The 57,671-nt window shown below is 43.1% G+C and carries 50 protein-coding genes, 1 pseudogene and 2 riboswitches (2 of these 53 only partly in view); of the genes and pseudogenes, 48 read left to right on the forward strand and 3 right to left on the reverse strand.

Annotated elements, in window-relative coordinates:
• The 7 genes from ACESPO_RS10175 to ACESPO_RS10205 all read left to right on the forward strand — a co-directional run.
• A protein-coding gene (locus ACESPO_RS10175) for a response regulator transcription factor (RefSeq protein WP_008974907.1) crosses the window boundary here: on the forward strand, nucleotides 1-651 show its 3' portion. It extends 9 nt beyond the left edge of the window; the window shows 651 of its 660 coding nt (coding positions 10-660); its start codon lies beyond the left edge, outside the window; the stop codon is at nucleotides 649-651.
• On the forward strand, nucleotides 642-2,027 hold the full coding sequence (locus tag ACESPO_RS10180; RefSeq protein ID WP_270458109.1) for a sensor histidine kinase: 1,386 nt from the start codon (nucleotides 642-644) through the stop codon (nucleotides 2,025-2,027). Before ACESPO_RS10175 ends, ACESPO_RS10180 begins: the two co-directional genes overlap by 10 nt.
• Nucleotides 2,028-2,210: 183 nt before the next feature.
• Nucleotides 2,211-3,899: a M3 family oligoendopeptidase gene (locus ACESPO_RS10185; RefSeq protein WP_499788776.1), complete on the forward strand. Its 1,689-nt coding sequence runs from the start codon at nucleotides 2,211-2,213 to the stop codon at nucleotides 3,897-3,899.
• Nucleotides 3,900-4,280: 381 nt separating this feature from the next.
• Nucleotides 4,281-4,880, forward strand: a complete 600-nt coding sequence (locus tag ACESPO_RS10190; protein ID WP_009262384.1) for an HD domain-containing protein — start codon at nucleotides 4,281-4,283, stop codon at nucleotides 4,878-4,880.
• A gap of 211 nt (nucleotides 4,881-5,091) precedes the next feature.
• Nucleotides 5,092-5,379 carry an RpnC/YadD family protein gene (locus ACESPO_RS10195; protein ID WP_207637107.1) on the forward strand — a complete coding sequence of 96 codons (288 nt, stop codon included), beginning with the start codon at nucleotides 5,092-5,094 and terminating at the stop codon, nucleotides 5,377-5,379.
• A 281-nt stretch (nucleotides 5,380-5,660) separates the two neighbouring features.
• A riboswitch (purine riboswitch) is annotated at nucleotides 5,661-5,756 on the forward strand.
• Between the two features lie 110 nt (nucleotides 5,757-5,866).
• Entirely contained in the window at nucleotides 5,867-7,141 is a 1,275-nt protein-coding gene (locus ACESPO_RS10200; RefSeq protein ID WP_499788777.1) for an amidohydrolase family protein, read from the forward strand.
• Between the two features lie 61 nt (nucleotides 7,142-7,202).
• Complete coding sequence (locus ACESPO_RS10205) at nucleotides 7,203-7,739, forward strand: DUF3877 family protein (protein WP_009262381.1); 537 nt, start codon at nucleotides 7,203-7,205, stop codon at nucleotides 7,737-7,739.
• A 17-nt stretch (nucleotides 7,740-7,756) separates the two neighbouring features.
• On the opposite strand, the gene ACESPO_RS10210 is transcribed toward ACESPO_RS10205, so the two are convergent.
• Nucleotides 7,757-7,981, reverse strand: coding sequence for a hypothetical protein (locus ACESPO_RS10210; RefSeq protein WP_009262380.1), 225 nt, complete (start codon nucleotides 7,979-7,981; stop codon nucleotides 7,757-7,759).
• A gap of 92 nt (nucleotides 7,982-8,073) precedes the next feature.
• Between ACESPO_RS10210 and recQ the strand changes: the two are divergent.
• The 7 genes and pseudogenes from recQ (at nucleotide 8,074) to ACESPO_RS10245 (ending at nucleotide 18,744) form a co-directional block, all read left to right on the forward strand.
• Nucleotides 8,074-9,927 (forward strand): annotated as a pseudogene (gene recQ, locus ACESPO_RS10215) (DNA helicase RecQ).
• A gap of 13 nt (nucleotides 9,928-9,940) precedes the next feature.
• The gene (locus tag ACESPO_RS10220; RefSeq protein ID WP_016438354.1) at nucleotides 9,941-10,642 is read left to right on the forward strand and encodes a DNA alkylation repair protein; all 702 of its coding nucleotides are present in this window, start codon (nucleotides 9,941-9,943) and stop codon (nucleotides 10,640-10,642) included.
• 128 nt (nucleotides 10,643-10,770) lie between these two features.
• Nucleotides 10,771-11,259, forward strand: a complete 489-nt coding sequence (locus tag ACESPO_RS10225) for a hypothetical protein (RefSeq protein ID WP_009262377.1) — start codon at nucleotides 10,771-10,773, stop codon at nucleotides 11,257-11,259.
• A 79-nt stretch (nucleotides 11,260-11,338) separates the two neighbouring features.
• The gene (gene ispG / locus ACESPO_RS10230; protein ID WP_009262376.1) at nucleotides 11,339-12,394 is read left to right on the forward strand and encodes a flavodoxin-dependent (E)-4-hydroxy-3-methylbut-2-enyl-diphosphate synthase; all 1,056 of its coding nucleotides are present in this window, start codon (nucleotides 11,339-11,341) and stop codon (nucleotides 12,392-12,394) included.
• Between the two features lie 18 nt (nucleotides 12,395-12,412).
• Nucleotides 12,413-16,891 carry a PolC-type DNA polymerase III gene (locus ACESPO_RS10235; RefSeq protein WP_349160079.1) on the forward strand — a complete coding sequence of 1,493 codons (4,479 nt, stop codon included), beginning with the start codon at nucleotides 12,413-12,415 and terminating at the stop codon, nucleotides 16,889-16,891.
• A gap of 222 nt (nucleotides 16,892-17,113) precedes the next feature.
• Nucleotides 17,114-17,350, forward strand: coding sequence for a hypothetical protein (locus tag ACESPO_RS10240; RefSeq protein ID WP_009262374.1), 237 nt, complete (start codon nucleotides 17,114-17,116; stop codon nucleotides 17,348-17,350).
• Nucleotides 17,347-18,744 carry an aldehyde dehydrogenase gene (locus ACESPO_RS10245; RefSeq protein WP_016438356.1) on the forward strand — a complete coding sequence of 466 codons (1,398 nt, stop codon included), beginning with the start codon at nucleotides 17,347-17,349 and terminating at the stop codon, nucleotides 18,742-18,744. The genes ACESPO_RS10240 and ACESPO_RS10245 overlap by 4 nt, the downstream gene beginning before the upstream one ends.
• Nucleotides 18,745-18,916: 172 nt before the next feature.
• On the opposite strand, the gene ACESPO_RS10250 is transcribed toward ACESPO_RS10245, so the two are convergent.
• Nucleotides 18,917-19,117, reverse strand: coding sequence for a cold-shock protein (locus ACESPO_RS10250; RefSeq protein ID WP_008974930.1), 201 nt, complete (start codon nucleotides 19,115-19,117; stop codon nucleotides 18,917-18,919).
• Nucleotides 19,118-19,425: 308 nt separating this feature from the next.
• Here ACESPO_RS10250 and cysK point away from each other — a divergent pair, with 308 nt between their 5' ends.
• Nucleotides 19,426-20,355, forward strand: a complete 930-nt coding sequence (gene cysK / locus ACESPO_RS10255) for a cysteine synthase A (RefSeq protein ID WP_009262372.1) — start codon at nucleotides 19,426-19,428, stop codon at nucleotides 20,353-20,355.
• 127 nt (nucleotides 20,356-20,482) lie between these two features.
• A complete protein-coding gene (locus tag ACESPO_RS10260) occupies nucleotides 20,483-20,743 on the forward strand; it encodes an HPr family phosphocarrier protein (RefSeq protein ID WP_009262371.1) in 261 nt (86 codons plus the stop codon).
• A 174-nt stretch (nucleotides 20,744-20,917) separates the two neighbouring features.
• Here ACESPO_RS10260 and ACESPO_RS10265 read toward each other — a convergent pair whose 3' ends face one another.
• A complete protein-coding gene (locus tag ACESPO_RS10265; RefSeq protein WP_119987797.1) occupies nucleotides 20,918-21,613 on the reverse strand; it encodes a hypothetical protein in 696 nt (231 codons plus the stop codon).
• Nucleotides 21,614-21,844: 231 nt separating this feature from the next.
• Between ACESPO_RS10265 and ACESPO_RS10270 the strand changes: the two genes are divergently transcribed.
• The 32 genes from ACESPO_RS10270 to ACESPO_RS10425 form a co-directional block, all read left to right on the forward strand.
• On the forward strand, nucleotides 21,845-22,591 hold the full coding sequence (locus ACESPO_RS10270) for a DeoR/GlpR family DNA-binding transcription regulator (protein ID WP_117501124.1): 747 nt from the start codon (nucleotides 21,845-21,847) through the stop codon (nucleotides 22,589-22,591).
• Complete coding sequence (pfkB, locus tag ACESPO_RS10275; RefSeq protein ID WP_009262368.1) at nucleotides 22,592-23,512, forward strand: 1-phosphofructokinase; 921 nt, start codon at nucleotides 22,592-22,594, stop codon at nucleotides 23,510-23,512.
• Nucleotides 23,513-23,522: 10 nt separating this feature from the next.
• Nucleotides 23,523-25,481 (forward strand): PTS fructose transporter subunit IIABC, encoded by a 1,959-nt coding sequence (locus ACESPO_RS10280; protein WP_499788778.1) that lies wholly within the window; start codon nucleotides 23,523-23,525, stop codon nucleotides 25,479-25,481.
• 45 nt (nucleotides 25,482-25,526) lie between these two features.
• Entirely contained in the window at nucleotides 25,527-25,784 is a 258-nt protein-coding gene (locus tag ACESPO_RS10285; protein WP_009262366.1) for an HPr family phosphocarrier protein, read from the forward strand.
• Between the two features lie 333 nt (nucleotides 25,785-26,117).
• Nucleotides 26,118-27,476, forward strand: a complete 1,359-nt coding sequence (locus tag ACESPO_RS10290; protein ID WP_270601224.1) for a 5-bromo-4-chloroindolyl phosphate hydrolysis family protein — start codon at nucleotides 26,118-26,120, stop codon at nucleotides 27,474-27,476.
• A gap of 42 nt (nucleotides 27,477-27,518) precedes the next feature.
• On the forward strand, nucleotides 27,519-28,658 hold the full coding sequence (locus ACESPO_RS10295) for a toxic anion resistance protein (protein WP_116441298.1): 1,140 nt from the start codon (nucleotides 27,519-27,521) through the stop codon (nucleotides 28,656-28,658).
• Nucleotides 28,659-28,933: 275 nt separating this feature from the next.
• Nucleotides 28,934-30,661: an ABC transporter ATP-binding protein gene (locus ACESPO_RS10300; protein ID WP_116441299.1), complete on the forward strand. Its 1,728-nt coding sequence runs from the start codon at nucleotides 28,934-28,936 to the stop codon at nucleotides 30,659-30,661.
• Nucleotides 30,661-32,511 (forward strand): ABC transporter ATP-binding protein, encoded by a 1,851-nt coding sequence (locus ACESPO_RS10305; protein WP_207667235.1) that lies wholly within the window; start codon nucleotides 30,661-30,663, stop codon nucleotides 32,509-32,511. The genes ACESPO_RS10300 and ACESPO_RS10305 overlap by 1 nt, the downstream gene beginning before the upstream one ends.
• Nucleotides 32,512-32,538: 27 nt before the next feature.
• Nucleotides 32,539-32,976, forward strand: coding sequence for a MarR family winged helix-turn-helix transcriptional regulator (locus tag ACESPO_RS10310; RefSeq protein ID WP_016438361.1), 438 nt, complete (start codon nucleotides 32,539-32,541; stop codon nucleotides 32,974-32,976).
• Nucleotides 32,977-33,023: 47 nt separating this feature from the next.
• Nucleotides 33,024-33,413, forward strand: a complete 390-nt coding sequence (locus tag ACESPO_RS10315; RefSeq protein WP_009262359.1) for a DUF3783 domain-containing protein — start codon at nucleotides 33,024-33,026, stop codon at nucleotides 33,411-33,413.
• Between the two features lie 222 nt (nucleotides 33,414-33,635).
• Entirely contained in the window at nucleotides 33,636-34,340 is a 705-nt protein-coding gene (locus tag ACESPO_RS10320) for a response regulator transcription factor (protein ID WP_499788779.1), read from the forward strand.
• Nucleotides 34,312-36,420 (forward strand): sensor histidine kinase, encoded by a 2,109-nt coding sequence (locus ACESPO_RS10325; RefSeq protein WP_119987810.1) that lies wholly within the window; start codon nucleotides 34,312-34,314, stop codon nucleotides 36,418-36,420. The genes ACESPO_RS10320 and ACESPO_RS10325 overlap by 29 nt, the downstream gene beginning before the upstream one ends.
• 115 nt (nucleotides 36,421-36,535) lie before the next feature.
• Nucleotides 36,536-36,733 carry a hypothetical protein gene (locus tag ACESPO_RS10330; protein ID WP_009262355.1) on the forward strand — a complete coding sequence of 66 codons (198 nt, stop codon included), beginning with the start codon at nucleotides 36,536-36,538 and terminating at the stop codon, nucleotides 36,731-36,733.
• A 194-nt stretch (nucleotides 36,734-36,927) separates the two neighbouring features.
• On the forward strand, nucleotides 36,928-37,068 hold the full coding sequence (locus tag ACESPO_RS10335; RefSeq protein WP_016438366.1) for a hypothetical protein: 141 nt from the start codon (nucleotides 36,928-36,930) through the stop codon (nucleotides 37,066-37,068).
• Nucleotides 37,069-38,805 carry a potassium-transporting ATPase subunit KdpA gene (gene kdpA / locus ACESPO_RS10340; protein WP_499788780.1) on the forward strand — a complete coding sequence of 579 codons (1,737 nt, stop codon included), beginning with the start codon at nucleotides 37,069-37,071 and terminating at the stop codon, nucleotides 38,803-38,805.
• A 24-nt stretch (nucleotides 38,806-38,829) separates the two neighbouring features.
• The gene (gene kdpB / locus ACESPO_RS10345) at nucleotides 38,830-40,887 is read left to right on the forward strand and encodes a potassium-transporting ATPase subunit KdpB (protein WP_009262352.1); all 2,058 of its coding nucleotides are present in this window, start codon (nucleotides 38,830-38,832) and stop codon (nucleotides 40,885-40,887) included.
• A 25-nt stretch (nucleotides 40,888-40,912) separates the two neighbouring features.
• Complete coding sequence (gene kdpC, locus ACESPO_RS10350; RefSeq protein ID WP_116441304.1) at nucleotides 40,913-41,557, forward strand: potassium-transporting ATPase subunit KdpC; 645 nt, start codon at nucleotides 40,913-40,915, stop codon at nucleotides 41,555-41,557.
• The gene (locus ACESPO_RS10355; RefSeq protein ID WP_499788781.1) at nucleotides 41,550-43,535 is read left to right on the forward strand and encodes a DUF4118 domain-containing protein; all 1,986 of its coding nucleotides are present in this window, start codon (nucleotides 41,550-41,552) and stop codon (nucleotides 43,533-43,535) included. Before kdpC ends, ACESPO_RS10355 begins: the two co-directional genes overlap by 8 nt.
• 143 nt (nucleotides 43,536-43,678) lie before the next feature.
• On the forward strand, nucleotides 43,679-45,028 hold the full coding sequence (locus tag ACESPO_RS10360; protein ID WP_499788782.1) for a TrkH family potassium uptake protein: 1,350 nt from the start codon (nucleotides 43,679-43,681) through the stop codon (nucleotides 45,026-45,028).
• 10 nt (nucleotides 45,029-45,038) lie between these two features.
• On the forward strand, nucleotides 45,039-45,686 hold the full coding sequence (locus ACESPO_RS10365; protein ID WP_008974955.1) for a potassium channel family protein: 648 nt from the start codon (nucleotides 45,039-45,041) through the stop codon (nucleotides 45,684-45,686).
• A gap of 46 nt (nucleotides 45,687-45,732) precedes the next feature.
• The gene (locus ACESPO_RS10370) at nucleotides 45,733-47,484 is read left to right on the forward strand and encodes an ATP-binding protein (protein WP_016438372.1); all 1,752 of its coding nucleotides are present in this window, start codon (nucleotides 45,733-45,735) and stop codon (nucleotides 47,482-47,484) included.
• Entirely contained in the window at nucleotides 47,477-48,178 is a 702-nt protein-coding gene (locus ACESPO_RS10375) for a response regulator (RefSeq protein ID WP_009262347.1), read from the forward strand. Before ACESPO_RS10370 ends, ACESPO_RS10375 begins: the two co-directional genes overlap by 8 nt.
• 106 nt (nucleotides 48,179-48,284) lie before the next feature.
• Nucleotides 48,285-50,099, forward strand: coding sequence for an ABC-F family ATP-binding cassette domain-containing protein (locus ACESPO_RS10380; protein ID WP_116441307.1), 1,815 nt, complete (start codon nucleotides 48,285-48,287; stop codon nucleotides 50,097-50,099).
• Between the two features lie 22 nt (nucleotides 50,100-50,121).
• Nucleotides 50,122-50,229, forward strand: a riboswitch (TPP riboswitch).
• 207 nt (nucleotides 50,230-50,436) lie between these two features.
• Nucleotides 50,437-51,228, forward strand: a complete 792-nt coding sequence (gene thiD / locus ACESPO_RS10385; RefSeq protein WP_116441308.1) for a bifunctional hydroxymethylpyrimidine kinase/phosphomethylpyrimidine kinase — start codon at nucleotides 50,437-50,439, stop codon at nucleotides 51,226-51,228.
• Between the two features lie 94 nt (nucleotides 51,229-51,322).
• Complete coding sequence (gene thiW, locus ACESPO_RS10390; RefSeq protein ID WP_009262345.1) at nucleotides 51,323-51,910, forward strand: energy coupling factor transporter S component ThiW; 588 nt, start codon at nucleotides 51,323-51,325, stop codon at nucleotides 51,908-51,910.
• Nucleotides 51,840-52,703: a hydroxyethylthiazole kinase gene (gene thiM, locus ACESPO_RS10395; RefSeq protein ID WP_270456959.1), complete on the forward strand. Its 864-nt coding sequence runs from the start codon at nucleotides 51,840-51,842 to the stop codon at nucleotides 52,701-52,703. Before thiW ends, thiM begins: the two co-directional genes overlap by 71 nt.
• Nucleotides 52,704-52,757: 54 nt before the next feature.
• Nucleotides 52,758-53,411, forward strand: coding sequence for a thiamine phosphate synthase (gene thiE / locus ACESPO_RS10400; RefSeq protein WP_009262343.1), 654 nt, complete (start codon nucleotides 52,758-52,760; stop codon nucleotides 53,409-53,411).
• A gap of 171 nt (nucleotides 53,412-53,582) precedes the next feature.
• Nucleotides 53,583-54,437, forward strand: coding sequence for a hypothetical protein (locus ACESPO_RS10405; RefSeq protein WP_499788783.1), 855 nt, complete (start codon nucleotides 53,583-53,585; stop codon nucleotides 54,435-54,437).
• Between the two features lie 348 nt (nucleotides 54,438-54,785).
• Entirely contained in the window at nucleotides 54,786-55,268 is a 483-nt protein-coding gene (locus ACESPO_RS10410) for a hypothetical protein (RefSeq protein WP_016438377.1), read from the forward strand.
• The gene (locus ACESPO_RS10415; protein ID WP_016438378.1) at nucleotides 55,247-55,618 is read left to right on the forward strand and encodes a YccF domain-containing protein; all 372 of its coding nucleotides are present in this window, start codon (nucleotides 55,247-55,249) and stop codon (nucleotides 55,616-55,618) included. Before ACESPO_RS10410 ends, ACESPO_RS10415 begins: the two co-directional genes overlap by 22 nt.
• 454 nt (nucleotides 55,619-56,072) lie before the next feature.
• Nucleotides 56,073-57,332, forward strand: coding sequence for an ABC transporter substrate-binding protein (locus ACESPO_RS10420; protein ID WP_009262338.1), 1,260 nt, complete (start codon nucleotides 56,073-56,075; stop codon nucleotides 57,330-57,332).
• A 93-nt stretch (nucleotides 57,333-57,425) separates the two neighbouring features.
• Nucleotides 57,426-57,671, forward strand: the start of a protein-coding gene (locus ACESPO_RS10425; RefSeq protein WP_009262337.1) for a carbohydrate ABC transporter permease. It continues 633 nt past the right edge of the window; only the first 246 of its 879 coding nucleotides appear in the window; the start codon lies at nucleotides 57,426-57,428; its stop codon lies off the right edge, out of view.

Here is a 57,671-nt window from a genome sequence, read left to right on the forward strand (position 1 = left end):
ATTCTTGCAGTGGATGATGAGGCAAAGATTCTCCAGATCATAAGGAAAGCACTGGAAAAAGATGGGCATATCGTACAGACTGTCCAGGATGGGGAAGTGGTAAGACAGATGGAGTTGTCCCGATATGACTTGATTTTATTGGATGTGATGATGCCTGGCATCGATGGCTTTACTTTGTGCAGGGAGATTCGAGAAACTGTGGATTGCCCAATTGTATTTCTGACAGCAAAGACACTCGAGGAAGATCTGATGGCAGGACTTGGTTCCGGAGCAGATGATTATATTTGCAAACCGTTCGGACTTGGAGAACTTCGGGCGAGGGTGCAGGCGCACCTGCGAAGAGAACTGCGGGAGAAGAAGCAGGTGTTCGCGGTATCCGGGCTTCATTTTTATATGCAGGCAAAAAAAGTGATGGCAAAAGATCAGAAAGTTCCGCTGACAAAAAGCGAGTATCAGATTTGTGAATATCTGGCGCTTCATCACGGACAGACACTGTCGCGGGAACAGATCTATGAGGCAGTATTTGGCTATGAAGGAGAAAGTGACGCCTCAGCGATCACAGAACATATTAAAAATATCCGAGCGAAATTAATAAAAGTACAGGCGGAGCCAATTGAGACCGTCTGGGGGATGGGGTATCGATGGAATTAAAAAGGAAAATACGACTGCATACCTTTTTTATCCGGTATGCAGTCTGGGTTATGATTGGTGCAGTGGTGATTTTGACAGCTGCACTGTTGCTGTTTTCCGCAGGGATAGAGACAGGATGGATTCTTCCGGCAAATTATGCGGAAGGAATGCTTACAGGACGTGCCAGACAGATTCAGTCAGCAGAGCGGGTGACGGAAGATCTGATTCCGGAGACATGTCGGTACGGAGTGTATGATCGAGAGGGAACATACCTTTATGGAACATTTGAAAAAGAAGAGCGGGAAGACGCGTGGGAGATTTATAGAGAAGGAGAGAGAGGAAAAGAGGGGTATTATTTTCGAAGTTTTGACAGGGAAAGAGAAGTATGCATTGTGAAGTACCGCATGGTTTCCAGCTATACGAACAAGTTTTTACGACAGTATTTTCCGGCGGCAGACTGGACCTTGATAGGAGTGACAGTCATTTTATTTTTCTTGTATCTCATATGGCTGGCAAAAAGGTTTGGAAGGATTATTTCGCGGGAAATTTCTTCGTTGGAGCAGGTGACTGAAAATATCAGTCAACAGGAACTTAATTTTGAAAGAAAATCTTCAAAAGTACTGGAAATCGATGCAGTGTTACAATCCATGGATCAGATGAGGGAAGCACTCAAACAATCGCTGCACAGACAGTGGAATATGGAGCAGATGCGAAAGGAGCAGATGGCGGCGCTTGCACATGATATTAAGACGCCACTGACCATTCTCCGGGGGAATGCAGAATTGACACTGGAAGCGGAGGAACTTGCGGAAGTAAAAGAGTATGCCGAAGAAATTCGCGAAGAGACGAAAACAATAGAAAATTATCTTCAAGTACTTCAGGAGATGCTGCTTTCAGAAAGAAATCAGACGACGGCAAAAACAAAGACAGATCTATTACGATTTACAGAAAAAATAAAAAAGCAGGCAGACACACTTGCAAAGACTAGGCAGATGACAGTCAGTGTGAGAGAAATTCCTGAAAATTGTTTGGAAAACTTTGTGTTGGATATGGAAGAAGAATCTATTTACCGGGCATGGATGAATATCATTGCAAACAGTGTCGAATATGGAAAGGAAGGGGGAAGGATCCGGCTTACGGTCTGCATAGAGGAAGAACAAACAATATTTGTCACGGAAGATGATGGGCCTGGATTTTCAGAAGAGGAGCTGTTTAGGGGAACGGAACAGTTTTACAGGGGAGATAAAAGTCGCGGACAGCGCAATCATTATGGTATGGGTTTGGCAATTGCAAGCAGGTTTGTTGAGCAGCAAGGAGGGCGTTTATGTTTAGAAAATTCGGATGCAATGGGAGGAGCGCAGGTGACGATTACAATCCCAATAAAGAGTGGAAGGTGATCTGCAATTTTGACAACAGAGCCGGATCCGAGAAAGAGATTGTTCTGCTGGAAAAGAGAGAAGAAGTATAGTATAATAAAAAAAGGCAATGATTTTATAGAGACTAGGAAAATAGTTCCATTTAAGCGGAGAAAATCCGGTATGCTCTTTTATAAAATAAGGGTCCAGAAAGGGGTAAAAGTGATGAAGTTCAGTGAATTTATTTACAAAAGAATTGATCTTGAGGAGACAAAGAAGAAGATTCAGGAGATCACAGAGAAATTGAAACATGCACAGTCTGTGGAAGAACAGGTGCAGGCAGTCTATGAGATGAATGATGTCAAGAAAGAAATCGCTACTGCAGACTCCCTCGTGTATATTCGTTATACGATTAATACAAAAGATGAATTTTACGCAAAGGAAAGAGAATACAATGATCATATCGGACCAATGCTGGAAGAGGAGATGCAGAAGTATAACAAAGTATTGTTAGCATCTCCGTTCAGAAAAGAACTGGAAGAAAAGCTGGGGAAAGTGTTATTTATCAATCTAGAACTTTCTATGAAAGGATTTTCTCCGGAGATTACGGAATTGTTACAGGAAGAAAGTACACTGCAGACACAGTACCAGTCACTGCTTGCAAGTGCACAGATTGAGTTCAACGGAGAAAAATACAATCTGTCTCAGTTAGGACCTTATATGCAGAGTCAGGACAGAGAAGTAAGAAAAGCAGCGTATGAGGCTACAGGAAAATTCTTTGATGAACATCAAGGAGAGTTGGATGAAATTTTTGACAAGCTTGTTAAGAACCGTACCGAGCAGGCACACCGTCTTGGAATGAAAAATTTCGTAGAACTTGGCTATGTCCGTCGCCAGAGAAACTGCTATGCGCCGGAGGCAATTGCAGACTTCCGTCAGCAGGTCGTAAGAGATCTTGTCCCGATCGTATGTGAGATCAAGAAAAATCAGGCAGAAAGAATTGGAGTAGAGGATCTGAAAATCTACGATGACAGCCTGCAGTTCCCGGATGGAAATGCGATTCCGCAGGGAACTTATGATGAGATCATGGAAGCCGGAAGAAAGATGTATACAGAGATGTCGCCGGAGACAGCGGATTTCATCAAAATGATGTTTGACAGAGAATTATTTGATGTTGTTGCAAAACCAGGAAAGGCTACCGGTGGCTACTGTGCAGATATTCCGGGATATGGATGCCCATTTATCTTCTCAAACTTCAACGGAACAGCCGGAGATGTCGATGTATTGACACATGAAGCAGGCCATGCATTTGCAGAATATATGGCAGAGAAAAATATCGAGCTGATCGATATGCATCTCCCGTCGATGGAAGCGGCAGAGACACATTCCATGTCGATGGAATTCTTTGCGACACCATGGTATGAATTATTCTTTAAACATCAGACAAAGAAATACGAAGTGTCTCATTTAGAGGGAACTTTAAACTTCATTCCATATGGATGTCTTGTCGACCATTTCCAGCAGGTTGTATATGAACATCCGGAAATGACACCAGCGGAGAGAAACGAAGCATGGCTCAAATTAGAAAAGATGTATCGTCCATATCTTGATCTGGAAGGAATGCCATTCTATGGAAGAGGTGCAGGATGGCAAAGACAGAACCATATTTATCTGACACCATTCTATTATATTGATTACTGCCTTGCACAGACCGTTGCATTACAGTTCTGGCTTGAGATTGAAAAAGACTGGGAACAGGCGTGGGAAAAATATAAAATGTTTGTACAGCGCGGCGGAACAGATACATTCCTCGGGCTGGTAGCAGGTGTAGGACTCGCCTCTCCGGTAGAAGACGGATGTATCCGCGAGATTGCAGGACATGCAAGCGAATGGCTGAAGGAACACAAGCTGTAGAAAACGCGTGAAGAAAAATGCATAAAAACAGAGCGGAAAACAAAAAGACTCATAACAGACAATAAAAAATCGTAAGAAAACTGTCATGGCAGGTATCTGATTGTTGAAAGAAAGGACACAACAGTTGGATAAAATACATGACAGTTTTCTTTTTTGCCGGGAGTCAGGGGGAATACTGACGATTTGTAAGGAGTTTTTGAAAAATATTATGGCATTTTGTCAAGTGTGGGGAGAACATATTTTTGAGGTGAAGAAAGTCAGATTTGTTTTGCTTTTTGAAATGGCTTGATGGTTTGATTGCTGTGATTTGGGGATGTGAAAAAAGGGAGAGTGTGATATAGTAATAACAAGTATGATCACGAGAAGGAAAGGAAGGATCCAATGATGGAAAAGCATGAAAGATTACAACAGCAGATTGCATTTTTGATGGAGATAGACAAAGTAAAAAATATATTCCGGCAGACCTATCTTGCCGATGGTGAGAGAAAAGAAAATGATGCTGAACACTCCTGGCACATTGCGCTGATGGCAGTACTTTTGCAGGAGCATGCAGAGGAAGAGGTGGATCTTTTGAAAGTTATGACGATGGTACTGATCCATGATCTCGTAGAAATTGACGCAGGAGATACTTACGCATATGACAGCGCCGGAGCAGCAACAAAGAGAGCGCGTGAAGAAAAGGCGGCAGATCGGATCTTCGGAATCCTACCGGCAGATCAGGGCGCTTATTTTCGGGAACTCTGGGAAGAATTTGAGGCATACGAGACGGGCGATGCAAAGTATGCACACCTTCTTGACAATTTCCAGCCACTTCTTTTAAACCACGCATCTGGTGGAAAAAGTTGGGCAGAACATGGGGTGAAACGGTCACAGATCTACAAACGGAATGAAAAAATGGAAGAGACATCAAAAACAGTGTGGGAATGCGTGAAAGCAATTGTGGAAGAAAACATTGAAAAAGGAACTGTAAAGGCTGAATAGAGATTGCAGAAAGCAGAATGGACATGTTATAATTTTCTCATAGAATTCCTCTGCATAATGGAGGAAAACCAATGAAGACGAAGTTCCAAAAGAACTTGTTACCTTTTTAAGATTTGTAAAAGCAGGACTGCAGGAGAGCGAACAAAATTTTCACGATGACTATGTAGAAAAACTGCAGAGAACAATTCGAGAAATCAAGAGAGACCGGGAGATGGAGGAGCGTTTTATGATTTTGGAAGAGATGCTGAAAGACGAAAGAAAAGAAGGGAGAATTGAGGGAAGAGAAGAAGGAAGAGCGGAAGGTGCAAGACTTTCGCTGTGTACGATTTTGGAGTGCAAAGGCAGGATTCCTGATATGTTCCGAAAACAGATTGAGACAGAGCAAAATCTGGAAGTATTGAGAAACTGGCTGGTGCTTGCGGCAAAGTCAGATACTATGGAAGCATTTCTCGCAGAAGCAGAGTCTGTAAAAGGTAGGCAATGCGGTCAGAAAGAGTAAAATCTAAAGCATATCTAATGCATTTCACAAGATAAAAATCAAAAAATCCTGATACTGTTTTTCAAACAAGAAAAGAAAGTCAGTATCAGGATTGTCCATATTCAGTCTGCCGGTTCAGGCAGGAAATTTCAAAAAAAGCAGAGGAATTCTAGAAAAGTGAGAAGAAAAAGACAAGGGAATATTTTATGAAATTTTTAAAGGTCTAAAATTTGGCAAGATATTATGAAGAGGAAAACAAGTTTTTGTGGCGAATTGACTTCCGGAACAGAATCTTTTATAATAAAGGAGCAATAGGCAGAACTTATATATGTTCAAGATTGGTTGGACGTTTCTACAAACTACCGGAATAGTTGACTATAAGTGGGGAGATGCAAGGAGGCAGTGTACTTTTTGTATCGCCCCATTTTCTGCGTAAAAAGATAGGAGTTGTCGGAATGGAGTGACAGACTTCGGGCAACAATGTTTGGGAAAGTGAGGAAGAAACAAAATGAAGACCGATTTTATTTTAAAAGGGAATATTTGTTATAGTGAGACGATGGACAGACTGCGGGTAGCCGAGCAACAGTATGTTATTTGTGTAGATGGAAAGAGTGCGGGGGTATTTTCGGAAATCCCTGAGAAATATCAGGGGCTTCCGGTGAAGGATTGTGGGGATGCCCTGATTGTTCCGGGGATGGTGGATCTTCATGCGCATGCGCCGCAGTATGCATTTCGAGGACTTGGTATGGATCTGGAGCTGTTAGAGTGGCTTAATACACATACGTTTCCTGAGGAAGCAAAGTATTCCAATGAAGTGTATGCGAAACGGGCATATACGATGTATGTGGAAGAACTGAAGAAAAGTGATGTGACAAGAGCGGTCATTTTTGCGACAATGCATGTGGACGGAACTAAGATTCTGATGGAACTTCTGGAAAAATCCGGGTTGTCGGCCTATGTGGGAAAGGTGAATATGGATCGAAACGGAGGGAAGGATCTGGAAGAAAAAAGTGCAGAAAAATCGCTGGAAGAAACGAAAAGATGGCTTGCAGAGACGGACGGACGTTTCCGACATGTCAGACCGATTTTGACACCTCGGTTTATCCCTTCCTGCACAGATGAGCTGATGCGAGGGCTGGCAGAGCTACAGAGAGAAAAAAAACTGCCGGTACAGTCTCACTTATCTGAAAATCCAGGTGAGATCGCGTGGGTGAAAGAGCTTTGTCCGAATGTGTTAAATTACAGCGAGGCATATGAACAGTTTGGACTATTTGGCGGGGACTGCCCTACTATTATGGCACACTGTATCTGGATGGAAGAAGATGAGATTGAAAAAATGAAGAACAATCAGGTATATGTGGCGCACTGTCCGCAGTCCAATATGAATCTTTCTTCAGGGATTGCACCAGTGAGAAGATTTTTATCAGAGGGAATCCCGACCGGGCTTGGAAGTGATATGGCAGCAGGATACAGTACGTCGATCTTCCGGGCGATGGCAGATGCGATCCAATGTTCTAAAATGCGCTGGAGACTTGTGGATGATACACAGAAGCCGCTGACTGTGGAGGAGGCATTCTATCTTGGAACAAAAGGCGGCGGGGCGTTTTTTGGAAAGGTTGGAAGTTTTGAAGAAGGATACGAGTTTGATGCACTGATTTTAGACGACAGTAACATTGCACATCCGCAGGAACTGACCGTGCGGGACCGCCTGGAGCGCATGATCTATCTGTCTGATGACCGACACATTACAGAAAAGTATGTTTCCGGACGAAAGGTCAAATAGCATTTTCGGGGCAATATAGACTATAAGAATACCGGTAAGAAAAGAAAGGGGGATAAAAAATATGGAGCAGGAATATCAAAAACTGGAACAAAACCTAATTGACTTGATCAAAGAGGAGCAGATGAAGCTTGGGTATCAGAAGGAGACGATTCGTCTGTATTATCCGGTGGATTCCTTACTTCGGTTGTTGGGAAAAGAGCTTTCTATAGAAAAACTGCAGCAGGAGCTGGAATGGTTTGGAGGGCATACAGAACATTTGGGAAATGTTACAGTATCTCACAAAAAAGACCGTTTCTGTCTCTGTGTTCCGCCAGAAGGGGCAGTCTATGTACATGAGCAGGTGCCGGACAATCCATTTTTAAAGGAGTGGATCACAGCAGTGTCTGTACATGGATGTACTTTGGAAAAATTGTTGGAAATCTGTGAAAGGTATTCCAATCATACCGTTGTGGAGCAGATCAAGGACAGTGAATTCGATGTGCTGATCTATTTTGCAGATCAGAAACCGGATGCATATTATTATTGTGTCAAATTTGAAGGAAGTCATGTGATCTATCACCGGTTTATGAAAGAGGACTATGAAGAGATGGGATTTTAGTGAAAAATGAGGTCGATTTAACGCATCGACCTCATTTGCTGAACAAGTTCCAGATCTTCTTTTGTCACTTTCAAATTGGAGGCAAACTCTTTCCCGTCAGGTGTGCGGATCTGGATTTCCATTACGGTTCCTTCGCAAAGTCCATTCTGATAGACGGCATTCATAAATTTCGGAAATTTTGGATGTCTGGAGGTGAAGCCGTTCCAAAGATTTCTAATCTGTAGTAATTGCATTGGATTCATAGATCGTTCTCCTTAAAAACATTGATTATTTTCGCCTTGTATCATATCATAATGATAGAAAATGTAAAGAGCCTGGAAGGGAGAAATTGATTTTGTACAAAAAAGAAGAAGCATTACATATTTTAAAGCACTATTTCGGATACGATTCCTTTCGTGAGGGGCAGGAATTTCTGATCGAACAGATGACGAACGGCCGGGATGTATTTGGAATTATGCCAACCGGGGCAGGGAAATCACTCTGCTATCAGATTCCGGCACTTCTGATGCCGGGAATCACATTAGTCATTTCACCACTCATTTCTCTGATGAAAGATCAAGTCGCCGCATTGAATCAGGCAGGTGTTCACGCAGCTTTTTTGAATAGTTCCCTGACACAGGGACAGTATCTGACTGCACTTCGCTATGCGAAAGAAGGGCGGTATAAGATTATCTATGTGGCACCGGAACGGCTTCTGACAGAGAGTTTTCTGGGATTTGCAAGAGAGGCAGAGATTTCGATGGTGAGTGTGGATGAGGCGCACTGCGTATCGCAGTGGGGACAGGATTTTAGACCGAGTTATTTGAAGATTGCGGAATTTTTCAACTATCTTGGCACACGACCGGTTCTGAGTGCCTTTACGGCGACGGCGACAGCGGAAGTAAAAGAAGATATTATCGCACTGCTGAACCTGCGGGATCCCGCAATGATCACGACTGGATTTGACCGGGTAAATCTTAGATTCTGTGTAGAGCATCCAAGAGATAAGTTTGCGGCAGTGACAGCTTATCTGAGAGAGCATGAAGGAGAATGCGGCATCATTTACTGTCTGACAAGGAAGGTTGTTGAGGAAGTCTGTGAGAAGTTAATCAAAGAAGGGTTAGAAGTGACACGGTATCACGCAGGACTTGGTGACGAGGAGCGGAGACGAAACTAGGAGGACTTTATTTATGACCGGAAGCAGATCATGGTGGCGACCAATGCATTTGGGATGGGGATTGATAAGTCGAATGTCCGTTTTGTGATCCATTATAATATGCCGAAAAACATGGAAAGCTACTATCAGGAGGCGGGTAGAGCCGGAAGAGATGGGATGCCATCCGAATGTATTTTGCTCTATTCCGGACAGGATGTGATCACAAATCAGTTTTTTATCGAGCAAGCAGGGGAGCAGTCAGAATTTGATCCGGAGACGGCAGAACTGATCCGGGAACGGGAGCGGGACCGGCTTCAGAAGATGACCTATTACTGTTTTACAAACGAGTGTCTTCGGGAGTATATGCTGCGTTATTTCGGAGAATATGGGGCAAATTACTGTGGGAATTGTTCAAACTGTCTGACCCAGTTTGAGGAAATCGATGTGACCGCTCCGGCAAAGGCGATGGTAAGCTGTGTGCGGACAAGTGGACAGCGGTATGGGATCAACGTGATCATAGAAACCGTTCATGGAGGAAAGTCTGCAAAGATTTTAAAATATCACATGGATGAAAATGAAACATACGGAACGATGGAAGCAATTCCGGTCTTTCGTCTGCGGCAGATCATGAATCATTTGATTTTAAATGAATATCTGTTGCTGACAAAAGAAGAGTATCCGGTACTTCATCTGAATGAAAAATCCAGACAACTTTTGGAAGAAAATGAACAAGTCTTTATGAAAGCGGCAAAAGAGCGCAAGGTGGAAAAGAAAGAAAAAAAGATGCGCAAGTCCTCCGAATTTACAGGCGGAGCAGATCCGTCACTGTTTGCACAGCTTCGGGAATTGCGGCTTGCAATTGCAAAAGAAGAGAGGGTTCCGCCGTATATTGTATTTTCCGATAAAACACTGGCACATATGTGTATACTTCATCCGAAGACAAAAGAAGAAATGCTTCAGGTGACCGGTGTCGGAGAAAAGAAATATGAGAAATATGGCGAGCGGTTCCTTGCACTTCTGGCAGCACTGGAAAAAGGGAATGAAAAATCGTAGGAAGGAGAAAAAGATGATGACGGCTGAAGAAGTCAGAAAAAGAATCGAGGAATTATCAGAACCTTCCTATCAGCAGTTTTCTGCCCGGTTGATCCCGAATGTAAAAGCAGAGCGGATTCGCGGTGTGAGACTTCCGCATCTCAGGAAACTTGCAAAAGAGATCGTAAAGGGAGACTGGAGAGCGTATTTGGAAGAGAAATCTGAAGTGGAGAAGACATTCGAGGAGACGATGCTTCGGGGACTTGTGATCGGATATGCGAAGATGGAGTGGAAAGAACGGCATAGATGGATTTGTGATTTTCTTCCACAGATTGATAACTGGTCGGTCTGTGACAGCTTTTGCAGCACCTTAAAACCTGCAAAGCATGAGAAAGAAAAGATGTGGACATTTGTAAAACAGTGCATGCAGTCAGATCAGGTTTACACAGTCAGATTCGGCGTGGTCATGGGGCTAGATCATTTTGGAGAAGAAAGCTATCTGTGGGAAGCATTTCGATATTTTGATGAGATCACACTGGAAGATTACTATGTGAAAATGGCAGTGGCATGGGCAGTATCGGTTTATTATGTGCAGCATCCGAAACTGACGATGCAGTATCTCATGAAAAATAAGCTGGATGATTTTACTTACAACAAAGCATTGCAGAAAATCACAGAATCACTCCGGGTGGGGAAAGAAGAAAAGGAAAAGATCAGAAGTATGAAGAGGAAATAAAAGGCTTTCGCATTATCCGTTGACACTCTTTCTGAAACAACTTATAATTTACTTACAACAAGGGCGAGAAGCAATTTTTCTATTGTGGGAAGTGATGAGAAATTCAGATGACAGTAGGAGATACTTCAATGACTTGCAGGGAAGGAAGGGGTAGCATGTTTATCGCAAAGAGCAATGAAGAGAAACGTAGTATGGCATGGAGGATTGTCATATCCACGGCGAGTGTACTAATTATTTTGATTGGGGCATTTTTCTTGTTTAAGATGTTTACCGGGAATCCGCTGGAAGGGACATGGAAAAGCACCGAGCAGCAGCTTGTGCTGACGATCAAGGGAAATGGAACACTTCTGGTTGACTGGGAAGAAATTTTCGAAGACGAGAAGATGACGATCGGCATGGAGTACCTTTTGGATAAGGATAGCAAGACGGTGACATTTAAGGCAGATGAGGAAGCTCTTCTGGAAGCAGAAGAAAAATCGGAAGGAAAATATACTGCCGATATGCTGGAAACAGCATTGAGTGAGATCACAGCCACATACGATTACAGTGTACAGAACAATCAGCTGACACTTACCGAGCGGGAGTACGGAGATCAGTTGGTTTTTGATAAAAAATAGTGCAGAAGAACATGCCCTCTAAGAGAATGCAGCAATTTTCATAGAGGGTTTTCAAATGGGACGGAAAGGAGTAACGACCATGACAAGAGAAGATACAAAAGTGATTCAGATTGGAACCGTAAAGATCGGAGGAGGCAATCCGGTTGCTATTCAATCGATGACAAATACAAAGACAGAAGATGTGGAAGCGACTGTGCAGCAAATCCTTGCATTAGAGGTGGCAGGATGTCAGATCATCCGCTGTGCAGTGCCGACGATGGAGGCGGCAGAGGCAATCCGGGAGATTAAGAAGCGGATCCACATCCCGCTTGTGGCGGATATTCATTTTGATTACCGACTTGCCATCGCTGCGATCGAAAACGGTGCGGATAAAATCCGGATCAACCCGGGGAATATCGGTGACAGAAGCAGAGTGCAGGCGGTTGTCGATAAGGCAAAGGAATACAATATCCCAATTCGCGTTGGAGTGAACAGTGGCTCTTTGGAGAAACCGCTTTTAGAAAAATATGGCGGTGTGACTGCGGAAGGAATCGTGGAAAGTGCAATGGACAAAGTGCGCTTGATCGAGGAGATGGGATATGATAATCTTGTTGTCAGTATTAAATCTTCAGATGTCTTGATGTGTGTGAAAGCACATGAGCTGATCGCAAAGCAGTGTCCGTATCCGCTGCACGTTGGTATCACAGAGTCCGGAACGGTATTGTCAGGCAATATTAAGTCTTCGGTCGGGCTTGGAATCATTTTATATCAGGGGATCGGAGATACGATCCGTGTGTCGCTGACCGGAGATCCGCTGGAAGAAATCAAGTCTGCAAAATTAATCTTAAAGACACTGGGACTTCGAAAAGGCGGTATTGAAGTTGTATCTTGTCCGACTTGCGGAAGAACGAAGATTGACTTGATCGGACTTGCGAATCAAGTGGAAAATATGGTGGCAGATATTCCGCTTGATATTAAGGTGGCTGTGATGGGTTGTGTAGTAAATGGTCCAGGAGAAGCGAAAGAAGCAGATATCGGAATCGCAGGAGGAATCGGGGAAGGACTTCTGATCAAAAAGGGTGAAATTATCAAAAAGGTCAAAGAAGAGCAGCTCTTGTCTGTATTAAGAGAAGAACTTTTGAATTGGAACGAATAGAAGGATGGCAGATGATACATGGGAAAATTATTTTTTGATGTATTTCCGACATTAAAAGTAAATAAAGAATATGAGAATCTTTTCAGAGAAGTGGAAGTGATGAAAGTCACGACCACTTCTCTGAGAGATTTTATACGGGTACATATATGCAGCACCCATCTGATTGCAAAGCGGTCTGTCTGCAAGATGGAAGAGATGATCCGGGAACAATTATTCGGACATACACAGATTCAGGTTGAGGTGGTAGAGACCTATCAGCTTTCGGAGCTTTATACACCGGAAAATCTTCTGCGAGAGTATCGGGATAGTATTTTATATGAACTTCAGCGACAGAGTATGTTAGAGTACAATATGTTTCAAAATGCAGTGTGTACATTTGAGGACACGCAGACTCTTTGTATTGAGATGACAGATTCCATTGTGGCAGAAGGGAAAAAAGATGCGATTGTAGGAACCATTGACCGGATTTTTAACGAGCGGTGTCAGGTTCCGACGAAGATTAAAGTATTGTATCGGGAGCCGCAAGAAAGTAAGAATAAGAAACACGGAGAAATTCGGATTCAGCAGGAAGTAGATGCAATTCTGGAGCAGAATGCAAGCCTTCATGAGGAAAAGATCGCTCAGAAGAAGGAAAAGACAGAAGGAGTAAAGAAGAAGGAAAGTGTTCCGAAACAGGAGAAAGCACCTGCAGAACCGAAGAAAAAGGAATTTCCAAAGAGGGAATTTCAGAAAAAGGAATTTTACCGCTCTCCGAAGCGGTCTGACAATCCGGATGTACTATATGGAAGGGATTTTGAGGATGAGGCAATTCCGCTTTCCGATGTGGTCGGAGAGATGGGAGAGATTACGATCCGCGGAAAGATTTTGAAGCTGGAGACGAGAGAAATCCGAAATGAGAAGACAATCGTCATGTTTGCAATCACAGATTTCACGGATACGATCATGGTAAAGATGTTCACGAGAAATGAACAGCTTCCTGAGATTCTCGCAGGAATCAAAAAAGGCGCTTTTTTGAAGATCAAAGGAGTGACGACGATTGATAAGTTTGATGGAGAGCTGACGATCGGTTCCGTTGTGGGTATCCGTAAGATCAGTGACTTTACGACAACGAGGAAGGATACCAGCCCAGAGAAGCGTGTGGAGCTTCATTGCCACACGAAAATGAGTGATATGGACGGAGTATCTGAGGCGCAGGCGCTTGTAGCGAGGGCACATGACTGGGGACATCAGGCGATCGCCATTACGGACCATGGCGTAGTGCAGGCCTTCCCGGATGCCAATCATTATGTGGAACGACTTGACAAGGAGGATCCATTTAAGATCATATATGGGGTGGAAGCATATCTTGTAGACGACTTGACAGAGATCGCTGTCAACGAACAGGGACAGACACTGGATGACACGTTTGTTGTATTTGATATTGAGACAACCGGATTCAGCGCGGCGGAAGACCGGATCATAGAGATCGGGGCGGTTAAAATCACGGACGGGGCGATCGTGGATCGATTCAGTACGTTTGTCAATCCGGAGGTCCCAATCCCGTTTGAGATTCAGCAGCTCACGCACATTACAGATGACATGGTACTGGAGGCTCCAAAGATTGAGGAGGCACTTCCGGCATTTCTTGATTTTGTCGGTGAGTCTGCGCTTGTGGCGCACAATGCAGGATTTGATGTGGGATTTATTGAGCAGAACTGTGTCAGACTTGGAAGAAGCCGGACATTTACCTCGGTGGACACTGTGGGACTTGCCCGTGTACTGCTTCCAACCTTGTCCAAATATAAGTTGAATATTGTGGCGAAGGCATTAAACATTTCCCTGGAAAATCATCACCGTGCTGTGGACGATGCGGCAGCGACGGCGGAAATCTATGTGAAATTTATTGAGATGTTAAAGGAACGAGGGATGACGACTTTAAAAGAAGTCAATGCATTTGGGGATATGAACCCGGATGCGATCAAGAAAATGCCGACTTACCATGCGATCATTCTTGCAAAGAATGAAGTGGGAAGAGTGAATCTGTATACACTTGTTTCCCTCTCGCACTTAAAATATTTTGCGAGACGTCCGCGAATTCCAAAAAGCGAATTCAACAAGTACCGGGAAGGGCTGATCCTTGGAAGTGCCTGCGAGGCGGGCGAATTATATCGGGCGCTTTTGGATGGGAAATCGGAAGAGACAATCGCAAAGATCGTAGATTATTACGATTATCTGGAAATCCAGCCGATCGGCAACAACGCATTTATGATCGCCAGTGAGAAGCAGAGAAATATTAAGAGTGAGGAAGATCTAAAGAACATGAACAGGAGGATCGTACAGCTTGGAGAGAAATTTCAAAAGCCAGTTGTCGCAACCTGTGATGTGCATTTTATGGATCCGGACAGTGAGGTTTATCGAAGGATCATTATGACCGGAAAAGGATTTTCTGATGCGGACAGCCAGCCGCCGCTGTATCTTCGGACAACGGAGGAGATGCTGGAAGAATTTTCTTATCTCGGATCTAAGAAGGCGGAGGAAGTCGTGATCACGAATACAAATAAGATCGCCGATTCCATCGAGCGGATTTCCCCGGTGAGGCCCGATAAGTGTCCTCCGGTCATTGAAGATTCGGACCAGACACTGAGGAATATCTGTTATGATAAGGCGCATAGTATGTACGGGGAAGAACTTCCGGAGATCGTTGTAGAACGTCTTGAGAGGGAATTGAACTCCATTATTTCCAATGGATTTGCCGTGATGTACATTATTGCGCAGAAGCTGGTGTGGAAATCAAACGAGGATGGATATCTTGTTGGCTCCAGAGGTTCTGTCGGTTCTTCTTTCGTGGCGACGATGGCGGGAATTACCGAGGTAAACCCGCTCAGCCCGCATTATTACTGTACCAACTGTCATTACAGTGATTTTGAGTCGGAGGAAGTGCGTGCATTTGCCGGAGGATGTGGATGGGATATGCCGGATAAAGTATGCCCGAACTGTGGACAACCGCTTGTCAAAGATGGATTTGATATTCCGTTTGAGACGTTCCTTGGATTTAAGGGAAATAAAGAGCCCGATATCGACTTGAATTTCTCGGGAGATTATCAGAGTAATGCACATAAGTATACCGAGGTCATCTTCGGCGAAGGGCAGACGTACCGCGCCGGGACGATCGGAACGTTGGCGGAGAAAACGGCGTTCGGATTTGTAAAAAATTATTATGAGGAGCATGGAAGCAGAAAGCGAAAGTGTGAGATTGAGCGGATCGTGGAAGGGTGTACCGGGATCCGGCGGAGCACCGGGCAGCATCCGGGAGGAATCATCGTACTGCCTCACGGGGAGAATATCAATTCCTTCACACCGGTGCAGCATCCGGCGAATGATATGACGACAGACATTATCACGACACATTTTGACTATCATTCGATCGACCATAACTTGCTGAAGCTTGATATTCTCGGGCACGATGATCCGACGATGATCAAGATGCTGGAGGAACTTGTGGAGCAGCTGACCGGAAAACCGTTTAAGGCGACAGAGATTCCTTTAGATGACCCGGGAGTGATGCAGCTTTTTGCGGATACAGGGTCTCTTGGGATCAAGCCTTCGGATATCGGAGGATGTCCGGTGGGATGTCTTGGAATCCCGGAGTTTGGGACTGATTTCGTTATCCAGATGGTTGTGGATACAAAGCCAAAGACGTTGTCTGACCTAATCCGTATCTCTGGTTTGTCACATGGTACGGATGTATGGCTGAATAATGCACAGACGTTGATCCAGGAGGGAAAAGCGACGATTTCTACAGCTATCTGTACTCGTGATGACATTATGACGTATCTGATCAATACCGGAATGGAAAGTGAGCTGTCCTTTACGATCATGGAGAGTGTCCGTAAGGGAAAAGGGCTGAAGACGGAATGGGAAGATGCGATGAAGGCGGCGGGCGTTCCCGACTGGTATATCTGGTCATGTAAGAAGATCAAATATATGTTCCCGAAAGCCCATGCAGCGGCCTATGTCATGATGGCATACCGGATTGCCTACTGCAAAGTCAATTATCCGCTGGCATATTATGCGGCATATTTTAGTATCCGTGCATCTGCATTTTCCTATGAATTGATGTGTCAGGGCAAGGAAAAACTGGAGTTTTATCTCAGGGACTACAAGAACCGTTCGGATTCTCTGAGTAAAAAGGATCAGGATACACTCAAAGATATGCGGATCGTGCAGGAGATGTATGCGAGAGGGTATGAATTTCTTCCGCTTGACATTTATCGGGCGAAGGCGACAAAATTTCAGATCATTGACGGCAAATTGATGCCGCCGCTCTCCAGCATCGAAGGAATGGGCGATAAGGCGGCGGAAGCAGTGGAGATGGCAGCAGAAGATGGACCATATCTTTCGAGAGACGATTTTAGACAGCGGACGAAGGTTAGTAAAACTGTCATTGACTTTATGGCGGATCTTGGGATGTTTGGCGATTTGCCGGAAACGAATCAGCTGTCACTGTTTGATCTGTAAAAGATTAAACAAATAGGGACTTTCCCTTTTAGGGGAAGTGTGCTATGATAAGAAATATCGGTAAGCGGTTTTTTTCGCCGCTTACCATTTCAAGTAGAATTTCAAAAGAGAAAATGAATCATGAAAACATTCTTGTTTTCCCGGCTGGATGATCTTTCCCGCCGTTATTCCAAACAGCAGAACAAAAGAAAAAGTAAAAAGAAAGAGAAAAGGGAGAGTTGTATGATGAAACAAGTGGAAAAGAAAACATGGAACAAGAGCGTATTTTTTACTTATTTTGCGCCGAAGGCCAGATTGGAAGAATTGCTTGTGCTGGAAGAAGGCGGCGAGGATAGGAGTGAGAAAAGCATTGAAGATTCTATGCCGGATGGTGTTGTAAAAGCAGCACATTTTTCTTATAATGATAGCGAAAAAGAAAGGTTACAGACGGAAGCGTGGGAGACGCTCTGTAAAGTATGAATGATCCATACAGAAAGGCAGAAGATATGACAGACTATCAGAAGGTATTAAAGGGACAGAGGGAATATTTTCAGACACAGGTGACAAAGGATGTTTCTTTTCGGCTGATTCAATTGAGAAAGCTGTATCAGTGGATAGAAGCGCATGAGGAGGCAATAGAGAAGGCGCTGTGGGAAGATTTGAACAAGGCGCCTTTTGAAGCCTATGCGACAGAAATAGGGATTGTGAAAGAAGAAATCCGGTATGCAATGAAGCATTTGCGTGGGTGGGCTGCGACAAAGCAGGTTCCGACACCTATCACACAATTTCCATCAAAATCGCGGATTTATGCAGAACCATATGGGGTTGTGCTGATTATGTCTCCGTGGAATTATCCGTTTCAACTGACTATTGCACCGCTTGTTGCAGCAATTGGCGCGGGAAACTGTGCAGTATTAAAGCCATCCGCCTATTCCCCAAATGTCTCCAGGCTGATGCAGGAGATGACGGAGGAACTTTTTGTACCGGGATATGTCTGCTGCATAGAAGGTGGAAGACAAGAGAATGAGAGTTTGTTGAACGAAAGATTTGACTATATCTTTTTTACAGGAAGCATGGAAGTTGGAAAGTATGTGATGAAGAAAGCAGCAGAGCATCTGACTCCGGTCAGTCTGGAACTTGGTGGAAAAAGTCCGTGTATTGTTGATGAGACAGCCAATCTGAAACTGGCAGCAAAAAGGATTGTGTGGGGAAAATTTCTGAATGCAGGTCAGACTTGTGTGGCACCGGATTATGTGCTTGTACACAAAAGTGTAAGAAAAAAGTTGCTCACTTATCTGAAGCGGATGACTGAGAAGTTGTATGGAATGCAACCATGTAAAAACAGAGAGTACCCGAAGATCATCAATGAAAAGCATTTTGATCGACTCTGTGGATATATTGATCAGCGGCATACTGTTGTTGGAGGAGAATGGTCTAGAAAGTCAGGAAAGATTGAACCAACAATTCTGACACGGGTATCCTGGGACAGTCCAGTGATGCAGGAAGAAATTTTCGGTCCGATTCTTCCGGTACTTGTGTATGAAGATTTGGATGAAGCAATCGCACAGATCAACAGTCGGCCAAAACCTTTGGCATTGTATCTCTTTACAAGAAGCCGCAGGACAGAAAAAAAGGTACTCGGACAGATTTCCTATGGCGGGGGATGTGTCAATGATACAGTTGTCCATTTGGCTACTTCGCATATGCCATTTGGAGGTGTCGGGGAAAGTGGAATGGGATCCTACCATGGAAAAGCAGGGTTTGATACATTTACCCATAGAAAGAGCATTTTGAAAAAGGCCCTGTGGCTAGATCTTCCGGTTCGATATCCACCGTATAAAGGACATTTAAGATTGTTAAAGAAGTTGATGTAAAATAGTTTTGATCAACTTTAGCAAAGAACTCAAAAAGAAAAGAGCTGGCGGCAGAGGGAACTTCCCAAATCTGCCATCAGCTCTATTTTAATCACGTAATACAAGTACTGCTTTTTAATTATGAAATATCGAAATTAATATATATAAATAAAAGGCACAGTAAAGATTCTGATTAAAGTTTTACGACATTGATTGCCTGAGGTCCTTTAGCGCCTTCTGTCACTTCGAATTCCACTGCCTGACCTTCTTCCAGAGTCTTGAATCCTTCCATGTTCAGACCAGAGTAATGTACGAATACATCGTTTCCAGCTTCGTCAGAAATGAATCCATACCCTTTTTGGTTGCTAAACCATTTTACAGTACCTTTGTTCATTGTGTTACCTCCATAAAAAATAAATCTGTTGTCCAGACGTGCTGAACACTTCTTGAGAATAGCATAATGATGGTAGAATGTCAACAAAATATATAAAAAAACAAGAAAAGAACATCACAAAAATAGCAAAATATATAAATAAAAAGGTAGGAGGAGGCAGGTAAAAGTGCAGGAAGGAGGTCAGTCGTGAGAAAGGGAGTTCACAAGGAAACAGATGCATGCTATAATAGGATGGAAGTGAGTTAAAACTAACTGCGAAACATATTCGCAGTATGTAAAATAGAATGAGACAGAAAGGATGGAACAACATGGCGAAAATTTATACAACGATGACAGAGTTAATTGGAAGAACTCCCTTGTTGGAGGTGAAGAAGATAGAAGAAAATCTGGGATTGCAGGCAAGGATACTGGTGAAGCTGGAATACTTTAATCCGGCAGGAAGCGTGAAGGATCGAGCAGCACTAGCAATGATTCTGGATGCAGAAGAACGAGGGATTTTAAAAGAAGGAGCTGTCATCATTGAGCCGACAAGTGGAAATACAGGAATTGGATTGGCAGCGATTGCGGCTGCAAGAGGGTATCGTGCGGTCTTTACAATGCCGGAGACGATGAGTGTTGAACGGAGAAAACTTCTGCAGGGTTACGGGGCAGAAATTGTACTGACAGAAGGAAAAAAAGGAATGAAAGGTGCGATAGAAAAAGCAGCAGAACTGGAGAGAGAAATAGAAGGAGCAGTTGTGCTTGGACAGTTTGTCAATCCAGCCAATGCAGATGCACATTACCGTATGACAGGTCCGGAAATCTGGGAAGATACGGAAGGAAACGTAGATGCGTTTGTTGCGGGAGTAGGGACAGGTGGAACTATTACCGGAACAGGAAAATATTTGAAAGAAAAGAGCCAAACAATCGAGGTAGTAGCTGTGGAGCCTCGCACATCAGCGGTATTGTCAGGCGAGCAGGCTGGCGTACATGGAATTCAGGGGATTGGTGCGGGCTTTGTGCCGGAGATTCTTGACACAGAAATCTATGACAGGATTGTGGCTGTGGAAACTAAAGAGGCATATGAGGCGGCAAAACTTCTTGCAAAAGAAGAGGGGATTCTTGTTGGTATTTCTTCTGGAGCAGCTCTGTGTGCGGCAATCCGAATCGCAAAAGAGGAAGCATATGAAGGGAAGACAATCGTAGTCTTACTTCCGGATACAGGGGAGAGATATCTATCCACACCTCTGTTTGAATAGGAAAAAAGAGAGCTGATTAGAAAAAGCTGATTAGAAAAAGTGAATAAAATATATTGATTTTACAAAACTATTTTTATATAATTACGACATAAAAATATCTTGTGGGGAGAGGAGGTTGTAGAAGCTAATGAAAAAACTGGAATATGTAATTCAAAAAGAAGAGGGACTTCATATGAAGGAGGCGGTTGAGTTTGTAGACATGACAGAAGAGTTTCGTTCTGAGATTGAAGTGGAGAAGAAAGAAGTGCGGATGGTGAGTGGGAAAAGTTTATTGGGGATCATCAGTCTGATCGCACGCAAGGGAGACAGACTCTACGTTACTGTGCAAGGCGAAGATGAAGAGGAAGCGGCAGAAGCAATCCAAAAGTTTTTTATAGAGAAGCTTTAGTGTGATCTGTCATAAAAACAAATTTGAGAAGAGAGATGGAAAGAGAATTTTTGAGAAAAAAGAACGAAGCCAAAAGGAATCGTCCTAAAAAGTGAGAAGAAAAAACTGACTTTTTAAGACAGTCCTGAGGGGCTTCGTTCTTTTTGTATGTTCGGAAATACTGCCTTTCCGAAATCAATCTTTTTTCTTACGGTCTTTCTCGAGAGGGTTTTTCACTAGCCAGAGAACGACAATGATTCCAGTGATATATAAAATATTGACGAGCACAGTTGGGTTATCTCTCAGAAGAAAGACTACAGTGACAACAGCAGCGAGTGACAAGAGCAGCTGAAGGATTGTAAACAGCCGCTTTTCACGCGATTCTTTCCGCGACTGAAGCAGATGAAGTTTTTCATGTTCCATCTCAAGATAGCGCATCAGATCTGCATCGTTTATCCGGGCGAGAATCTGTTCTTCCAGCGAAGGAGCAGATTTTCTTGCTGTTTTGGAGAAGAAGGAGCGTCGCTCGTGTCTGGTATCGCTCTGAAGGGGTTCTTCTTCATAGGAAGAATCTGATGCTACAGTGTTTGATTGTTTGGAAGCACCAGAAGAGACTGGTTCAGAGGCAATCGCCTTGTTTTCGGAAGAGGTGTTACCTGTCCCGGAAAGGTCTGCATAATTGTTTGTTTCAGACGTTTTTTCTGTTTCGGAAGAGACATCTGAAAATGGAAGGATGTCGGCTTCCTTTGAACTGGTGGAAGGGACTGGTTCACAGATATCAAAGTCCGTCCCACAAAAAAGTGCACTGGAAACGGCTGGATCCTGTTCCGCAGTTTGTTTTACTTCGTGTATTTTATCGGCATCTCCTGCCGCTTTAGATTTTTTGGACATAGAGGTTCCTCCTTTATCGTGTGATGCGCGCATCAGTTTGTTATGTGCCTATTATACTATTTATTTTTGTCAGAAACAATCTTTTTTACAATTGCTTAGAAAATGATCTTTTAGTAAAAATGTCTAAAACGAAAACAGGAAATTTGGTGAAGTTTTTTGATTGATTTTGATTGACTATGATTGAAAATGATTGTAATATGGAATCAACAAAAAGGAAAGAGAGGTAGCGAGATGCTGGCAGAAGAACGGTTTCATGAAATTATCAGGCTGGTCAATGAGAGAAAGACGATGACGGTCCAGGAGTTGACAGAGTTACTAGATTCTTCCGAATCGACGATCCGCAGAGATCTGACAGAATTACATAAACGACACCAGCTTGTAAAAGTACATGGGGGTGCGACGGCGCTTCAGATGGGGTATACGACGAAAGATGAGGCGGTATCCGTTCGAAAAGACATGAATATGGAAGAAAAGCAAAGGATTGCAAAGTATGCCGCAGAACGGATTAAAAAGAATGATTTTGTATATGTGGATGCGGGGACAACGACAGGATGTCTGATCGACTGGATTTGCGAGCAAGGAGCTGTTTTTGTGACAAATGGAATTGTGCATGCCCGCACACTCGCAGAGAAAGGATATAAGGTGTTCCTGCTAGGTGGAGAATTAAAGGCAGCGACAGAGGCTGTTGTTGGCGGTGAAACGATGGAGAGTTTGAAACGCTACCATTTTACAAAGGGATTTTTTGGAACGAACGGAATTCATGAGGAGGCTGGTTTTACGACACCGGACATTCATGAAGCTTTTGTAAAGGAACAAGCAATGAAGCAATGTAGAGAGTGTTATGTGCTGGCAGACAGTACAAAGATTGGAAAGATTTCCGCGGTGCGGTTTGGAACATTTCATGAAGCGACAGTGCTTACAACAGATTTGCAGGATGCCAGATGGAAAAAGTATAAAAACATTGTGGAGGTGAAATAGATGATCTATACAGTAACCTTTAATCCTTCGTTAGATTATGTCGTCCAGATAGAAAATCTGACACTGGGGGAAGTCAATCGGACGTCTTGTGAGGCGATATATCCCGGCGGCAAAGGAAACAATGTGTCTGTAGTATTGGCAAATCTTGGTATGAAAAGCAGGGCGCTTGGATTTATAGCAGGATTTACCGGAGATGCACTGGAGAAGATGTTGACCGATTTTGGATGTACGACAGATTTTATCAGACTGAAAGAGGGAATGACGAGGATCAATGTAAAAATTAATGCAAGTGAAGAGAGTGAGATTAACGGACAGGGGCCGGAAATTACAGCGGAGGCAATCCGGGAATTGTTTGAAAAGCTGGAGCAGATTCAGGAAGGAGATATTCTTGTACTTGCAGGAAGCATCCCCAATACACTTCCGGAAGATATTTATGAGAGAATTATGGAGCGGCTTGCAGGAAGAAAAATCCACATCGTAGTAGATGCTACAAAAGATCTGCTTTTGAATGTGCTGAAGTATCACCCATTTTTGATCAAGCCAAACAATCATGAACTAGAAGAATTGTTTGGAGTGACACTGAAACAGGAGGAAGACATCATTGTCTATGCGAGAAAGCTGCAGGAAATGGGGGCAGTCAATGTGCTGATATCGATGGCAGGAGATGGGGCACTTCTTTTGACGGAAGACGGAAAGGTTTACAGAAAGATGCCGCCGAAAGGGAATGTAGTTAATTCTGTCGGAGCAGGAGATTCCATGGTTGCGGGATTTCTGACAGGTTACCTTAATACAAATAATTATGAGAAAGCGCTTCAGCTTGGAATTGCGGCGGGAAGTGCAAGTGCATTTTTATCCTGGCTTGCGGGAAAAGACGAGATTGTAAAGCTTTTGCAGCAACCACCGGAGGAATACGGATTGTAGGAGGAAAGATATGAAGATTACAGATTTATTAAAGAGATGTAGCATTGATCTTGATGGACAAGTGACTTCCAAAGAAGAGACAATTGACCATATGGTTTCACTGATGGTAGAATCCGGAAATATTTCAGATGAAGAAATCTACAAATCCTGTGTAAAGAAGCGGGAAGAAGAAGGAACAACAGGAATCGGGGAAGGAATTGCGATTCCGCATGCGAAAACACCGGTAGTAAAGGAAGCAGGACTTGCTGCAATGGTTGTAAAAAACGGTGTGGATTATGATTCGCTGGACGGACTTCCTGCGAATCTGATTTTTTTGATCGCAGCTCCAGATACGAAGGATAATATTCATTTGGAAGTACTTGGAAGACTGTCCATGCTTCTTATGGATGAAGCTTTTCGGGAGAATCTGATTCATGCAGAATCGGTGGAACAGTTCCTCGCATACGTAGATGAGGCGGAGAAAGAAAAATTTGGGGAGGAAGATGCTTCGGAAGAAACAAATGCGAAAGAAGAGCAGGAGAAGGAAAAGCATCAGTCGTCAGAGGGACGTTACCAGATTCTTGCAGTGACAGCCTGTCCTACTGGAATTGCTCATACTTATATGGCGGCAGAAAGTCTTGAGCGGACAGCAAAGGAACTTGGATATACCATTAAGGTAGAGACAAATGGTTCTGGTGGAGATAAAAATGTACTGACACCAGAGGAAATTGCATCATGTGACTGTATTATCGTAGCAGCGGACAAAGATGTCAGAATGGCAAGATTTGATGGAAAGCCAGTCATCGTGACAAAAGTTGCAAATGGAATCCACAGGGCAAAAGAGCTGATTGAGGAGGCGGAAAGTGGAACAATTTCTGTGTATCACAGCGACCGGAAAGAAGAAGTGGAAGCATTTGGTGGAGAGAAAGAGTCATTCGGAAGAAAGATTTATAAGAACTTAATGAACGGAGTTTCCCATATGTTGCCGTTTGTAATCGGCGGAGGAATTTTAATCGCTTTGGCATTTCTGTTTGACGGTGCGAATGCAGGAACGGATATTTTTGGAACCGGAAATACATTTTCCAGATTTTTAAAGACAGTCGGAGACACCGCGTTTGGGATGATGTTCCCGATTCTTGCGGGATACATTGCAATGAGCATTGCGGATCGTCCGGCTTTGATGCCGGGGATTGTCGGAGGATTACTTGCAAAAGCGGGAACATCAGTATTTCTTCCGGAAGACCAGTGGATTTCGTCTGGATTTTTCGGGGCATTGATCGCGGGATTTGTGGCAGGATATTTGATGTTGCTTTTGAAAAAGGTATTTGAGCGTCTGCCGCATGCGCTGGAGGGAACTAAGCCGGTGCTGTTGTATCCATTTTTTGGAATTCTTCTTATGGGAGCAATCATGGTGTTTATCGTAAATCCACCTGTGGGAGTGTTTAATACCTGGCTGAATGATATGCTTGCAGGTATGGGAGAAGGAAGCAGACTTCTGTTAGGAGCGGTGCTTGGAGGAATGATGGCAGTTGATTTTGGAGGACCGTTTAACAAGGCAGCATATGTATTTGGAACAGCATCGATTGCAAGTGGACAGTATGAGATTATGGCATCGGTCATGATCGGAGGGATGGTACCGCCGATTGCAATCGCGCTGGCGACAACATTTTTTAAAAACCGCTTTACGAAGAGCGAACAACAGACGACGATCACAAATTATATTATGGGACTCTCTTTTATTACAGAAGGAGCAATTCCGTTTGCAGCATCAGACCCACTCCGCATCATTCCACCGTGTATGCTGGGTTCTGCGGTTTCAGGGGCACTTTCCATGTTTTTTGAATGTGGATCAAGAGCGCCGCACGGAGGAATATTTGTAGTAGGAATCATGGATCATGCACCGATGTTTTTGATCGCGTTGGCATTAGGTTCTGTTATTGCGATGGCAGGTATTGTGATCCTGAAAAAACCGCTTCCGAAAAAAAGGTAGAGCGGATGAAAATAAAGAGAAAAAGAAAGAAAAGAGGAAAAGAAAATGAAAGAATTTAAGTACACAATCACAGATAGCCAGGGAATTCATGCCAGACCGGCGGGTCTTCTTGTCAAAGAGGCGGCAAAATTTGCATCGGATATCAAAATTGAGAAAGCAGGAAAAGCAGCAGATGCGAAGCGTATTTTCGGTGTGATGGGGCTTGCGGCAAAGCAGGGAGAAGAAGTTGTAATTCGGGTAGAAGGAGCCGATGAAGCTGAGGCAGCAGCGGCAATGGAAACATTTTTTAAAGAAAATTTATAAAAAGTATTTAGAAAAACAAAGATTGTAGGAGCGATTCACAGGAAAAGGGATTGCTCCTTTTTTTATTTTCATGTAATCTATAGTAAGATAGAAAAAGCAAAAATGGACGCAAAAATCAGACGAAGAGCTTTTAAGCATTGAATTGTAAATATAGAAGGTGAGGAGGAAAAATATATGATGGATTCCAAAGAAGCAAAGCAAAGAATGGTTGAAGGGAGACTGTATCTTCCTTTCCAGGAATGATTTTTAGAAAAAGTTCATTGTAAAAAAATTTGGTTTTTTATATAATAGAAGAAAATCAGAGCGCAAAAAGAGAAAGGCTGCGATAGAGTTATGGATAACAGAGATTTTTCGAATATAGGTGAGCAGGTCAGCAAGATGGTCGACGATGCGATGCGGTCGATGAACTTCAGTAAGTTGAATCAGGATATCGGAAGGACAGTGAACCAGGCACTGGAGGAAGCACGACGGCAGTTTGGGGGATACAGAGATACGGATTTCCTTCCGCATGTAGATCCTCATAGCAAATACGACCGTGCAGACCAGTCCAAGTGGCAACAGAATATGGGAGGTCAGAAGCGTACTTATGAAAGAACAACCCAGTCAGAAAGCGCAGACCGAACTTATGGAAGCACAGCACGGTCAGGAAGCGCAGAGCAGGCATATGGGAGAAAGAAGTATGCAGGTGGTGCTGGTCAAAGTCAGCCGGCAGCGACGTATGAGAAGAGGGTTCAGCCAGTTGGGAAAGTATCTGGGATTTTGCTGATCGTGTTTGGCTCGTTGGGACTTGGTTTGGGAGGCTTGTTGGAGCTGATTTTGCTGATTTCTTCTCTGTTTACCGGGCACCTGCATCTGCTAGGTATTTCCTTAATTGTTCAGCTTCCGATTTTTATTTTGTCGCTGATACTTTTATGGAAAGGGCTTTCCAACAGAAAAGGATATAAAAAAGTGCTTCGCTGTGTGGAAATATTAAATGGACGAGCGTTCTGTCAGATTGAGGAACTGGCGGCGAAGATGAATCTTTCGGAGAAAGAGATGTTGAGGGAGTTAAAGAAGATGATCCGACGGGGAGCATTTCCTCAAGGGCATATTGATGAGCAGGGGACTTGTCTGATGTTGGATGATAAGTCGTATCAACAGTATTTACAGGCACAGCAGTCGTGGAAACAGCGAGAAGAAGAGCAGAAGGCGGCAAAACAGAGACAGGCAGAGCAGAAGAAAGAGCAGCGGAGAGAGGAGAAAAAGGAAGCCCAGGAGATTTCTCCGGAAATTCAGGAGATGGTTCAGGAAGGTGGACGATATATTACGTCACTTCGAGAGGCAAATGATGCAATTCCGGGAGAGGTGATTTCGGCGAAATTAGATAAATTGGAACTGATCATCAGTAAGATTTTTGAGTCCGTGATCCGTCATCCGGAGCAGGCGGGAGAGATGAAAAAATTTATGGAATATTATTTGCCGACAACATTGAAGCTGGTCAATACTTATCGGGAGTTTGACGGACTTCCGGTCAAAGGTGAGAATGTTACAACAGCAATGACAGAGATTGAGCGCACGATGGATACGATCATTGTCGCATTTGAGAAGCTTTTGGATGACTTGTTTCAGGATACGGCATTTGATGTGTCAGCAGATATCTCTGTGCTGGAAGCAATGTTTGCGAGGGAAGGCTACAAAGAGAGTGATTTTTAGAAGTGTGTCAGAAAATGGCAGATGAGGATAGGAGGAATCAAGATGGCACAGGATTTAGATGAGATGATGCAGAAAGCGCCGACATTGACGTTGGACCCATTCGGAGAAGAGAAGGCGGCGGTGGCAGAGAAGGAACCGGAGCCACTTGTGAAAGAAGAGGAAGTGAATCTCTCTCCGGAAGAGAGACGCATGGTGGAAGAATTTGCGGCGAAGATTGATCTGCACAGTTCCAATATGATTTTACAGTACGGTGCAGGGGCGCAGAAGAAGATGGCGGATTTTTCAGAGACGGCGCTGGAGAATGTGCGCACAAAAGACCTCGGAGAAGTAGGGGAAATGCTGGCAAGTGTCGTATCGGAGTTGAGAACTCTAGAGGAAGAAGAGGAAGATAAGGGCTTTTTTAGCTTCTTTAAGAAAAGTGGGAATAAGCTGGCAAATATGAAAGCAAAGTATGAGAAGGCGGAAGGAAATGTCGAGCGAATCTGTGATGCACTTGAGAGCCATCAGATTCAGTTATTGAAAGATATTGCAATGCTTGACAAAATGTATGAATTAAATGTCACTTATTTTAAAGAATTGTCGATGTATATTGCTGCAGGAAAACGAAAGCTGGAAGAAGTGCGCACTACAGAGATGGCACAGCTTGAAGCAAAGGCAAAGGGAAGCGGCTTGCCGGAAGATGCACAGGCGGTAAGTGATCTTTCGTCTCTTTGTAATCGGTTTGAGAAGAAGATCCATGATTTAGAACTGACAAGGGCGGTTTCGCTTCAGATGGCTCCGCAAATTCGTCTTGTGCAGAGCAATGATACATTAATGTCAGAGAAGATTCAGTCGACGATCGTCAATACGATTCCGCTTTGGAAGAGTCAGATGGTACTGGCAATCGGTGTGGAAAATTCTGCGAAGGCCGCGAAAGCACAGCGGGAAGTGACCGACATGACAAATGCCCTGCTCCGCAAAAACGCAGAGACATTGAAAATGGCAACGATTGAGACCGCAAAAGAGACGGAGCGAGGCATTGTGGATATGGAAACACTGAAGGCGACAAATGAGTCGTTGATCGCTACGCTGGATGAAGTGATGAAAATCCAGACAGAGGGAAAGGAAAAACGTCGTGCAGCAGAGGTGGAGTTAAATCGTATGGAAGGGGAACTAAAGCAGAAGCTTTTGGAGATTCATTAGTACAGAGAAAAAAGAACAGCGATGTTTTAGAAAATGCAGGAGAGGCTGCGGAGGTGAGAGAATACTTCCGCAGCCTTTCATATTGCAAGAGGAAAGAGTTTATTGGTGCTTTTCATTGACAATGGAAAAAAATATGTTTATGATAAAGATGATTGTTGTATATACAACTAATGTATATGAAAATATTGTAACTGTGACAGTTGTATATGTATAGAGGTATACGCAGGAAGAGAAGATTGCAGAAGTGTTAGAGAAAAAGGAAGGGGTTTGATGGAATGCTAAAACGGTTTTATGTGTACATGGAAAAGTATAAGATGTATGCGGTGCTAAGCTGCCTTTGCGTGGCATTTGAAACGCTTTTTGAGCTGATCATTCCGATGATCATGGCAGATATCATTGATGTTGGCGTGGCGAATGGAGATCAGGCATATATTCTGGAGAGAGGATTGCAGATGGTATTCTGTGCCGGGATTTCTCTAGTTCTCGGGATCGGGTATGCCAGGTTTGCGGCACTTTGTGGGCAGGGGCTTGGAGCAGAACTCAGGAAGGCGGAATATCGTAAAATACAAGAATTTTCTTTCTCAAATACGGATAAGTTTTCCACTTCTTCGCTTGTAACGAGATTGACAAGTGATGTGACATTGATCCAAAATGCTGTTTCAAACGGAATCCGTCCGCTGATCCGGGCTCCATTAATGATGGTGACCGGAATGATCTTGTCTTTCTTATTGAATGCGAAGCTGGCGCTTGTATTCTTTGTCGCGGCGCCTACACTTGGAATCTGCCTTTGGCTTGTGATCCGAAAAGTCAGACCACTGTATACGAGGATGCAGTCGGCAATAGACCTTGTAAACCGGATGATTCAGGAAAATCTGACGGCAATCCGTGTTGTGAAGGCATATGTCCGGGAAGATTATGAGAAAGTGAAATTTGCGCAGGTCAATCAGGAACTAAAAAGTATTTCTGAGAAATCTTTTCGAACAGCTGTGCTAAATATGCCTGCCATGCAGCTTGTCATGTATACAACGATCATATGCATTTTATGGTTCGGAGGAAAACTGATCTTTGCCGGGGAGATGCAGGTCGGAGAACTGACAGGTTTTTTAAGCTATGTTCTTCAAATTTTAAACTCGCTGATGATGATCTCAAATGTGTTTCTGATGCTGACAAGAGCGATGGCTTCTGGAAAGCGGATTTTGGATGTACTTGATGAAGAGATTGATCTGAAAGAGGATCCGGAAGCGACAGGTGAGATCAAAGCCGGAGAGATTGAATTTCGGAATGTTTCTTTTAAATATAAAAAAGAAGGAAAAAAATATGTGCTTTCGAATGTATCTTTTCATATTGAACCGGGGCAGACGGTAGGAATCATTGGAGGGACCGGATCTGCAAAGTCTACACTTGTACAGCTGATCCCAAGGTTGTATGACGTGACAGAAGGAGAGATTTTGATCGATCAAATACCGGTTAAACAATATCCGCTGAAGCATCTGCGTGAGGCGGTCGCTATGGTACTTCAGAAAAATACGTTGTTTACGGGTACGATTGCGGACAATCTGCGCTGGGGAAAAGAAGATGCAAGTGAGGAAGAGTTGATGAAAGCATGTCGTATGGCATGTGCAGATGAATTTCTTTTACAGATGAAAGATGGACTTTCTTCACAGGTGGAACAAGGTGGCGTGAATCTGTCCGGTGGACAGAAACAACGACTGTGCATTGCCAGAGCATTGCTGAAGCGGCCGCGCATTTTGATTCTGGATGATTCTACAAGTGCGGTGGACACAGCAACCGAGGCGAAGATCAGGGAGGCGTTGCAGAACAGTCTCGCTGATACGACAAAAATTATTATTGCACAGAGAATTACTTCGGTGATGCATGCGGATCAGATTCTGATCATGGAAGATGGAAAGCTGAATGATTGTGGAACACATGAGGAACTGTTGCAGCGAAATGAGATTTATCAAGAGATTTATTACTCTCAGCAGGAAGGATGTGGACTGTAATGGCAAGGACGATGAACTATAAAAAACCAAAAGACACAAAGAAAACATTGAAAAGATTACTTGGGTATCTCGGTGTACATAAGATTGCCGTGGCCATTGTAGCCATCCTTGTTACTGTCAGCAGTGTGGCGAGCATTCTTGGGACATATCTTTTAAAGCCGGTTGTCAATCGCTATATTCTTCCGGGGGATGTGGAAGGACTTGCGAGAATGCTTTTCTTTATGGGAGTGATGTATGCGGTAGGAGTACTTGCAACTTATGGCTATGGACAGATTATGGCGCGTACGGGACAGCAGGTGGTAAGTGAGATCAGAGAAGATTTGTTTCGTCACACTCAGGGGCTTCCATTGTCATATTTTGATGGACATACACATGGGGAGCTTATGAGTCGATTTACGAATGATGTAGATACGATCTCAGAAGCGTTAAACAACAGTTTCACAACTTTGATCCAGAGTTTTTTTACGATTGCCGGAACAATTATCTGTATCATTCTTCTGAATTTTAAGTTGTCACTGATTGTGTTGGTGTTCATGCTTTTGATGTTTTTATTCATAAAGTATAGCGGTGCAAGGGGAAAGCGGTATTTTAACAGCCAGCAGAAATATTTAGGTGAGGTCAACGGATTTATCGAGGAGATGGTGGATGGACAGAAGGTCGAAAAAGTGTTTAACCATGAAGAGGTGGATTTTAAAGAATTTTCCAAAAGAAATGAAAATCTCCGGAAAGCTTCCACAAGTGCATTTCAGTATTCCGGAATGCTGATTCCTACAATCGTCAGCCTCTCCTATGTCAATTATGCGGTTTCTGCATGTGTAGGTGGGTTGTTTGTGATCCAAGGGATGATGGATCTCGGAAGCCTTGCATCGTATCTGGTTTACGTCAGGCAGAGTGCGATGCCGGTCAATCAGTTTACAATGCAGGTCAATTTCCTGCTGGCAGCATTGTCCGGAGCAGAGAGGATTTTCGATATGATGGACGAAGAACTGGAGTGGGACGAGGGAACTGTCACACTGTGCAGAGTTCGGAAAAAAGAAGATGGCTCTTTGGAGGAATGCAGAGAGAGAAGTGGAAAATGGGCATGGAAAGATACGGAGGATGGGACAGTGGTCCCGCTATGTGGAGATGTACGCTTTCATGAGGTAGAGTTTGGATATACAGAAAAGAAACAGATCTTAAAGAAGATCAGTCTCTATGCCAAGCCAGGTCAGAAAATTGCCTTTGTCGGTTCGACTGGCGCAGGAAAGACGACGATCATTAATCTGATCAACCGTTTTTATGATGTGCAGGGCGGATGTATTACTTATGATGGGATTGATGTGAAAAAAATCAAGAAGGCAGATCTTAGAAGATCTCTTGGACTGGTACTTCAGGACACTCATTTATTTACGGGGACGATTGCAGAAAATATCCGCTATGGAAATCTGGATGCAAGTCAGGAGGAAGTGGAGCAGGCAGCGAAACTGGCCAATGCAGATTCTTTTATCCGGCGCCTCCCAAACGGATACGATACGATGATCGAAAGTGACGGTGCAAATCTGTCACAGGGGCAGAGACAGCTGCTTGCAATTGCAAGGGCGGCAGTTGCAGATCCTCCGGTGCTGATTCTTGATGAGGCGACAAGTTCTATCGATACAAGAACGGAGCGATTGATCGAGAAAGGAATGGATTCTCTGATGAAGGGACGTACAGTATTTGTCATTGCTCACAGGCTCTCTACGGTTAGAAATTCCAATGCGATCATGGTGTTAGATCATGGGGAAATTATCGAGCGGGGAGACCACGAGGAGTTGTTGGAGCAGAGAGGAAGGTATTACCAGTTATATACGGGACAGTTTGAATTGGAATAAACAGGAAAGAAAAGAGGAAAAACATATATGGAAAAAACGGCGATGATCAGAGACCTTTTGTTCTGCCTTGATATGGAGCGCAGACAGACGTTAAGACCGAAATTTGAAAAGCTGGGGCTGACACCGGGACAGCCGGGAGTGCTGAAGGCGTTGTTGAAAAAGACAGAAATTACGCAGAAAGAACTGGCGCAGATGTGTCATGTAGACCAGACGACGTTGTCAAGAAATCTAGATAAGCTTGTCCAACTAGGATATGTAGAAAGAAAGACCGATGAGGAGTGCAGGAGATGTTTTCTCATCTCATTGACACCGACTGGAAGCGAGAAGGCAAAGGAAGTTTCGATTGTCTTTCAAGAGTTGGAGAAGCGTCTGACGAATGGATTTTCAGAGGAGGAGCAGAAGATGCTTTACAGTTATCTTGAGCGGATGCTTTGCAATTTGAGGAACGAAGAAGTATCATTGTAGAAGAGCAGAGGGAACAATATCTGCCTGGAAGAAATGGAGGAAACGAGATGAATTTTGAGACCGTGTTATTGTATAATTTTGATGAGGGCGAGAAGGCGCGTAAGATTAAGATGGTGCTTTTAAAAATGAAGGTAAAGATAAAAAAAGTGTCAAAGGAGCAGTATTTGGAGCCGATTGGATTTTTGGCGGGAAATAAGGAGATACCATCGTCCGGGGACATTTATGAGGGGGAAGGATTTCCAGAGGAAATGCTTGTGATGAAAGGATTTACAAGCAGCAGGATCGACTTGCTATTAAAGGAGTTTCGAAAAGCGGGAATCGCGAAAGTTAATCTGAAAGCGATTGTGACGGAGTACAATCAGAAATGGACATCTTTGGAACTGTATCATGAGTTGCAGGAAGAACATGCAAAGATGAATCCAAAACAGACATTATAAAGATACGCCTTGTCGGAAATTTTCGGCAGGGTGTATTTTTTTAATACTCGGGAAATTTCTATGAAAACCTTTAGAAAATCTTTAGAATTTTGTCCGTGGGATATTTAGAACTCTGCTTTATACTAGGTTTTGCAAAGGAAAAGTAGTATACTGAAACTGTTTATGGAAGATTTTATTCTATTATAGAAAGTATACGAAAAGGAACGAAAGGGAGCAGGGGATATGAAGAATCAGATAGTAATTGTAGAAGATGATAAAGAGATTAGGGAGGGTGTGGAGATTTATCTGCGCAGCCAGGGGTACACAGTCTTTCAGGCAGAGAATGGGAAGGAGGACTTAGCAATTATTGAGCGGGAAAAGATCGATCTGGCAATCGTTGACATTATGATGCCGGTGATGGACGGGATCACGATGACGATGAGACTTAGGGAAAAATATGAATTTCCGGTCATTATGTTATCGGCAAAATCAGAGGAGGTGGATAAAGTAATGGGGCTTAATATCGGCGCAGATGATTATGTCACAAAGCCATTTACCCCGATGGAACTGATGGCGCGGGTGAACTCTCAGCTTCGCAGATACAATCGATTTCAGGAGGCTCTCAACAAAAAAGAAGAAAAGGAAAGATCCTATATGATCGGAGGGCTGGAGGTCAATGAAGACCGTGTGGAAGTGCTTGTGGACGGAAGACAGGTCAAGATGACGCCGATTGAATTTAAGATTTTGCTGCTTTTGATCAAACATCCGGGAAGAGTCTTTTCCGCAGAGGAGATCTATGAGAGAGTCTGGAATGAAAAAGCGGTCAACACGGAGACGATCATGGTACATATCCGGAATATCCGGGAAAAGATTGAGATTAATCCAAAAGAACCAAAGTATGTAAAGGTGGTGTGGGGAATTGGCTACAAGATGGAAAAACAAATGTAAGATCAAATATTTTTTATGGACGCTGCTCTGCATAGTTCCGGCGATGGTGATTTTGTCCGCCTATCCGCATATACGAGAGCAGAGTGAGAAAGAGAGCAGAAAATATTATACGACACGGGAATTCGCGGAAATGCTTTACAATGGAAATCAAGTTTTATATGAAGAAATCAGTGGGGCGAATACGCGGGAGCTGGATCCATCGGGAAATTCTTTCCGGGAAATCCGTCCATATCTTCAATATGAAGTGTTAAATAAAAATGGAAAAACGATTCTAAAGAACGGGGAGTCTTTAAAACAACTTCTTGCACAAGATCATCTAAAAAAATATGACTGGATCGTACAGATGGAATACGATCATCTTGGAAATGCAGAAGTGACAGAATGCTATGGAACTTATGCCCAGAAAATGAAAGTGCGTCTGTCGGAAGGACTGTATTATCAATACGAAGATCAATATGAAGATGTAGAGACAGCAGAAGAGATGGGAACTCCGGCGGACTGTACATTTTTATATGGTATGACTAAGGAACAGGGGGAGGCATATCAGTCCTATATCGGGAATCCGTTTTATGCCGTTTATTATAGAAGCGGAATGGCGGATATGATCAGAATTTCGATTTTTGTTCTGATCGGTGCGGCGATACTTCTTCCGTTTGTGAAAAAATTAAATACCGGAAACGAGAGAGGGTTCCAGATGCCGGTAGAAATCATTGGAATTACTGTCATAGGACTGCTGATCTTGTGGGAGGCAGTTACCAGTCTGGTCATCAGCACAATGAGAGGAGATATTCAGGATAGACTGGTACAGCTCGGATTGAGCAATGGAGATGCAGAAAGTATGGTCATGGCATGGAATCTGATTGTCTGGATCATATACTTCAGTCTGATTTACTGGGTGACAGGAAGCATCCGAAATCTAATCAGTATCGGATGGAAACAAGCAGTCAGAGAAAGGATATTTTTGATTCCGTTTCTGAAAAAACATCGTGCGAAACTGGAAAAAGCATGTTCTTTTCTGAAAAAGAAATGGAGCGGACTGGCAAAGCGAGTTGATATATTCTTTCGGATTGATTTGCAGGAACAATCCAATAAAGTAATCTTCCGGTTTGTTGCAGCACAGTTTGTGATCGTATCACTGTTTTGTATGGGATGGTTCTTTGGAATTGCGGGAGTGCTGATCTACTCAGTGGTCTTATTCCGGACTATCTGCAAAAAGTATTATAAGATCAAACAGGATTATCAGCGGATGCTTCAGGCGACAGAGAAGATTGCATCCGGCAACCTTGATATGTCTATGGAACAGGATTTCGGAATTTTTGATCCAGTCAGAAAGCAGTTACTCCAGATCCAGAGCGGATTTAAGTCAGCGGTAGACGAAGAGGTCAAAAGTCAGAAGATGAAGACGGAGCTGATCACCAATGTTTCCCACGATCTGAAAACACCGCTGACCGCAATCATCACTTATGTGAATCTGCTGAAAGAAGAAGGAATCACGGACGAAGAGCGAGAAAACTATATCAACGTGTTGGAGCGAAAATCTATGCGGCTCAAAGTACTGATTGAGGATTTATTTGAGGTCAGCAAGGCGACAAGCAAAAATGTGAAGCTTGAATTGGCAAAAGTAGACATTATTTCACTTTTAAAACAGGTGAGGTTAGAACTGAGTGAACGGGTGGAGAAATCCGAGCTTGATTTCCGGTGGAACTTTCAGGAGGAAAAGGTGTATCTTACTTTAGATAGTCAGAAGACCTATAGGATCTTTGAAAATCTGTTGATCAATATTTTGAAATATTCACTGGAAGGTACGAGGGTGTATATCGATGTGTCAGATAACGAGGATATAGTTACGATCACAATGAAAAATATCTCCAAAGGAGAATTAAATTTTAATCCGGGAGATATTACAGAGCGATTTGTTCGCGGGGATGTTTCAAGAAACACAGAAGGATCCGGGCTGGGACTTGCGATTGTCAAAAGCTTTGTGGAACTTCAGAAAGGGAAACTTACAATCGAGGTAAACGGAGATCTGTTTGTTGCGCGGATTGAGTGGAGACGAACAGAGATGGAGGAGATTTCCTAACAGACATCTTGCCTGTAAAAAACAATCCTTATTTGATTTTAACTTTACGCACTTCTTTTTAGAAGTATTTTAATTCCTGACATGATAATCTGTGGAAAGCATAAGGAGGGAATGAATGATGAAGCAGATAATCAGTCGGGTGACGACGATGAAAAAGAAATGCAAAGAAGAGTTTGATCATTTTTCAGATAAATATCCAGTTGCGACATGTGCGCTTGCATTTTTAGGAGCACCGGCTTTACTTGTCGGAGCACTTACACTCACTACAACTGTGGTGATGCTGCCATTTGGTATAGTCTTTGGGTGGATATAAAATGGGAAGAGGGCTTCCGGCATTAAAAAGTTATAATAGAAGTTTTAGAAAAAGCAATTATCCAATAGGGTAGTTGCTTTTTTTGATATCAAATTTTATAGGATTTTAATGGAAAAGTGAAGATTTATAACACCGGCTTAATTTTCGTTATGCTAATTTGATATGGAAACAAATGGAGAAGGAAGGTATGAATAATGATAACAGATATTTTTATGATTTTGTTGTTGCTGATCTGTTTTGGAAGTATGAAGCTGCTGGCGGACTGGTGCGAAAAGCAGGTCGGGACAGCCAAAGAAAGAAAAAAAGAAAAATACTATCATGTGGAGGAAAAATAAATGTTGCAGATTATTATCACACTGGCGATTTATATTGCATTGGTGATTCCAGTCGGAAATTACATGTATCATATCGCCACCAACCGAAAGACATTTGCAGATCCGGTATTTAACAGAATAGACCGGATGATGTATAAAGTGTGCAGAATCAAAGGCGAGGGAATGACGTGGAAACAATACGCGATCAGTCTTTTGATGACAAATGCGGTGATGGTATTTGCAGGGTATTTCATTCTAAGAGTGCAGGGAATACTGCTGGCAAATCCAAATCAGATTGAAGGAATGGAACCGACACTGTCATTTAACACAATTATCAGTTTTATGACGAATACAAACCTTCAGCATTATGCCGGGGAATCCGGCCTTTCTTATTTAAGTCAGATGGTAGTCATTACCTTTATGATGTTTACGTCGGCCGCAACCGGATATGCAGCCTGTATGGCATTTTGCAGAGGAATTACTGGAAATAGCAAAGGTGTCGGGAACTTCTATGAAGATGTGATCCGCATCACTACAAGAATTTTACTTCCGTTTTCGATTGTGATTGGAATCCTTCTGATCTGGCAGGGAGTACCGCAGACACTGGCAGGAACTGCAACTGTGGAGACGATAGAGGGAAGACTTCAGGATATTGCAATGGGGCCGGTAGCGGCGCTTGAGAGTATCAAACATCTCGGAACAAATGGCGGAGGATTCTTCGGAGCAAACTCTTCCACTCCATTTGAAAATCCGACTATCATTTCCAACCTCATTGAACTATATTCGATGATGCTTTTACCGGGTGCCTGTGTCATTACTTTTGGTAAAATGGCCGCAGAGAGGAAAAAGGAGAAAACAGGAAACGCAGTCGCAAAGATCAAAAGAAATGTGACTTGCTTTGGTTCTCAGGGAAGAACGATTTTTGCAGCAATGTCTATCTTATTCCTTGTAGGACTTACCGTATGTTATTTGGCGGAGAAGTCTGGCAATCCTTTGCTTGCAGAAGCGGGACTGGATCAGACGGTTGGGAATATGGAAGGAAAAGAGGTTCGTTTTGGAGTTGCGCAATCAGCACTTTTCACTACAACGACCACTTCCTTTACGACTGGAACTGTCAACAATATGCACGATTCACTGACCCCGCTCGGAGGAATGATCCCGATGCTTCATATGATGTTAAACTGTGTGTTTGGCGGCAAGGGTGTCGGATTGATGAATATGATCATGTATGTGATTCTTGCTGTATTTTTATGCGGTCTGATGATTGGTCGGACGCCGGAATACCTGAATAAGAAGATTGGGGGAAAAGAGATGAAGCTGGTTGCGATTGTGCTGATCATTCATCCGCTTCTGATTCTCGGTTTCTCCGCACTGGCAGTGATGACAAGTGCAGGGCAGGAAGGAATTACAAATCCGGGATTTCACGGATTGTCGCAAGTATTGTATGAATATGCTTCTTCAGCAGCGAACAATGGTTCTGGTTTTGAGGGACTTGCAGATAATACTTATTTTTGGAACATTACGACGGGACTTGCGATGTTTTTCGGAAGATATATTGCGATGATCGCGCAGCTTGCAATCGCCGGAAGTTTTCTTGCGAAGCGAAGAGTCAATGAGACAGTCGGAACACTCCGCACAGACAACGTACTGTTCGTATTTATTCTTGTGTTTGTTGTGTATATTTTTGCAGCACTTACATTTTTCCCGGCACTGGCACTTGGACCGATTGCGGAACATCTTGTGCTGTGGATGCCATAATAGGGTGAAAGGATCTTGACGGAAATGGAAGAACAAAGTAAAAAAACAAAATTTATTACAAAGGATATTATGAAATCTGCTGTCATCGGATCGTTTCAGAAATTAGATCCGAGATATATGATAAAAAATCCGGTCATGTTCGTTGTGGAAATTGGATTTTTTATTACACTGGTGCTGACAGTTTTCCCGACAATCTTCGGGGATGAGGCAAATTTAAGAGTCTATAATGGAATTGTCACCGTGATCTTGTTTGTCACAATCCTGTTTGCGAACTTTGCGGAATCTGTCGCAGAAGGACGGGGAAAGGCACAGGCAGAAACATTAAAGAAGACAAAGAAAGATACGACTGCCGTTCTTCTGATGAAAGATGGCAGCGAGAAGAAAATCAGTGCATCAGAGTTGAAAAAAGGTGATATCGTCATCGTACGGACAAATGAGATGATACCGGGGGACGGAGAAGTGATCGAAGGAATCGCATCTGTCGATGAGTCTGCGATCACCGGAGAGTCTGCCCCGGTCACAAGAGAAGCAGGAGGAGATTTCTCATCGGTAACAGGAGGAACGACAGTAGTCAGCGACTGGCTGAAAGTAAGAATCACTTCAGATCCGGGGCATTCTTTTCTTGACAAAATGATTTCACTTGTTGAGGGCGCTTCCAGAAAGAAGACACCAAATGAGATTGCGCTGAACATTCTGTTGATCAGTCTGACGGTTATTTTCTTGATCGTTGTTGTGACGCTTTATTGTTTCGCAGATTATTCTGGAGTTGAGATTCCAGTGGCAACACTGATCGCATTGCTTGTCTGCCTGATCCCGACTACGATCGGGGGATTGCTTTCGGCAATCGGTATTGCGGGAATGGACCGTGTAACAAGATATAATGTCATTGCATTGTCTGGAAAGGCAGTGGAAGCATGTGGTGATGTCGATACGATGATTCTTGATAAGACCGGTACGATTACATATGGAAACAGACTGGCAGCCGATTTTATTCCGGTGGAAGGGATAAAAAAGGAAGATCTGATTGATTATGCAGTAATGACTTCCTTAAGTGATGCAACACCGGAAGGAAAATCTGTAGTAGAGCTTGGAAAGACAATGGGAACAAGAATGGAAGAGTCTGTGGCAGATCAGGTAGAGTTTGTGGAATTCACTGCTCAGTCAAAGATGAGCGGTGTCAATCTGGAAGATGGCACACAAATCCGGAAAGGTGCCTTTGACGCAATCAAAAAATATGTTGCTGCCAAAGGAGGAAAGATTCCTTCTGATCTGGAAAAAATCGTGACAGATATCTCAAGTCTTGGAGGAACACCACTTGTTGTCTGTGTGGAGAATGTCATCTACGGTGTGATTTACCTGAAAGATACCGTAAAACCGGGGCTTGTGGAACGATTTGAACGGTTAAGAGAGATTGGTATCAAAACGATCATGTGCACCGGGGATAACCCGCTGACAGCGGCAACCATCGCAAAAGAAGCAGGTGTGGACGGATTTATCGCAGAGTGTAAGCCGGAAGATAAGATTGATGAGATTAAGAAAGAGCAGGGAGAAGGAAAGATTGTTGCGATGACTGGAGATGGGACAAATGATGCACCGGCGCTTGCACAGGCGGATGTCGGACTGGCGATGAACAGTGGAACTTCCGCAGCGAAAGAAGCAGCCAACATGGTCGATCTGGATTCCGATCCGACTAAGATTCTGGAAGTCGTGGAGATTGGAAAACAGCTTCTGATTACGAGAGGATCCCTGACAACATTCAGTATTGCAAACGATGCAGCAAAATATTTTGCGATCATTCCGGCAATGTTTACACTTGTCATCCCGCAGATGCAGGTATTAAATATTATGAAACTGTCCACACCATTCAGCGCAATCCTCTCTGCTTTGATCTTCAATGCGATCATCATTCCGTGTCTGATCCCGATTGCAATGAAAGGTGTCAAATATAAACCGATGCGTTCTGAAAAAATGCTTTTAAAGAACATGGGAATCTATGGACTTGGTGGAATCATCGTTCCATTTATCGGTATCAAGCTGATTGATATTGTAGTGACACCTTTGCTCGCACTATTAGGATTATAGAGACAGAAAAAAGGAGAAGAGAAAGATGAAAAATTTTACATCTTATTTAAAAAAAGCATTTGGCATCACACTGGTACTGATCGTGCTGTGCGGAGTTGTTTATCCGCTTGTGATGACGGGAGCAGGCCAATTACTCTTTAAAAAACAGGCAAATGGAAGTATGATAGAAATAAACGGAAAGAAAGTCGGTTCAGAATTGATTGGACAGGAGTTTGAAGGGGAACAGTATTTTCAGGGAAGAGTTTCTTCGGTAAATTATAATGTATATTCAGAGAAAGAAAAAGAGGACGGCACTTACACAGGACCGGCTTCCGGTTCTTACAACTATGGAAGCACGACGGAAGAACTTCAGACGCGCGTGGAAAAAGATATGGAAGCATTTCAAAAGAAGTATGAGAATGCTACAGGAAAAGAATTGGAAGGAGAGGTACCAGCAGATCTTCTGACCGCTTCCGGTTCCGGGTTAGATCCTCATATTAGTCCAGCATCCGCTAAAGTCCAGATTCCGATTGTAGTTGCAAACAGTGGACTTTCTGAGGAAGAAGTGGAAACAATCGTAGAAGAGAATACAGAACATAAGTTTCTCGGAATCTTCGGAGAAGAGAAGGTAAATGTGTTGAAGTGTAACATCGAGATTGCCGAGAAGATGGGAGTTACATTGGATGAATAAAAAAGAAACAGGACAGATGTGTATATTTTTAGGTTATGCGGCGGGAGTCGGAAAGACTTACGCCATGCTGGAAGCGGCGCATGATCTGAAGAAAAGCGGTGTGGATGTGGTTGCCGGATATATTGAACCGCATGAGCGTGCAGAGACAAGGAGCAAAGAAGAGGGGCTGGAAAAAATTCCACCCCTTCTTGTCGATTATAAAGGAATCAAACTGAGAGAGGTAGATTTAAACGGAATTTTAAAGAGAAATCCGGAAGTAGTTTTGATTGATGAATTAGCTCACACAAATGCGCCGGGCATGTGCCATCAGAAACGGTATGAAGACATTGAAGAGATTTTAAACGCAGGAATTGATGTCTATACGACCGTTAATATACAGCACCTGGAAAGTTTGAACGATATCGTAGGAAAGATTTCCGGGATACACGTCAAGGAGCGGATTCCAGATTTTATTTTTGATAGGGCAACACAGATTAAGCTGATTGATATTGAGCCGGACGTGCTGATCCAGCGTCTCAAAGACGGGAAAATTTATAAATCTACACAGGCAGAGCGGGCACTTCATAACTTTTTTGCGAAAGAAAAGCTGATTGCTCTTCGAGAAATCACACTTCGGAGGACTGCAGATAAAGTCAACCGGGAGGCAGCGAAAGGACAACAGGCAGTGTCGGGAGATGAGAAGCGGGAAATTTATCAAGGGGAACATATTCTTGTCTGTATTTCTCCGGCACCAAGTTGCGAGAAAGTCATCCGCAGCGCATCGAGGCTTGCCTATGCCTTTCAGGGAAAATTTACAGCACTGTATGTAGAAACACCATCCCTGCAGAATGCGGATGAGCATGTGAAGAAGAAAAGAGATGAAAATATCAGGCTGGCGAGGCTTCTAGGCGCTAAAATCGCAACGGTCTTCGGTGAGGATGTTGCGTTTCAGATTGCAGAGTATGCAAGAATCAGCGGAGCATCAAAGATTGTCATTGGGAGAACGAGTCATCGCTCAGTACTGGGGCAGCGGAAGCGGAATCTGACAGATCAGATTGACAGCTACACAAAGGGCATAGAAATCTACATTATTCCGGATAGACAGAGCAACAAGAGAAAGTGGAGCGAAGAGTTCAAAAAGAAGAGAGGTGTTGATTCTCAGAGAAGGGAAGGATGTGGAGCAGAAGTGATAAAAGGGTTTCTGTCGCTTATATTGTCGACGGCAGCCGGACTGGGAATGCAGTATCTTGGATTTTTAAATGCAGACATTATCATGGTTTATCTGCTTGGAATATTGCTTCTTTCTCTATATACAAGACGGTGGTTTCTACCGGCAGCAGTATCGCTGATCAGTGTGTTGGTTTTTGATTTTTTGTTTGTAGAGCCGTTATACAGTCTAGAAATCTATAAGAAAGGGTACGGTATGACGTTTCTTTTTATGCTGATTTTTTCTCTGAGCATTTCAGCGATCATTTCTAATGCCAGAAGACAAGCAAGAGAAAGTGCCAAGATGATGTATCGGACAGAACTTCTCCTTGACAATAGCAGGAGAATGCGCCGGGTAGATAATATTAAGGACATTTTAAAAGAATTGAGCGGTCAGGTGTTAAAGCTTATGAATCTTCCGGTTGTATTCTTCTTGAATAAAGATGGGAAAGCGGTGGGACCGTGGGTGTTTCCAAAAGAAGGAGAGTCGAGAGAAGAGTTACGAGGTATGATAGATAATCAGGAATGGGCAGTGGCAGACTGGGTGATTGCAAATAAGAAGCGTGCAGGCTGCTGCACACATACACTTCCGGGGGCAAAGGCAGTGTATCTTCCGATTCAGACAAGTGATGAAATTTACGGTGTAATGGGAATTCTACTTGAAGAAAAACGACAAATTCCATCATTTGAATATGGACTTCTGACTGCAATGCTAAATGAGGCGGCATTAGTGTTTGCGAGAATCAATCTGGTGAGTGGACGGATGGAAAGAAGAAACGAAGAAAAAGAATGACAAATAATAAAAATAGTATTAAAATCTTTATACGATTTTAATACTGGCATATTTTTCTTTATGCGGCGTTAATGAGTGTTAAAGTAATATAAAGAATACCGAGATCGAAGAAGAATCGGATAACTTTTTTCAGGAGATATTTTATGGACGTGATACAAAAAAAATTACATTTTTCTTCTCCGCAGATGATTATTTTTGGATTTATTCTTGTAAATCTGATGGGTTGTCTTCTGCTGATGCTTCCATCCTCTACAGTAGAAAAGGTAGGGACTTCATTTTCGGATGCATTATTTACATCAACGTCAGCAATTTGTGTGACCGGATTGGTGATTCATGACACTGCGAGTTACTGGTCGATGCAGGGACAGCTGATCATTATGGTGTTGATCCAAATCGGAGGAATGGGAGTGATCACAGCAGCTTCTGCCATTGCAATTCTTTCGGGGAGAAAGATCGGTCTGATGCAGAGAAGTACGATGCAGGAATCAATTTCCGCGACACAGGTAGGAGGAATTGTAAGACTGACCGGATTTATTCTGCGGGCGATGCTGGCAATCGAGCTTCTCGGAGCAATTTTCATGGCGCCTGTATTCTGTGAAGAATTTGGGATGAAGAAAGGAGTGTGGTATGCAGTATTTCATTCGGTATCTGCGTTTTGCAATGCAGGTTTTGACTTGATGGGGGTGAACCAACCGTTCTCCTCTCTGACCGGATTTAACGGAAATACTACAATCAACCTTGCAATCATAGCGTTGATTGTGATTGGTGGAATTGGATTTTTGACTTGGGATGATATTTGGCACCACAGACTACATTTTCACAAGTATCGTCTGCAAAGTAAGGTTATTTTGACTGTGACAATTCTTTTAATTTTGCTTCCGGCACTGTATTTTTATTTTTATGAGTTTGGAAGAACTGAGTGGACGAACCTTAGCGAAAAAGAGAGGATTCTTGCGTCTGCATTTCAGTCTGTAACGCCAAGAACGGCAGGGTTTAATACGGTTGATCTGAACCGTATGAGTGAGCCAAGCCAGTTGATCATGATCTTGCTGATGTTGATCGGCGGTTCACCGGGATCGACGGCGGGTGGATTTAAGACGACGACACTTGCTGTGTTGCTTCTTACTTCTTTTGCAGTTTTTTTCAGGAAAGAAGATGTACAGTGTTTCGGAAGAAGAATTCCGTCAGAGACAGTGAAGAATGCAGCGACCATTTTGTTTTTGTATATGTCCTTGTTTCTTCTGGGGGGAGTCGTGATCAGTTGTGTCGATCAGGTTCCACTCATGGGAGCGCTGTTTGAGACATCGTCGGCAATTGGGACCGTTGGGTTGTCCCTTGGTTTAACACCTCAGCTGAGTCTGTTTTCCCACATGATTTTAATCCTTCTCATGTTCTGGGGAAGGGTCGGTGGGTTGACACTGATTTTTGCGGTTGTATCTGGACACCGTTTTACGAAATCAAAATTACCACAGGAAAAAATAACGATAGGTTAGGAGAAGAGATATGAAATCAGTATTATTAATCGGATTAGGACGTTTTGGGAGACATGTTGCCAGAAAATTAAATGAAATGAATCATCAAGTTTTGGCGGTAGACAAAAACGAAAAGAGAGTGGAAGATGCACTTCCATATTTGACAAGTGCACAGATTGGGGACAGCACAGAGGAGGCATTCGTACGTTCTTTGGGAGTACGAAATTTTGATGTCTGTATCGTTGCAATCGGAGATGCATTCCAGAGTTCTTTGGAAACGACAAGTCTTTTAAAAGATTTGGGAGCCAGAAAAGTTGTAGCGCGTGCGGCAAGAGATGTTCATGCGAAGTTTTTGTTGAGAAATGGGGCGGACCATGTAGTGTATCCGGAAAAGCAGCTTGCAGCATGGACGGCAATCCGCTATACATCTGATCACATTTTTGATTATATTGAATTGACACCGGATTACTCTATTTATGAGACGGAGACACCAAAGGCATGGGTGGGAAAGACCATCCATCAGTTAGATATTCGCAGGAAATATAATGTGACACTTCTTGCAGTAAAAAAAGATGATCAGATTAATCCGGAGATTCATTCCGATTATTGTTTCAAAGAAGATGAGACACTTCTTGTTCTTGGAAAAAATAAAAATGTACAGAAGTGTTTCCATATTTAATGGAATAGATAAGAAAATATAGCAGAGTCAGAAGGGCGGTCACAGGATGCAGAATATATGGATGATCATTGTATTTTTATCAGCGGGAATCATAGGCTTCTGGTGCATGAAGAAAATTGACAGTTTGTTTGAAAAAAATCAGGAGAAATATCTGCGAGAGTGGGAAACAGAAGATATGCTCGCAGAAGAAAGTGAGACAGAGAGCAGGAGCAGGGAAAAAGGATGGGCGGAGAGAAGTATTTCTCTCTACCATGAGAAAAAGGTAAAGCAGGAACAGAAGTACTATATGCTCTCAGACTGGGTAAAGACAGTAGTTGTAGCAACTGTAACAACAGTACTTAGCCTTCTGTTTGAGGAATTGGGAATCCGCCAGTCTAATATTGTGACAGTCTATATTTTAGGGGTGCTTGTCACAGCGGCGATCACAGCAAGTAGGATTTACAGCTTGACGCTCTCGGTGTTCAGTGTGCTGATCTTTAATTTTTTGTTTACCGCTCCGAAATATACGCTGAAAGCATATGATACAGGATATTTTATTACATTTGGAATTATGTTTTTATCAGCATTGATTACGAGCTCTCTGACGGTAAAGCTGAAAAATAATGCGAGAGAGGCGGCACAGACTGCATTTCGGACACAGATTTTATTTGATATGAATCAGCTGCTGCAACAGGAGCGGGACAAAAAAGATATTCTTGAAGTCACAGCCATGCAGCTGATCAAGCTTCTGAATCGAAATATTGTAGTCTATGAGGTCGAGAAAGCATCTCTTTCGGCTCCGCATGTTTATTATTGCGGTGAAGAAGAGGAACAAGAATCGTATACGACCGAAGAGGAGCGGCAGGCCTGTCTATGGGTAATGAAGAACAATCGTCATGCAGGGGCAACAACAAAGATGTTCCCAAATGCCAAATGTTTATATCTGGCTGTTCGTGTCAATAACATGGTTTATGGAGTGATCGGGATTGCACTTGGAAACAGTCCGATGGATACTTTTGAGAAAAGTATTGTGCTTTCAATTCTCGGAGAATGTGCGCTTGCGCTGGAAAATGAGCAGAGTATCCGAGAGAAAGAGGAGGCTGCTGTTATGGCTCAGAATGAGCAGCTTAGAGCAAATCTTTTGCGTGCGATCTCTCATGATCTGCGGACTCCATTGACTGTAATATCAGGAAATGCGAGCAATCTTTTATCGAATGAAGATAAATTTGACAAAGAAACGAAACTTCGCTTATATGGAGATATTTATGACGACTCCATGTGGCTGATCAATCTTGTGGAAAATCTTTTGTCTGTGACAAGGATAGAAGATGGCAGACTGAACTTGAAGATGTCGGTGGAGCTGATCGATGAAGTGACTGCGGAATCCATACGCCATCTGCCAAGGAAAAGTGCAGAATATCAGATCCATTTAAAGAAAAATGATGAATTTCTCATGGCAAAGATGGATGTCAGATTGATTCTTCAGGTAATTATCAATCTGATTGACAATGCGCTGAAATACACGCCGGCGGGATCTGTCATAGAAGTTGCCTCACAGAAAAAAGAAAATATGGTGGAAGTGTCTGTCAGTGATAATGGACCAGGAATTAGTGCTGAGGCAAAAGAACACATTTTTGAAATGTTTTACACTGGAACACATAAGATTGTGGACAGTCGCCGCAGTCTGGGACTTGGGTTGTCGCTGTGTCGTTCGATTATAGAGGCGCACGAAGGAAGCATCCGGGTAGAAGACAATCATCCCCACGGATGCATTTTCACATTTACATTACCTGCAGAGGAGGTACATTTGAATGAATAAATTATTAATTTTAGTTGTCGAGGATGATACATCTGTACGAAATCTGATCACGACAACATTAAAGGCACACGGTTACCGCCATCAGACAGCTGCAAATGGACAGACAGCGATTTTGGAAGCATCCTCGTATAATCCGGATATTGTGCTTTTGGATCTGGGATTGCCGGATATGGATGGAGTAGAGATCATCCGAAAGATTCGCTCTTGGTCTAATATGCCGATCATTGTGATCAGTGCCAGAAGTGAGGATAATGATAAGATTGTGGCACTGGATGCGGGGGCAGACGATTATTTGACGAAACCATTTTCCGTAGAAGAATTGCTTGCAAGGCTGCGGGTGACACAGAGAAGACTTGCAATCATGCAAGGGGGAACCCAGGAAGAAAAGTCCACCTTCACAAACGGAAAACTGATGCTGGACTACGGCGCGGGATGTGCTTATATGGATGGAAAGGAATTACACTTGACACCGATTGAATATAAATTATTATGCCTGCTATCAAAACATGTCGGAAAGGTGTTGACACATACTTATATTACGCAGGAGATATGGGGTAGAAGTTGGGAGAACGACGTGGCATCGCTGCGTGTATATATGGCGACACTCCGCAAGAAGATCGAGAGCGAGCCGGATATGCCCCAGTATATCCAGACACATATCGGGGTGGGTTACCGGATGTTGCGAGTAGAATAATATATAGAGGAAAGAAAAACTTCTGAAATTCTTCCCCAGTCTGTCTTGAGAAAATCCATTGGAATCGATATAATGGGAAAGATGATAAAGATGAGGAGAATTGCAGATGAACATAATTAATATAGAGCATATCAGTAAAGTGTTTGGAGAGAAGCAAGTGTTTGATGATATTTCCTGTGGGATTCATCAGGGAGATAAAATTGGAATTATCGGAATCAATGGAACTGGCAAGACAACACTTCTGAAAATAATTGCAGGGCTGGAAGAGCCGGATCAGGGACAAGTGATTTTTCAAAAGGGACTTCGTGTCACCTATCTTCCGCAGTCGCCGAAGTTCCCGGAGCATGCAACAGTTCTTTCCTATGTGGCAGACGGTGCCGATGGAGCAGACTGGGGAAGAGAGAGTGAAGCAAAGAATGCGTTGAACCGCCTCGGGATTACAGATCATCACGAAGAGATTGATCATTTGTCCGGAGGCCAGAAAAAGCGCGTAGCACTTGCACGGACACTTGTCAATCCGGCAGATGTGTTGATTCTTGACGAGCCGACGAACCATATTGACAATGAGATGGCAGTCTGGCTGGAAGAGTATCTGAACCAGTGGAAAGGTGCGATCATCATGGTCACACATGACCGCTATTTTCTGGATCGGGTGACAAATAAGATTTTAGAAATCGACCATGGGAAATTATATTCCTACACGGCAAATTATTCACAGTTTCTGGAATTGAAAGCACAAAGAGAGGAGATGGAACTTGCCTCTGAGCGGAAAAGACAGAGCGTTCTCAGGATGGAACTGGAGTGGGCCAAGAGAGGATGCCGTGCCCGTACAACGAAGCAGAGAGCAAGGTTGGAGCGGCTTGAGGCACTGAAGAATGGAAAAGCTCCGGTCAGAGATGCTGAGGTTGAGATGGATTCTGTGGAAACGAGGATGGGAAAGAAGACGATCGAGCTGCACCATATTTCTAAGAGTTATGGGCAGAAAAAGCTGATCGATGATTTTGAGTATATTGTACTGAAAAATCAGCGGCTTGGGATCATTGGACCAAACGGATGTGGAAAATCTACATTGATGAAGATCATTACCGGGAAAGAAGAACCGGATCAGGGAACGGTGGAGATTGGCGATACCGTCAAGATTGGATATTTCGCGCAGGAAGTCACGGAGATGGATGAGAATCAGCGCGTGATCGATTATATCAAAGATGTGGCAGAATATGTTCCGACAAAAGATGGCAGAATTACAGCTTCACAGATGTTGGAGCGATTCTTATTTACTCCTGCAATGCAGTATACCCCGATCGGAAAGCTGTCCGGAGGGGAGAGGAGAAGGTTGTATCTTTTAAAAGTATTGATGGATGCTCCAAATGTATTGATTCTCGATGAGCCGACGAATGATCTTGATATTCCAACGCTGACCATCCTTGAGGACTATCTAGACTCTTTTTTGGGAATTGTGATCACAGTATCTCATGATCGGTATTTCCTTGATAATATTGCAGATCGTATCTTTGCATTTGAGGCTGGCGGAAAGCTTGTACAGTACGAAGGTGGTTACACGGATTATCTTGAAGCGAAAGAGCGCAAGAATGGGACTGTTGTCAGAGAATCTGAGGAATCCGCAAAGAAAAAGGCGGATCGAAAGAATTGGAAAAAGGATGCTCCGGAAAAGTTGAAATTTACTTATAAAGAACAAAAAGAATATGAGACGATCGATGATGAGATAGCATCTTTGGAGCAGAAAATCGAGGAGTTGGATGAGCAGATGATGCAATATGCTACAAATTCAGCGAAGCTTTCGGAAATCACCGAACAGAAAGAAGCTGCAGAAGCTACATTGGAAGAGAAGATGGAGCGGTGGGTATATTTAAATGATCTTGCAGAGCGAATTGAAAATCAGAAAAGTCTTGCATTGCTGTAAAATTGTGCTACAATAAAACTTGGAAAAGAACAAGGGGAGCTTGCGAAAAGCAGGCTGAGAGTAAGCTGTATGCTTAGACCCATAACCTGATTTGGATAATGCCAACGTAGGAAAATACCCGGTAGAAGTTTATGCTGTGATAGTACCCGCGCGGATTATCACAGCTTTTTTGTTACAGAAATTCTTTAGAATCCTGTAAAATTAGAATATTCCGTGCAGATCGTACCGCGACAGAGAGAACGGATGTCGCCGGAATAGCTATCGGGAACCCAAGAAGCGGCAGGCCGGGGGCACCACTTTCTGCCGCTATATAAAATTAATGCAAAAGGAGAACAAAATGAGAACAGCATTAACAATCGCTGGAAGCGATTCCAGCGGAGGCGCCGGCATTCAGGCAGATATCAAGACCATGATGGCACACCATGTATTTGGGATGAGTGCTATCACCGCATTGACTGCACAAAATACGACCGGCGTAATAGATATTATGGAGGTAACTCCTAAATTTCTGGAGGAAGAATTGCAGTGTATTTTTACTGATATTTATCCGGATGCAGTGAAAATAGGTATGGTATCATCGGCAGAACTGATGGAAGTCATTGCCCGGAATCTGAAAAAGTACAATGCAAAAAAGATTGTCGTAGATCCGGTGATGGTGGCGACAAGCGGCGCAAAATTAATGGAAGATACGGCGATTGCGACACTAAAAAGGACGTTGCTTCCGATGGCAGATCTTCTGACTCCGAATATTCCAGAGGCAGAAGTGCTTGCAGAGATGGAAATCTTCACGGAGGAAGATATGATCGCAGCTGCACAAAAGATCAGTGAGGCCTATGGATGTGCTGTCCTGTGTAAGGGCGGACATCAGAAGAACGATGCCAATGACCTATTATATCAAAATGGAACATTTCGATGGTTCCGTGGAAGAAGGATTGAGAATCCGAACACCCATGGAACTGGATGTACGCTTTCCAGTGCGATTGCTTCCAACCTTGCAAAAGGCTTTTCGATGGAAGAAAGTGTAGAAAATGCGAAGAATTACATTTCCGGGGCATTGGAGGCAATGTTGGATCTTGGAAAAGGAAGTGGTCCGATGGATCATGCTTTTCGGGTCGAAGGAGTGTATTAAGAGAAATGTTCAGAAGGACTGATGTCCTTTCTGGGAAAATTTTCAGGCATGATTGTCAGGTGTGTTCCAACAAAAGAAAGAGAGGAATCACATCATGAAAAAACAAAAAATGAACACGAACCGAATGGTAATGCTTTCGATGTTCGTAGCTGTGGGAGTTGTTATTTCACCGATTTTGCGCGTGGAGGGAATGTGTCCTACGGCACATCTTGTCAACATTGTTTGTGCAGTGTTTTTAGGACCATGGTATTCGCTGCTCTGTGCGACGATGATCGGGGTTATCCGGATGCTGTTCATGGGAATCCCGCCGCTTGCTCTGACCGGAGCAGTATTTGGAGCATTTTTATCCGGTGTTTTTTACCGTGCATCTCATGGAAAGATTTTCTGTGCTGTGTTTGGGGAGATTTTCGGAACAGGAATCATCGGATCACTTGTATCCTATCCGGTCATGGCATTTCTGATGGGAAGAGATGGGCTGAATGCATTTTTCTATACACCAATGTTTCTTGGTGCAACTTGTATGGGAGGAGCAGTGGCATGGCTTCTGTTAAATCAGCTCAGCAGAAGTGGAGTGCTTGCAAAAATTCAATGGAGTCTTGGAGCGAAAGTATATGACAAAGGAAATGTTAAGAAAAATAGCGGCGAAGATCGCGGTACTGGGGGAGCAGATCAGGCAGCATAGACCGCTTGTACATTGTATCACGAATCCGATTGCCATCCATGACAGTGCAAATATTGTACTGGCAGCCGGTGGTCGGCCGATCATGGCAGAGCATCCACAGGAGGTAGAAGAAATCGTAAGGACAGCGCAGGTGCTTGTTTTAAATCTTGGAAATATTACCGATGTGAGAATGAGTTCTATGAAGAAAGCATTTCAGGAGGCACTAAAGAATCGTGTTCCGACTGTTTTGGATCTTGTTGGGATCCAGTGCAGCAGTCTTCGATTGCATTATGCCAAAGAACTACTAGAGATTGGAAGTCCGACCGTACTAAAAGGAAATATGTCAGAGATGCGGAAACTGGCAGGGCTTTCCACATATGGAACCGGAGTGGACGCAGGAGAAAGAGATCGGTTTTCAGAGGAAAATGAGAAGGAAATCTTACCTGCATTTTACAGACTGTCGGAGGAGTATAGGTCAGTTCTTCTCGTGACCGGTCAGGAGGATCTGATCATAGAAGGACCCCACTGCTACTGTCTGGCAAATGGAGATGCTATGCTTGGAACAATCACAGGAACCGGTTGTATGCTTGGGGCATTGTGCGGGACTTATCTTACGGAAGCCGCAGAAAGCAGAGGACAGGCAGTGCTGGCAGCAGCAGCGGTTATGGGAATCGCAGGGGAATTAGGAGCAGAAAACAGCAGAGGACCGGGAAGTTTCCAGATAGCATTTTTAGATGCGCTATATGATCTGCAGGAAGAAGAAATCAGGAATCGACTTCGACTGCGGGAAAAAATCAAGCAGAATTTTGAATAGAAAAAGTGACAGATTCTGTCAAGGAAAAAATGGGAAAATAGAAGAGGTGGACAGATGAGAACAGGAAATCAGGTAGATCTTACCTTATATTTGGTGACAGACAGTACTTATCATACGACAGAGTCATTGCTTCGGACTGTGGAGGAAGCATGTAAAGGCGGTGTGACTCTGGTACAGCTGCGAGAAAAAGAGGCAGGCGGAAAAGAATATCTTGAGAAGGCAATTCTTGTAAAGAAGATTACCGATCGCTATGGAGTTCCGCTGATTATTGATGACAGGGTGGATGTGGCGATTGCATGTGATGCAGCAGGGGTTCATGTCGGAGCCAGTGATCTTCCGGTAGCTGTGGCTAGAAAACTGCTTGGACCAGAGAAAATTATCGGAGCTACAGCAAAGACTGTGGAGGCCGCAAAAAAAGCGTGGGAAGAAGGGGCAGATTACCTCGGAGTGGGTGCAATTTACCCGACAACGACAAAGGTGATCACGATTCTCACAAAGCCGGAGACATTGAAAGCAATCTGTGAAACTGTGCCGATTCCAGTGACGGCAATCGGTGGATTGAATGCAGAGAATCTTGAGATTTTAAGAGGATGCAAGATGGATGGTGTGGCGGTCGTATCTGCGATCATGAAGGCCGATGATCCAAAGAGAGCAGCAGAACATTTGAAAGAAAAAATCTGTAAATTGAAAGATACAGAAGGGAAATAGATTGCCGAAAAAGAAAATAGAATTCTTTGTAAAATCTTAAGAAAAGCGGTGCAAAATCTTAAAAAGAAGGTTCTGCACTGTTTTTTTCTGCGAGCTTTTGGTATAATGCTGATACATTCAAAAAGAATGGGAAAGATAATAAAAATATAGTAGAAAGAGGAGGCGTTAGACATGAAGAAAAAAAGCAGAATGATAGGAGTGCTTCTCGCATCAGTACTGATTTTAGGTACAGGTTGTGGAAAAAAGGAAAATACAACTAAAGAAAAAGAGGAAATACCGACTGTAGAAGGAGTTTATCTCACTTATGGGGAAGAACAGGAATTTTACATTTTTGCAGATATAAAAAATGAAACATTGTTTGAAGCAGAAATTCCAGATGGAAAGTTATTTGACAAAAATGGAGAAAAGATTTCCAAAGAAAATCTGCAAGCCGGAGATACAATAGAAATTTATGGAAATGGGGCAGTTACACAGAGTCTTCCGCCACAGTATGCAGGTGTGACAAAGATGATTCGTACAGAAAAGGGAGATCAGAAAATTGCTGAGAAATACCAGCCGTTGATCGATGCATTTTACCAGGCGCCAGATCCTTCTGAAATACCAACGCTCAGTATTGAAAATTATCAGAAGCTTGCAATCGTATCGACAAGCATTTCCCCTGTTTCCTATGGCTGGAGTTACACAGAGGATGACGGGACAACAGAAAGTCAAAAAGCAGAAGAAGGGTCTATTTTGGAAAAGTATCAGGCAGGTGTACTCCCGGAGATTATCTGTGATGCGGAGGATAAGAGTCTGAAATTTATGTTCTCAAGGAAACCGGAAAAAGTCACTGTGAAAAAGTGGAGCATGGAAACACTCTCTGGTGAAGCGGCAGAGTTTACAGAGCAGGATGTCACGATGGATGGAAGTGAAGGCGAACTGAAAGAAGCAGAGGTGAATTCGGTATATGAATTGGAAGCGGTATGGGAAAATGGAACTGTGAAGTACGGGTTTACTGTTTCCGGAGCAAAAACTGAGCAGAAATAGTCATTTTGTGATAAGATTTGTAAAATGATTTGTGAAAAGAAAAAATAGATTGACAAGAGCGGGGAAACGTATTAGAATCATAATCAAGATAAGAGGGAGTAGCCAGACACCGTAAGGTGGGTTTGAGATCGTCACCCGATATCGAGAGGTATCCGTATCAAATGAAATGTGCAAGACTTTTATCGAGGCAGAAATTGCCCCGGTAGGAGTCTTTTTCTATTTTAAGAAAAAGTACATCTGGAATATATACCTGCCGGGAAATGTGTTTCGGCAGGATACCGCTGGAAGAAAAAAGAATTTTTGCCGGGAGAAAAGTGTGGAAGCCAAAAGGGCAGAAAGGATTTAGTTATGGAAGAAAAAAGGAAAGGAAATGTGCAGGAGGTAAAGGAGGCAATGGCAGCGGGAGTATGTGCAGTCCATTGCCTGGAAGAGGCAAAGAAAAAGTTAGAGGATGCGAAGTATTTAGGAATATGGGATATTCTGGGAGGCGGGGCTTTGAGCAGTATGCTGAAGCATAATCGACTGGAAGAAGCACAGGAATCACTGGAGCTTGCCGGAAAGAAAGTGAAGATGTTTGAAAAAGAACTGGCAGATATCTCCGTAAATGCGGAAATTCATGTGGAAATACAAAGTTTTGAAAAGTTCGCAGATATATTTTTTGATAATATTTTATCAGATTGGGCTATGCAGGAAAAAATTACGCGTGCATCAAAGCAGGTAGATGAAGCGCTTGAGAGGATCCGACAGCTTCTTTTAAGCCTTCAGATGATGAATCAACGATATCAGAAAGATGGAGAGGAGGATGTAGTATGGGATGTCTTGGAAATGTAATCTGGTTTCTCTGTGGAGGTGTGATCTTAGGGCTTAGCTGGCTTCTGACGGGGTGCCTCTGGTGTATCACAATCATAGGAATCCCGGTGGGGATGCAGTGTTTTAAGTTTGCGGCATTGTCGTTTTTCCCGTTTGGAAAGGAGATTACTTATGGAGGAGGTGCAGGTTCCCTCTTGCTGAATATCATATGGTTGCTTGTCTCGGGACTTCCACTTGCAATTGAGTCAGCGCTGCTGGGATGTCTGTTATGTATTACAATTATCGGAATCCCGTTTGGATTGCAGCATTTTAAAATTGCCAAGCTAGCACTGATGCCGTTTGGAAGTGTTGTACATGACAGTATTGTTTAGTACAGCGGATAATTGTCTCTTCTATGTAGAATTATATAAATGAAAATGGATGCGGATCTGTAAGTGGCAGGTCTGCATCCATTTTTAATGATTTCTTATTCTTCATCGTCAAGCTCTGCTGCGAGCACGCCGGCAAATGAAGCTGTGACAACTGCAGCGATGACAGCTGCAAGAATAGAAATACCAATGATAGCTACTAACATAATAGATACCTTCTTTCAGCTTTCATTTGAATCTCATTATACCATAGAAATCTGCTGGTGTGCAATAAAGAATTGAGATCCCAAGAAAACAGAACAGAAAGAGAAGGGATAGTTTCACAAAATGGACAAAAGTATGCAGAACACGGACAATTATAGGAAGAAAATTGTGCAAAAGTGTTATATTATTTGATTAAGAGATAAATAAATGAGCGAATTACACAAAACAATTTAGCAAAAGGAGGAAATAAGTTATGAAACAAAAAAAGGTAATTGCACTGCTTGCAGTGGCAGCGATGACAGTTGGACTATTTAGTGGATGCGGTTCTGGTTCAGGAGATGAAAAGAAATCAGGGGGAAAGGAAAAAATCACACTTTGGATGCCAACGTTTGCAGCGACGGATGCGAAAGTGACCGACGAGGAATTCTGGGGAGAAAAAATGGAAGCATTCGGAAAAGAGAATAATTGTGAGGTAAAGGTGGAGATCATTCCGTGGGATAATTATGAGGAGAAATATCTGACAGGAACAACTTCAGATGATGGACCGGATGTTGGATATATGTATATGGAAATGTTTTATGATTATATCGATATGGGGGCACTGACAGATATTGATGAGTATTTTACAGATGAGGAAAAAGAAAATTATCTGTATTATGAACTTGGAAATATTCAGGAAGGACAGTATGCACTTCCGGTTGTTGTTGGAAATCCAAGAATTCTTGTCGCAAATATGGATCTTTTGAAGGAAGCGGGAATTGACAAAATACCAACAAATTGGGATGAACTGGTTAGTGCATGCAAAAAAATCAAAGAAAGCAATCCAAATGTGGCACCGTTTCTTCAGGATTGGGGAAATCCTCACTATGGATCTTTAAATGAGATTTACTGGCCATATTTTTGGGGAGCAGGTGGAGAAATTGTAGATGAAGAAGGAAATCTTACAATTGATTCCAAAGAAGGACTGGAAGCAACAAAATTTTTATATAGCTTGAAAGAGCAGGGAATACTTCCAGACTCCTGTACATCAAATGACGATGTACTGCAGCCGTTTAAAAATGGAGAAGCAGCAATGGCAGTACTTGCATCCAGCAATGCGCTGACAGTTGGAGATAAAGTCAACTGGGATTTCCAGCCGTTGATCGAAGGTCCTGAGAAAGCACAGACATTTGTCGCAGCGGATTCGCTTGTGATGTTTGAAAAATGCGAGAATAAAGAACTTGCAGCAAAATTGATGAAGTATATCACAAGTGCGGATGTGATGTCTGATTTCCATAAGACAGTATCTGAACAACCTCCAATTACAAAGGACGAGACGTATTCCGGAGATGAGCGTTTTGCAGAATTATTCTCTGACTATGGCGACAACTTTGTGTCACTTCCTGTATTTAAAGGGGCAAGTTCCCTTTATGACACTCTGTATAAAAATCTTCAGTCTATGATGCTGGGAGAAATGACACCGGAGGAAGTGCTGAAGCAGACGACAGAGTATTATAATACGAATTTAAAATAGAACTGTTATCAGAAAATTCAATTAGAAGCGTAAGCCGATTGGGAGAATCTAAAAAGGTTCTCCCGATTGATTTACAAGGAAGGAAGTGATCCTGTGTCCAGGAAAAAGAAAGAAGCATTGCAGGGAATTATATATGTATTGCCAAGTTTTATTTTGATCATGGCTTTTTGTATTATACCGATTTTTATGTCAGGATATTTTAGTTTTACAAGCTACAATATTATGACCCCGCCGAAGTTTGTCGGACTTGAAAATTATGAAAAGGTATTTCAGGATGGTTATGTTGCAGATGCAGCGAAAAACACACTTTTGTATGTATTGATGACTGTGCCGGCACAG

The sequence above is a fragment of the Coprococcus sp. HPP0074 genome (assembly GCF_964238105.1).
GTDB lineage: Bacteria > Bacillota > Clostridia > Lachnospirales > Lachnospiraceae > Faecalimonas > Faecalimonas umbilicata.

Excerpts from the sequence above, each read along its gene's own strand:
- ACESPO_RS10180 (WP_270458109.1), top strand. The coding sequence starts at position 642 with ATGGAATTAAAAAGGAAAATACGACTGCATACCTTTTTTATCCGGTAT.
- ACESPO_RS10185 (WP_499788776.1), top strand. The coding sequence starts at position 2,211 with ATGAAGTTCAGTGAATTTATTTACAAAAGAATTGATCTTGAGGAGACA.
- ACESPO_RS10190 (WP_009262384.1), top strand. The coding sequence starts at position 4,281 with ATGATGGAAAAGCATGAAAGATTACAACAGCAGATTGCATTTTTGATG.
- ACESPO_RS10195 (WP_207637107.1), top strand. The coding sequence starts at position 5,092 with ATGGAGGAGCGTTTTATGATTTTGGAAGAGATGCTGAAAGACGAAAGA.
- ACESPO_RS10200 (WP_499788777.1), top strand. The coding sequence starts at position 5,867 with ATGAAGACCGATTTTATTTTAAAAGGGAATATTTGTTATAGTGAGACG.
- ACESPO_RS10205 (WP_009262381.1), top strand. The coding sequence starts at position 7,203 with ATGGAGCAGGAATATCAAAAACTGGAACAAAACCTAATTGACTTGATC.
- ACESPO_RS10210 (WP_009262380.1), bottom strand. The coding sequence starts at position 7,981 with ATGAATCCAATGCAATTACTACAGATTAGAAATCTTTGGAACGGCTTC.
- ACESPO_RS10220 (WP_016438354.1), top strand. The coding sequence starts at position 9,941 with ATGATGACGGCTGAAGAAGTCAGAAAAAGAATCGAGGAATTATCAGAA.
- ACESPO_RS10225 (WP_009262377.1), top strand. The coding sequence starts at position 10,771 with ATGACTTGCAGGGAAGGAAGGGGTAGCATGTTTATCGCAAAGAGCAAT.
- ispG (WP_009262376.1), top strand. The coding sequence starts at position 11,339 with ATGACAAGAGAAGATACAAAAGTGATTCAGATTGGAACCGTAAAGATC.
- ACESPO_RS10235 (WP_349160079.1), top strand. The coding sequence starts at position 12,413 with ATGGGAAAATTATTTTTTGATGTATTTCCGACATTAAAAGTAAATAAA.
- ACESPO_RS10240 (WP_009262374.1), top strand. The coding sequence starts at position 17,114 with ATGATGAAACAAGTGGAAAAGAAAACATGGAACAAGAGCGTATTTTTT.
- ACESPO_RS10245 (WP_016438356.1), top strand. The coding sequence starts at position 17,347 with ATGAATGATCCATACAGAAAGGCAGAAGATATGACAGACTATCAGAAG.
- ACESPO_RS10250 (WP_008974930.1), bottom strand. The coding sequence starts at position 19,117 with ATGAACAAAGGTACTGTAAAATGGTTTAGCAACCAAAAAGGGTATGGA.
- cysK (WP_009262372.1), top strand. The coding sequence starts at position 19,426 with ATGGCGAAAATTTATACAACGATGACAGAGTTAATTGGAAGAACTCCC.
- ACESPO_RS10260 (WP_009262371.1), top strand. The coding sequence starts at position 20,483 with ATGAAAAAACTGGAATATGTAATTCAAAAAGAAGAGGGACTTCATATG.
- ACESPO_RS10265 (WP_119987797.1), bottom strand. The coding sequence starts at position 21,613 with ATGTCCAAAAAATCTAAAGCGGCAGGAGATGCCGATAAAATACACGAA.
- ACESPO_RS10270 (WP_117501124.1), top strand. The coding sequence starts at position 21,845 with ATGCTGGCAGAAGAACGGTTTCATGAAATTATCAGGCTGGTCAATGAG.
- pfkB (WP_009262368.1), top strand. The coding sequence starts at position 22,592 with ATGATCTATACAGTAACCTTTAATCCTTCGTTAGATTATGTCGTCCAG.
- ACESPO_RS10280 (WP_499788778.1), top strand. The coding sequence starts at position 23,523 with ATGAAGATTACAGATTTATTAAAGAGATGTAGCATTGATCTTGATGGA.
- ACESPO_RS10285 (WP_009262366.1), top strand. The coding sequence starts at position 25,527 with ATGAAAGAATTTAAGTACACAATCACAGATAGCCAGGGAATTCATGCC.
- ACESPO_RS10290 (WP_270601224.1), top strand. The coding sequence starts at position 26,118 with ATGGATAACAGAGATTTTTCGAATATAGGTGAGCAGGTCAGCAAGATG.
- ACESPO_RS10295 (WP_116441298.1), top strand. The coding sequence starts at position 27,519 with ATGGCACAGGATTTAGATGAGATGATGCAGAAAGCGCCGACATTGACG.
- ACESPO_RS10300 (WP_116441299.1), top strand. The coding sequence starts at position 28,934 with ATGCTAAAACGGTTTTATGTGTACATGGAAAAGTATAAGATGTATGCG.
- ACESPO_RS10305 (WP_207667235.1), top strand. The coding sequence starts at position 30,661 with ATGGCAAGGACGATGAACTATAAAAAACCAAAAGACACAAAGAAAACA.
- ACESPO_RS10310 (WP_016438361.1), top strand. The coding sequence starts at position 32,539 with ATGGAAAAAACGGCGATGATCAGAGACCTTTTGTTCTGCCTTGATATG.
- ACESPO_RS10315 (WP_009262359.1), top strand. The coding sequence starts at position 33,024 with ATGAATTTTGAGACCGTGTTATTGTATAATTTTGATGAGGGCGAGAAG.
- ACESPO_RS10320 (WP_499788779.1), top strand. The coding sequence starts at position 33,636 with ATGAAGAATCAGATAGTAATTGTAGAAGATGATAAAGAGATTAGGGAG.
- ACESPO_RS10330 (WP_009262355.1), top strand. The coding sequence starts at position 36,536 with ATGATGAAGCAGATAATCAGTCGGGTGACGACGATGAAAAAGAAATGC.
- ACESPO_RS10335 (WP_016438366.1), top strand. The coding sequence starts at position 36,928 with ATGATAACAGATATTTTTATGATTTTGTTGTTGCTGATCTGTTTTGGA.
- kdpA (WP_499788780.1), top strand. The coding sequence starts at position 37,069 with ATGTTGCAGATTATTATCACACTGGCGATTTATATTGCATTGGTGATT.
- kdpB (WP_009262352.1), top strand. The coding sequence starts at position 38,830 with ATGGAAGAACAAAGTAAAAAAACAAAATTTATTACAAAGGATATTATG.
- kdpC (WP_116441304.1), top strand. The coding sequence starts at position 40,913 with ATGAAAAATTTTACATCTTATTTAAAAAAAGCATTTGGCATCACACTG.
- ACESPO_RS10355 (WP_499788781.1), top strand. The coding sequence starts at position 41,550 with ATGAATAAAAAAGAAACAGGACAGATGTGTATATTTTTAGGTTATGCG.
- ACESPO_RS10360 (WP_499788782.1), top strand. The coding sequence starts at position 43,679 with ATGGACGTGATACAAAAAAAATTACATTTTTCTTCTCCGCAGATGATT.
- ACESPO_RS10365 (WP_008974955.1), top strand. The coding sequence starts at position 45,039 with ATGAAATCAGTATTATTAATCGGATTAGGACGTTTTGGGAGACATGTT.
- ACESPO_RS10370 (WP_016438372.1), top strand. The coding sequence starts at position 45,733 with ATGCAGAATATATGGATGATCATTGTATTTTTATCAGCGGGAATCATA.
- ACESPO_RS10375 (WP_009262347.1), top strand. The coding sequence starts at position 47,477 with ATGAATAAATTATTAATTTTAGTTGTCGAGGATGATACATCTGTACGA.
- ACESPO_RS10380 (WP_116441307.1), top strand. The coding sequence starts at position 48,285 with ATGAACATAATTAATATAGAGCATATCAGTAAAGTGTTTGGAGAGAAG.
- thiD (WP_116441308.1), top strand. The coding sequence starts at position 50,437 with ATGAGAACAGCATTAACAATCGCTGGAAGCGATTCCAGCGGAGGCGCC.
- thiW (WP_009262345.1), top strand. The coding sequence starts at position 51,323 with ATGAAAAAACAAAAAATGAACACGAACCGAATGGTAATGCTTTCGATG.
- thiM (WP_270456959.1), top strand. The coding sequence starts at position 51,840 with ATGACAAAGGAAATGTTAAGAAAAATAGCGGCGAAGATCGCGGTACTG.
- thiE (WP_009262343.1), top strand. The coding sequence starts at position 52,758 with ATGAGAACAGGAAATCAGGTAGATCTTACCTTATATTTGGTGACAGAC.
- ACESPO_RS10405 (WP_499788783.1), top strand. The coding sequence starts at position 53,583 with ATGAAGAAAAAAAGCAGAATGATAGGAGTGCTTCTCGCATCAGTACTG.
- ACESPO_RS10410 (WP_016438377.1), top strand. The coding sequence starts at position 54,786 with ATGGAAGAAAAAAGGAAAGGAAATGTGCAGGAGGTAAAGGAGGCAATG.
- ACESPO_RS10415 (WP_016438378.1), top strand. The coding sequence starts at position 55,247 with ATGGGATGTCTTGGAAATGTAATCTGGTTTCTCTGTGGAGGTGTGATC.
- ACESPO_RS10420 (WP_009262338.1), top strand. The coding sequence starts at position 56,073 with ATGAAACAAAAAAAGGTAATTGCACTGCTTGCAGTGGCAGCGATGACA.